The 57671-nt window shown below is 63.5% G+C and carries 34 protein-coding genes, 3 tRNA genes and 1 pseudogene; 26 read left to right on the forward strand and 12 right to left on the reverse strand.

Features of this window, described 5'->3' with window-relative positions:
• Positions 1-311: 311 nt before the first annotated feature.
• Positions 312-803, reverse strand: a complete 492-nt coding sequence (locus VFZ66_13090; GenBank protein HEX6290126.1) for an MgtC/SapB family protein — start codon at positions 801-803, stop codon at positions 312-314.
• Positions 804-953: 150 nt separating this feature from the next.
• Between VFZ66_13090 and VFZ66_13095 the strand changes: the two genes are divergently transcribed.
• The 5 genes from VFZ66_13095 (at position 954) to kynU (ending at position 8071) form a co-directional block, all read left to right on the forward strand.
• Complete coding sequence (locus VFZ66_13095) at positions 954-1199, forward strand: zinc ribbon domain-containing protein (GenBank protein HEX6290127.1); 246 nt, start codon at positions 954-956, stop codon at positions 1197-1199.
• A 394-nt stretch (positions 1200-1593) separates the two neighbouring features.
• Positions 1594-4767, forward strand: coding sequence for a histidine kinase N-terminal 7TM domain-containing protein (locus tag VFZ66_13100; protein HEX6290128.1), 3174 nt, complete (start codon positions 1594-1596; stop codon positions 4765-4767).
• Between the two features lie 54 nt (positions 4768-4821).
• Positions 4822-5805 carry an L-threonylcarbamoyladenylate synthase gene (locus tag VFZ66_13105; GenBank protein HEX6290129.1) on the forward strand — a complete coding sequence of 328 codons (984 nt, stop codon included), beginning with the start codon at positions 4822-4824 and terminating at the stop codon, positions 5803-5805.
• Positions 5806-5925: 120 nt separating this feature from the next.
• Positions 5926-6720 carry a tryptophan 2,3-dioxygenase family protein gene (locus tag VFZ66_13110; protein HEX6290130.1) on the forward strand — a complete coding sequence of 265 codons (795 nt, stop codon included), beginning with the start codon at positions 5926-5928 and terminating at the stop codon, positions 6718-6720.
• An 82-nt stretch (positions 6721-6802) separates the two neighbouring features.
• Complete coding sequence (gene kynU, locus VFZ66_13115; GenBank protein HEX6290131.1) at positions 6803-8071, forward strand: kynureninase; 1269 nt, start codon at positions 6803-6805, stop codon at positions 8069-8071.
• Positions 8072-8792: 721 nt separating this feature from the next.
• Here kynU and VFZ66_13120 read toward each other — a convergent pair.
• Positions 8793-9038: a hypothetical protein gene (locus tag VFZ66_13120; GenBank protein ID HEX6290132.1), complete on the reverse strand. Its 246-nt coding sequence runs from the start codon at positions 9036-9038 to the stop codon at positions 8793-8795.
• A 654-nt stretch (positions 9039-9692) separates the two neighbouring features.
• Between VFZ66_13120 and VFZ66_13125 the strand changes: the two genes are divergently transcribed.
• A complete protein-coding gene (locus VFZ66_13125; GenBank protein HEX6290133.1) occupies positions 9693-11528 on the forward strand; it encodes a hypothetical protein in 1836 nt (611 codons plus the stop codon).
• Between the two features lie 60 nt (positions 11529-11588).
• Here VFZ66_13125 and VFZ66_13130 read toward each other — a convergent pair whose 3' ends face one another.
• On the reverse strand, positions 11589-12827 hold the full coding sequence (locus VFZ66_13130; GenBank protein ID HEX6290134.1) for an MFS transporter: 1239 nt from the start codon (positions 12825-12827) through the stop codon (positions 11589-11591).
• A 231-nt stretch (positions 12828-13058) separates the two neighbouring features.
• Here VFZ66_13130 and pdxH point away from each other — a divergent pair, with 231 nt between their 5' ends.
• From pdxH to VFZ66_13145, 3 genes and pseudogenes are all read left to right on the forward strand, one after another.
• On the forward strand, positions 13059-13697 hold the full coding sequence (gene pdxH / locus VFZ66_13135; protein ID HEX6290135.1) for a pyridoxamine 5'-phosphate oxidase: 639 nt from the start codon (positions 13059-13061) through the stop codon (positions 13695-13697).
• Positions 13698-13779: 82 nt separating this feature from the next.
• Positions 13780-14856, forward strand: a complete 1077-nt coding sequence (locus tag VFZ66_13140; GenBank protein ID HEX6290136.1) for a Gfo/Idh/MocA family oxidoreductase — start codon at positions 13780-13782, stop codon at positions 14854-14856.
• Positions 14857-15065: 209 nt separating this feature from the next.
• A pseudogene (locus VFZ66_13145) lies at positions 15066-15389 on the forward strand (DCC1-like thiol-disulfide oxidoreductase family protein).
• 76 nt (positions 15390-15465) lie between these two features.
• On the opposite strand, the gene VFZ66_13150 reads toward VFZ66_13145, so the two are convergent.
• Positions 15466-15987, reverse strand: coding sequence for a hypothetical protein (locus tag VFZ66_13150; GenBank protein ID HEX6290137.1), 522 nt, complete (start codon positions 15985-15987; stop codon positions 15466-15468).
• Positions 15988-16207: 220 nt separating this feature from the next.
• Here VFZ66_13150 and VFZ66_13155 point away from each other — a divergent pair, with 220 nt between their 5' ends.
• The 6 genes from VFZ66_13155 to VFZ66_13180 all read left to right on the forward strand — a co-directional run bounded on the left by VFZ66_13155 (position 16208) and on the right by VFZ66_13180 (position 20609).
• Entirely contained in the window at positions 16208-16399 is a 192-nt protein-coding gene (locus tag VFZ66_13155) for a hypothetical protein (GenBank protein ID HEX6290138.1), read from the forward strand.
• Positions 16400-17021: 622 nt separating this feature from the next.
• Positions 17022-17165, forward strand: a tRNA-OTHER gene (locus VFZ66_13160).
• Positions 17166-17593: 428 nt separating this feature from the next.
• Positions 17594-17716: transfer RNA gene (locus VFZ66_13165), tRNA-OTHER, on the forward strand.
• Between the two features lie 14 nt (positions 17717-17730).
• Positions 17731-17802: transfer RNA gene (locus VFZ66_13170), tRNA-Met, on the forward strand.
• 203 nt (positions 17803-18005) lie between these two features.
• Positions 18006-19604, forward strand: coding sequence for a TROVE domain-containing protein (locus VFZ66_13175; GenBank protein HEX6290139.1), 1599 nt, complete (start codon positions 18006-18008; stop codon positions 19602-19604).
• A 270-nt stretch (positions 19605-19874) separates the two neighbouring features.
• Positions 19875-20609, forward strand: a complete 735-nt coding sequence (locus tag VFZ66_13180) for a CDP-alcohol phosphatidyltransferase family protein (protein ID HEX6290140.1) — start codon at positions 19875-19877, stop codon at positions 20607-20609.
• Positions 20610-20694: 85 nt separating this feature from the next.
• Here the strand turns inward: VFZ66_13180 and VFZ66_13185 are convergent, their stop codons facing one another.
• The 5 genes from VFZ66_13185 to VFZ66_13205 all read right to left on the reverse strand — a co-directional run bounded on the left by VFZ66_13185 (position 20695) and on the right by VFZ66_13205 (position 25432).
• The gene (locus tag VFZ66_13185; protein HEX6290141.1) at positions 20695-21303 is read right to left on the reverse strand and encodes a deoxynucleoside kinase; all 609 of its coding nucleotides are present in this window, start codon (positions 21301-21303) and stop codon (positions 20695-20697) included.
• Between the two features lie 39 nt (positions 21304-21342).
• Entirely contained in the window at positions 21343-22350 is a 1008-nt protein-coding gene (locus tag VFZ66_13190; GenBank protein HEX6290142.1) for a hypothetical protein, read from the reverse strand.
• An 87-nt stretch (positions 22351-22437) separates the two neighbouring features.
• Positions 22438-23532 (reverse strand): glycosyltransferase family 4 protein, encoded by a 1095-nt coding sequence (locus VFZ66_13195; GenBank protein ID HEX6290143.1) that lies wholly within the window; start codon positions 23530-23532, stop codon positions 22438-22440.
• Positions 23533-23564: 32 nt separating this feature from the next.
• Positions 23565-24077, reverse strand: a complete 513-nt coding sequence (locus VFZ66_13200; protein ID HEX6290144.1) for a hypothetical protein — start codon at positions 24075-24077, stop codon at positions 23565-23567.
• Between the two features lie 602 nt (positions 24078-24679).
• A complete protein-coding gene (locus VFZ66_13205; protein ID HEX6290145.1) occupies positions 24680-25432 on the reverse strand; it encodes a hypothetical protein in 753 nt (250 codons plus the stop codon).
• A 266-nt stretch (positions 25433-25698) separates the two neighbouring features.
• On the opposite strand from VFZ66_13205, the gene VFZ66_13210 reads away from it, so the two are divergent.
• Positions 25699-26079, forward strand: coding sequence for a 2Fe-2S iron-sulfur cluster-binding protein (locus tag VFZ66_13210; protein HEX6290146.1), 381 nt, complete (start codon positions 25699-25701; stop codon positions 26077-26079).
• 97 nt (positions 26080-26176) lie between these two features.
• Here VFZ66_13210 and VFZ66_13215 read toward each other — a convergent pair whose 3' ends face one another.
• On the reverse strand, positions 26177-26542 hold the full coding sequence (locus VFZ66_13215; protein HEX6290147.1) for a hypothetical protein: 366 nt from the start codon (positions 26540-26542) through the stop codon (positions 26177-26179).
• 29 nt (positions 26543-26571) lie between these two features.
• Entirely contained in the window at positions 26572-27249 is a 678-nt protein-coding gene (locus VFZ66_13220) for a hypothetical protein (GenBank protein HEX6290148.1), read from the reverse strand.
• A 582-nt stretch (positions 27250-27831) separates the two neighbouring features.
• Here VFZ66_13220 and VFZ66_13225 point away from each other — a divergent pair.
• The gene (locus tag VFZ66_13225) at positions 27832-28308 is read left to right on the forward strand and encodes an Hsp20/alpha crystallin family protein (protein HEX6290149.1); all 477 of its coding nucleotides are present in this window, start codon (positions 27832-27834) and stop codon (positions 28306-28308) included.
• A gap of 120 nt (positions 28309-28428) precedes the next feature.
• Entirely contained in the window at positions 28429-30150 is a 1722-nt protein-coding gene (locus VFZ66_13230; protein ID HEX6290150.1) for a hypothetical protein, read from the forward strand.
• 221 nt (positions 30151-30371) lie between these two features.
• On the opposite strand, the gene VFZ66_13235 is transcribed toward VFZ66_13230, so the two are convergent.
• Positions 30372-31775: a GAF domain-containing sensor histidine kinase gene (locus tag VFZ66_13235; protein HEX6290151.1), complete on the reverse strand. Its 1404-nt coding sequence runs from the start codon at positions 31773-31775 to the stop codon at positions 30372-30374.
• A 1311-nt stretch (positions 31776-33086) separates the two neighbouring features.
• Between VFZ66_13235 and VFZ66_13240 the strand changes: the two genes are divergently transcribed.
• The 8 genes from VFZ66_13240 to VFZ66_13275 all read left to right on the forward strand — a co-directional run bounded on the left by VFZ66_13240 (position 33087) and on the right by VFZ66_13275 (position 57524).
• Positions 33087-36944: a hypothetical protein gene (locus VFZ66_13240; GenBank protein HEX6290152.1), complete on the forward strand. Its 3858-nt coding sequence runs from the start codon at positions 33087-33089 to the stop codon at positions 36942-36944.
• A 214-nt stretch (positions 36945-37158) separates the two neighbouring features.
• Positions 37159-48351 (forward strand): calcium-binding protein, encoded by an 11193-nt coding sequence (locus VFZ66_13245; protein HEX6290153.1) that lies wholly within the window; start codon positions 37159-37161, stop codon positions 48349-48351.
• Positions 48352-48926: 575 nt separating this feature from the next.
• Positions 48927-49538 (forward strand): hypothetical protein, encoded by a 612-nt coding sequence (locus VFZ66_13250; protein ID HEX6290154.1) that lies wholly within the window; start codon positions 48927-48929, stop codon positions 49536-49538.
• A gap of 253 nt (positions 49539-49791) precedes the next feature.
• On the forward strand, positions 49792-51612 hold the full coding sequence (locus tag VFZ66_13255; protein ID HEX6290155.1) for a peptide ABC transporter substrate-binding protein: 1821 nt from the start codon (positions 49792-49794) through the stop codon (positions 51610-51612).
• A 241-nt stretch (positions 51613-51853) separates the two neighbouring features.
• Positions 51854-52513 carry a thiopurine S-methyltransferase gene (locus VFZ66_13260; protein HEX6290156.1) on the forward strand — a complete coding sequence of 220 codons (660 nt, stop codon included), beginning with the start codon at positions 51854-51856 and terminating at the stop codon, positions 52511-52513.
• A 445-nt stretch (positions 52514-52958) separates the two neighbouring features.
• Entirely contained in the window at positions 52959-56276 is a 3318-nt protein-coding gene (locus VFZ66_13265; protein ID HEX6290157.1) for a hypothetical protein, read from the forward strand.
• Between the two features lie 28 nt (positions 56277-56304).
• Positions 56305-56556 (forward strand): hypothetical protein, encoded by a 252-nt coding sequence (locus VFZ66_13270; protein HEX6290158.1) that lies wholly within the window; start codon positions 56305-56307, stop codon positions 56554-56556.
• 422 nt (positions 56557-56978) lie between these two features.
• Positions 56979-57524: a hypothetical protein gene (locus VFZ66_13275; GenBank protein ID HEX6290159.1), complete on the forward strand. Its 546-nt coding sequence runs from the start codon at positions 56979-56981 to the stop codon at positions 57522-57524.
• Positions 57525-57671 lie beyond the last annotated feature (147 nt).

Here is a 57671-nt window from a genome sequence, read left to right on the forward strand (position 1 = left end):
TCCGCTGGATTGCCCGGCAAATCCGTATCGCGCGGGAACCAACTTCCAGGCGACCTGCCGGGGCGGCGAAGGCTACAACGGCTTCTACGGCCACGGCCAGGTGAACGCCCTCAGCGCGGTGATTCACGCCAGCAGCAACTAGAAGCGCGTCATCCGTCGCAGCAAACAGCCTCTATGCTTAGATGAGCATGGAGGCTGTCGCGTCTTTATCGCCCACCGACCCGACTTTGGCATCCTTGCATCGCGCTTACCCACGCGCTCGTGCAGAATCAAGGAGGCTGTTGGAGAAACAGCGTACGAAATTCTGCCTGCTAGCGCTCCTGGGCCTTGGCTGGCGCTTGGCTCTGCTCGGATGACTCGTCCTCAACTTCCGCTTCGCGCCGCCGCACACCAGGAAGATCGGCAATAAACAGGATCAACGCCGTAGCGATCCCGACCGTCACGCCGAGCAGCCAGAGCCAGGTGCCGATCGCCAGGCCAATCGCGCCGGTAATCCAGATCGCAGCAGCCGTTTTGATGCCTCGGACATCCGTACCACCCTTGAAGATAACCGCGCCGCCCAGAAAGCCAATGCCTTGCAGCAATCCCTGCAACGTGCGGCTCAACGACGACGGATCGGTTTCTGCCAGGTGTTTCGCCAGCAGCATATAGGTTGCGCTGCCCACCGCGACCATCATCATGCCGCTGATCCCGATCGCCTTGTGGTGGAGCCGCCGCTCATAGCCGATCAGCCCGCCGATGATCGCAGCTACCAGCAGCCGCATCACGATGATCGGAACGCTCAATCCGCCGGATTCGTCCATGTTTCGCCTCCCGCTCGCTATACTTCTATGCCTGCACAGGCTGTACCGTCGTGCGAGCTACTGATGATGTTTCTAGCAGACCAGAGGCCAGCACCAGCACCACGGCACCGGCATTGCTACGTGGGTTGTTGTCAAGAAGGGAGCGTAGTGATGATTCGCTGTGTCAAATGCGATAACGATACCCGGACCAGCGGTTTAGTGACCGCGCAGGGTGAGGTGCTGCTGGCAGGGACGATCGGCTCCGATCCGCAGCCAATCCTGGCGCAGGTCTGTACCGCATGCGGCTATATCGAGCTGTACGCGCCGCAGCCCACCGCTCGGCCAGAGGTTGCCCGCGACAGCGAAGAGCGGCTGCTGGGCGAGGTCGGCTCCACCGTGCCTCAGCCTGCGGCATAGAACACTCCAGCGGGTAGCCGCACACGCCCTCGTCGGATCTCGCCGCCGCCCCTGGTGCCACGGCAGGCTGAGCGCGAGGCTGCCCGCCTGTCGTTCCCGCCCGGATCATCGCCCACCCCTCGTCCGATGCGGCATGATCGCGCCTCCGGCCACGACGAAGCCAACTGCTGACGCCGAATCGTACCGCCCGTCCATATGCACCCCGATCGTAACAGGAGAGCCGGGATCATCTCCGTCTGTTCCGGCACTTGCGCAGAGCATCCAAAACAAGGAAAATAGACGCTACGGCTAATCACTGATGAAGATAAGCCATGCGAGACGCTCCGCCGCCATGACGACAGCCGCGAACCAATGCTCAGCATCCATTCAGCGCTCGCAGTGCATAAGGAATAGCATGAACTGGCATTATTCACCATATGTTTTTGTTTTGTTGATTGCAGCATGCGTCTCGATAGGGATCGCCGGATATACCTGGCGGCGGCGCACCGCTCAGGGCGCGCCAGCATTCGCCGTGGTGATGCTTGCCGTGGCGGAGGTCATGCTCGCATTTGCGCTGGAGCTGAGCAGTAGCGATATACCAACCAAAATCGTTTGGGCCAAGGCACAATACGTTGGCCTGGTGACAATTCCGGTTGCCTGGCTTATTTTCGCGCTGCGCTACAGCCAACGATCGCACTGGATCACATGGCGCAATGATATGCTGCTGCTGATCGTTCCTGCGATAACGCTCACGCTCGTCGTGAGCAACGAGTCGCACAGCTTGATCTGGTACGAACCGACCGTCTTCGCAGACGATCCGCTCAACGATCTTCACGTTCGCTACGGCCCGTGGTTTTGGGTCCACATGGCCTATTCCTACACACTCTTACTGCTCGGCAGCGTCCTGCTGATCGGCAAGCTGCTCCACGCGCCGCGCTTGCATCGCCAGCCGATCAACCTGCTGCTGGCGGCGGTGATCATTCCTTTGGTCAGCAGTACGCTGTATATCTTCAACGCAAGCCCGTTCTCACATCTGAACGTGACGCCGTTCGCGCTGATGCTGACCGGCATCGCGTTTGCCTGGGGCTTGTTTCGGTTTCGGCTGCTGGATATTACGCCGCTCGCGCGCGATACGATCTTTCAAAACATGTATGCCGGCGTGATCGTGCTGGATACGCAGCGGCGCATCGTCGACATCAACCCCTCCGCACAACGCCTCTTTGGATGGTCGCCCGCGCACGTCGTCGGGCACAAATTGGAGGAGATCCGGCCTTCGATCGCAGCGGTTTTGCCGCCGGGTGTCCAGGGCCAGAGCATTCGCAAGACCGTGGTACTGGAGGATGATTATCCGCAGCGCATCTTTGACCTGAACTTCTCGTTTCTAGCGAGCCAGCACGGCTACCCTGCCGGATGCATGGCTGTGTTGCTCGATATTTCTGAGCATAAGCGCGGCGAGGAGCGCTACCGGGTGGTCTCGGAGCTGACATCGGACTTCACCTACGCGCTGCTGGCCTATCCCAACGGCGATCTCGATCTCGACTGGATCACCGACGCCTTCTATCGCATCACGGATTATTCTGACGAGGAGGTACGGGCACGAGGCGGCTGGTATACGCTCACCTACCCGGATGATCACCCGGTGACGCAGGCGCATATCAGGCGGCTCCTCGCGGGGCAGGCCGATGTCGCAGAGTTTCGGATCGTCGCCAAAAACGGCGACCTGCTCTGGATTCGCAACTACGGACAGCCGCGCCGCGATGAAGAGCAGCGCGTCGTGCAAATTCTGGGTGCCGGACAAAACATCACTGCCAGCAGGCAGGCGGAGGCAGCCCTCCGTGAAAGCGAAGAGCGCTATCGGCGGCTGGTCGAGTACTCGCCGGAGCCGATCGTCGTTCATAGCGAAGGCAAGCTCGTCTACGTCAACGCCGCCGGCGTCAAGCTGTACGGCGCATGCCGGCGCGAAGAGCTGATCGGCAAGCCGATTCACGATTTCATTCATCCCGATTACCGCGAGGTGGCGCTGAGACGCGATCACACGATTCATCAGGCCAGCAATCCCACCGAGCTGATCGAGGAGAAGATCGTCCGGCTGGATGGGCAGAGCATCGACGTAGAGATCGCGGCGATCCCGATCACCTATCTGGGCAAACCGGCGCTTCAGGTTGTTGCCCGCGATATTACCGCCCGCAAGCGGGTGGAAGAAGCGCTCCGCGAGCAGAACGAGTATTTTGCGGCGCTTCACGATACGGCGCTGGCGGTGATGAATCGCCTTGAGCTGGCGGATGTGCTTGAGGCGATCGTGGTGCGAGCCGGGGCGCTCGTGGGGACGGAGCACGGCTACCTCTACTCAGGCGAGCCTAACAGCGGCACCAGCGAGATCAAGGTTGGCGTCGGCATCTTTCGATCGTATGTCGGCCAGCGCCTGCGGCCCGGCGTTGGCGTCGATGGCTCGGTCTGGCTCACCGGGCAGCCGCTAGCGGTGAATAACTACCAGGAGTGGCCCGGCCAGGTGACAGACGAGCCGCACAAGGGGCTTCATGCCGTGGTCGGCGTGCCGCTCACCTCCGGCCCGCACGTGGTGGGCGTGCTGGGCCTGGCTCATCTTGAGCCCGGATGGTCCTTCGGCGATGAAGAGATCACGATCCTGACGCGCTTCGCCGAGCTGGCATCGATCGCTCTGGTCAACGCCCGGCTGTACACCACGGCGCAGCAAGAGCTGGCCGAGCGCAAGCGCACCGAAGAAAAACTGGCGCTGGCGCGCGATGAGGCATTGGAGGCAGCCCGGCTCAAATCGGAGTTCCTGGCGACGATGAGCCATGAGCTGCGCACGCCACTCAACGCGATTATCGGCTTCACCGATCTGACGCTTGAGCAGCACACCGGGCCGCTGAACGATCAGCAGCGCAGCAACCTGCAACGGGTCAGCCGCAACGCGCGCAGTTTGCTCGATCTGATCGACGGTATCCTCGACTTGAGCAAGATCGACGCGGGCCGCATGCAGATGTTGAGCGAGCCGGTTCGGCTGTACGAGGTGGTGTCGAGCGCTGTCAGCAGCATCGAGACGCTCGTCTCGAAGAAAGAGCTTGAGGTGACAATCACGCAAACGCCGAGCGGCCAGCCGCTAATCTATGGCGATAGCAGGCGCTTGCGTCAGATTGTGCTGAACCTGCTCTCCAACGCCGTCAAGTTCACGCCCGCCAACGGACGGATCACGGTCGTGCTGGAGCATGGCCCGCCGACGATGTTGAACATGGCCGCGCTTCCCGACAACGATCTTCCGCAAGGAGAGTGGATCGCGCTGAGTGTTCATGATACGGGTATCGGGATTCCACCCGAAGAGCACGGGCGGATCTGGGGCGAGTTCTACCAGATCGACGGCTCCTTGACGCGCCAGTACGGCGGTACCGGCCTGGGCTTAACGATCGTGCGCCGCCTGACCGAGCTGATGGGCGGACGAGTCGGGCTGCGCTCGGAGGTTGACGAAGGCTCGACCTTTACGATCTGGCTGCCTGTCGCTCAAAGCTCGGCTGAGCCGCCGCTCGATCAGCCTGCTATGGCCCCCGAGTCAGAGGTGCCGGTGACGGAATAGAGAGCAGGCTAACGATCCGGCAATCTGGCTGGATCGATTACACGTGAGAGCAGTATGACGATTGTTTCGGCAGATCAGATCGCGCGGGCGGTGGCGGCGCTGCGCGGCGGAGAGCTGGTGGCGTTTCCCACGGAGACGGTCTACGGCCTGGGCGCGGATGCGGCCAACGAAACGGCGGTGCGGCGAATCTTCGCCGCGAAAGGGCGTCCAGCCGATCACCCGCTGATCGTCCATTTGCCAGGCGTAGACGCGCTTACCGACTGGGCGCGCGATGTGCCGCCTGCGGCGCGGCGGCTGGCCGAGCGTTTCTGGCCCGGCCCGCTAACGATGATTCTGCCCAAGGCACCGCACGTGCCGGATGTGGTTACGGGCCGACAGCCGAGCATCGGGCTGCGGATTCCTGATCATCCGGTCGCGCTCGCGCTGCTGGCCGCGTTCGGCGGAGGCATCGCCGCGCCCTCGGCTAACCGCTTCGGGCGCATCAGCCCGACACGGGCCGAGCATGTGCAGGCCGAGCTGGGCGATGCGGTGGCGCTGATCCTCGACGGCGGCCCGTGCCGCGTTGGCGTGGAGTCGAGCATTGTCGATCTCACGGGCGAGCAGCCGGTGCTGCTGCGGCCAGGACAGATCTCAGCGACACAGATCGCGGAGGTGGTGGGCGTGCCGCTGGCCCAGGCCCACAAATCCACCACACGCGCGCCGGGAACGCTGCCGAGCCACTATGCGCCGGTGACAAGAACAATGATTATCGGTACAAACGAACTCGCTCCTACTGTCAACGATCTCCTCGATGAGAGATTGCGTATCGCAGTGCTGGCCCGTCACAGCGCGCCGATCGATCATCCCGGCGTCACCTGGCGGGTTGCGCCGAGCGACGCCGACGGCTATGCCCACGCGCTCTACGCTCATCTACGTGAGCTAGACGCTCTGCGCCGCGATCGGATTGTGGTGGAGGCCGTGCCAGAGGGCGAGGCGTGGCTCGCGATCCGCGATCGATTGCAGCGAGCGGCGAGCCAGGAGCCAGGAACCGAGAGCTAAGAACCGGGTGCATGCCCAGAGGGCACCCGGCAGAGGAACCAAGGAACAAAAGAACAAAGGAACAAGGGAATAGCTCGAAACTCGAAACCTGAAACTTTGAACTTTGAAAAAGGTGATGCAATGTCGAAGGCTTTGACATATTCCAGCTATTTGCGCGTGGACGAGCTGCTGAGTCTGCAAACGCCGCGCAGCGAGGGGCCGGACGGGCCGGAGCACGATGAGCTGCTGTTTATCGTGATTCATCAGGTCTATGAACTCTGGTTCAAAGAAATCCTGCACGAGATCGATTACCTGCAAGAGCGTCTGCGGCAGAACGAAACGGCGCAAGCCGCGCGCACGCTGCGGCGCATCCTGGCAATCCTCAAGACGATCGTCGCACAGATCGATGTGCTTGAGACGATGACACCGCTCGAATTCAATGCGTTTCGCGGCTACCTGGAGTCGTCCAGCGGCTTTCAATCGTTGCAGTTCCGCGAGATCGAGTTTGCGCTGGGCTATAAGCGAGCGGCCATGCTCAGCCATTTTCCCACCGATATGCCGGGCCGCGAGCGCATCGCCGCGCGCTACGACCAGCCGACGCTGTGGGATGCTTTTTTGCAGTTCCTACACTGTAATGGCTACGAGCTGCCCGCCGATCAGCTTGGTCGCGACGTGACGCAGCCGCTCGAGCCGTCGCCTGAGGTCCAGGCGATCTTGATCGATGTGTACCGCCATAACCCGACCGTCAGTAATGTGTGCGAGCGCCTAGTCGATATGGATGAGGGCTTTCAAGAGTGGCGCTATCGCCATGTCAAAATGGTCGAGCGGACGATCGGCATTAAACAGGGCACCGGCGGCTCAAGCGGAGTCTCGTATCTGCTCTCGACGATCAGGCCGTTTTTTCCCGATCTGTGGGCGATTCGTGCCCACCTGTAGCCCACGAATCACCGGGAGCCAAACCAGCAACGCGCCGCAGCACTGGTGCCGAAAAGGATGCACGAGGATGATGCCTTTACCGATGCCTGTACGAACAGATCGAGCCTATGCCGACGAGCTTGACGCGCAGGACGCGCTGGCACACTTTCGCGAGCAATTCGTCTTTGCCGATCCCGACCTGATGTATCTCGACGGCAACTCGCTGGGACGCCTGCCGAAGGCTGCTCAAGCCCTGGCCCATGATCTGGTTGATCGCCAGTGGGGCGAGCGCCTGATCCGTGGCTGGAACGAGGGCTGGTTTACGCTGCCGGAGCGCGTCGGCGCGAAGATCGCGGGGCTGATCGGCGCGCAGCCCGACGAGGTGATCGTTGCCGACTCGACCTCGGTCAATCTGTTCAAGCTGGTCGTCGCCGCGCTGCACGCTCAGCAGGGGCGGTCGCGCGTGCTGACCGACGACCTCAATTTTCCATCGGACATCTATATTTTGCAGGGCGCGCTCGACATCCTCGACCGCCAGCATTGCCTGCAAGTCGTCGCCTCGCCCGACGGGATTCACGGCCCGGTCGATGCGCTGCGGACGAGCCTGGATCGCGACGTGGCACTGGTCACACTGTCGCACACGGTCTTCAAAAGCGGCTATGTCTACGATATGCCCGCGATCACCAAGGCAGTACACGATGCTGGCGGGCTGATGCTCTGGGATCTGAGCCACTCCGTCGGCTCGGTGCCGGTCGATCTCAACGCGGCTACTGTCGATCTGGCGATCGGCTGCTGCTACAAGTATCTCAACGGCGGTCCGGGCGCACCCGCGTTCCTGTATATCCGCCGCGATCTGCAAGAGCGGCTGCTTAATCCGATCACCGGCTGGATGGGCCAGCGCAACGTTTTTCAGTTTGGCCTGCAGTACCAGCCTGCGGCGGGCCTGCGCCGCTTTTTGACCGGCACGCCATCGGTGATCTCGCTCGCGCTGATCGAGCCGGGCGTCGATCTGCTGCTGGCGGCGGGCATCGACGCGCTGCGCGAGAAGTCGGTGCGCCAAAGCGAGTATCTGATCGCGCTGTGGCAGGAGCTTCTCGCTCCTCTGGGCTTTACGCTCAACTCGCCGCGTGATGCCTGCTGGCGCGGCTCGCATGTCTCGCTGGGCCATGCCGAGGGCCTGAGGATCGATCTGGCGCTGATCAACGATATGCGGGTCTTGCCCGATTTCCGCGCGCCCGACAATATTCGCCTGGGCATCGCGCCGATCTATACCTCGTTCCGCGACATTCACACCTGCGTGATGCGGATGCGGCAGACGGTCGTCGAGCGGCTGTACGAAAAGTACGCCAGGGCTGCCCCAGCCGTCACGTAGCGCCGAGCAGAATCAGGCTCATTTCTACAGGCCTGCCCTGCGCGATCGATCGTGCCTGCGAAAACCCAGGAGCGCAGCAGCCTGCGCAGGTACTAGCACAGCCTGATACGCGGGTAGTACCGATCAAGGACCTGACAAACGACCACAATCGAGCGAGACTGTTCTACACTAGCTGCATCCGATCGCGATACCTGAGCGTCACAGGATGCCTATGAGCAAACGACAGCGATCTGTCCCGGCCAGCAGAACACAGCCGCGTCCTACACGTCCCAGCGCGTCAGCCGAGGTCGATAGTCTCGGCCAGCATCTTTCTCCAGAGGCTCAGCACCAGGGCGTTGATCGTCCACATCAGCTTCCGGACGACCTGCTGCGGCTGCAACGAGCGATCGGCAACCGGGTTGTGCAGCGCTTAGTTATGACAAGCTCACAGCCCGCCAGTCGATCCACGACGCTGCCATCGACCATGCCGAGCGAGCGCGGCACGATGGCGGCACATGAACAGCCGATTCAGGCGAAGATCGAGATGACCGAGCAGGCCAAGCGCTACGCGCCGCCCGCGCTACCGTCTGCGGAGAGGAATCTTGTCGCCGGTCCGCTAGAGCCACCCACAACCACCCAGGACCGTGGGCAAACCCTGCCTGACGCCGTTCGGGCAAAGATGGAGCGGGCATTCGCGACCGATTTTGCAAGCGTCGAGATTCACGAGGGACCGGCAGCATCCTCAGTCGGCGCGCTGGCGTACACCCAGGGCGAGCAGATTCGCTTCGCGCCGGGAGCGTACGATCCCGAAAGCGCTTCTGGGCAGGCGTTGCTCGGTCACGAGCTGACGCATGTCGTGCAGCAGCGGGCAGGTCGCGTTCAAACACTGCAGGGCAAAGGCGGAGCGATCAACCAGGAGCATGGCTTTGAGGCCGAGGCCGACGAGATGGGCGCGAAAGCGGCGCAGGGCCAGCCGGTCGCGCCGCATCTGCGCGGGATCGCCGCGTCTGGCACATCCAGCACCGGCCCGATCCAGGGCGTTTCCGTCTGGTCACGCACGCACGGAGGGATTCGCGAGACGGACGAGCCCGGATCTTCGCTGTTTGCGCGTGGGTATCAGGCTATTTGGCAAGCTGACCGGAGGAGTATTGTCTACTATCCACGGGATGCCATGCCTTTTAACCTGGTGCGTGATTATACGCCGGTCCACGATGCCGCTGCGGGGCATCAGGTCTATTACCCGAATCATATGGTGCCCACGCCGCCCAGCTCGATAGCGCCTATGGGATCGGCTTTCTCAGGCTCGCACCCGATGCTGCCCACCGCACCATCGGGGGTATCACATTTCTCAGGCTCGCACCCGATGCTGCCCACTGCACCATCGTTCGCGCCTATACCATCGCCAAGCGCTAGCTCATCGCTTCCAGGCGCGCTGCTGCCCCCAACCATGCACGCTCCACTGCCGCCGATGACACCCAGGCGACCTGCAATCATTCCCAGGCCGCCATTAGCCACTGGTGGCCCAGCGCCCACGCCGCACTCGCCCCTGACCGGCCAAAAACGCAGGGATCACTTGCCTGCGCGGAAAACGCAAGCACGAGAAAAGCGGGGCAGAGTTGATAGTGCCGATGGCGCCTCGGCTGTGCCACAGCTTACGCCGGGATTGCCTTCCCTGCCGACGCTATCGTCAGCGCCGTCGATAAGCACCCAGGATGCGCCGACTCCATCTTCCTCGCTCGGTCATACCCAGGCGATCGACCCGACAGCGCTGCTTTCGCTGGATAGTGCTCTCAGTGTGCCATCCATCTCAGACGGTCGAGCGAATCCGGTCGCCTCCACATCCACCGGCGCGCCCTCTGGTGGCTATGACTTTGCTACCCTGGAAGCCTTGCTCTTTTCTGACCTACTCCCCAGGCCGCCACTGCCATCCATCTTAACGCCGCAGGCGGGCGGCATCATGGGAGGGCACGCATCGACATCGAGCACGCCATCGAGCACGCCCCTCGCTCACACGCCGCCCATGCCATCCTCATCAGGCGGCGGTGGGGTTGAGGAGTTTGATGTCGATTTCTTCTTGAACAACCTGTTGAGCGCACCGGAAGCAAGCGGAGCCGACTCGCTGCTCACTTTTGAAGAGATCTTGCGAGGGCCGATGGGTAGCGCTCTGCCTGTGCCGACATCATTGCCTTCAGCGGGATCATCCAGCTCGTCAAGCTCCTCATCTCCAGTGCCCCTGGACGAGGTCTTCGCCGATCGGCTCAACAACCTCTACAGTACAGGCTTCCGCGAAGAACTCGCACGCACCTTACGGGCCATCGCAAATACCGGGCAAAGTTGGGAGCAGATCAAAGCGCACCTCTTTGCGAACCATCGCCACTTCAAGCGCCCCACAGGACCATCGATTAAGGGGCGATCGGGACCGATCCCCTGGAAAAAGGCCACGCGCGAAATCGAGGCGGCAGTCAGTAGCGACCTCGATCTGACAGAATATCGGGATGAGAAAGCGGGAAGATCAGGCACTAACGTATGGTCTAAACTTGCCAAATCAAGAACGATCGATGCGATCTGGGGCACATACTGCGAATGGGTGCTCAATAAAGCTCACCGAGCCGAGCTGATCGATGTCATCAAGGAAGCGCTGCTTCACGAGCTTGACGAGAGCGCAGAGGACCGCCCCGATGCCGGTATTTACGCCGTTGTCACTGGATGCCCTGGGAATAACAATTATGAAAGAGTGCTTGCCTTTATGGGCGGTATGGCTACCAGCGGCGAGGTGAGCGGGTATCGGCTCGCGCATTTCGAGCGAGACTGGCAGAGCACCAAGAATAGTCGGTGGATCAGAAACCAACTGCGCATGGGCGAAGGCGCGGCGCACGAGTGGATTCCCTGCGACCAGATGCTCGCGATCGTCAAAACACACTTTGAGGCGAAGGCTGGCGGCGCGCCTGAGCCAGGCTGGATCGAGCTTCAAAATCTCCTGCGCAGCCCCACCACGAGTGTTATTTTCAATCCCGCGACCTGCGACTCCGAAGAAGAAGTGGTCTACGATGATTCAGGCGCTCGTGCGCGGGAGGCAACAATCAAAACGCTTCAGGGACACAGCGGGGCGATCTACGTCAAGCGGCTCAAAGACGGTCGTGTCAGCAGCAAGGCATGCACGCAGGCTCAGGAGGGCAGCAGCGGCTTTCACGGTCATTTACGCACCGCGTTTGAGGCGGGGCGTGCGACACGAGGCTCCAATACAGAGCGGCTTGTGGCAACTATTCGCGGCATCTACGCGGTGTACAAACGGTGGGTGTGGGATGGCCGCACTATTCCGAGGGATCTCTGGCAAGGGCCATACTTTCGTGAGCCAGGCATGAGAACGTCGCTGACGATCTCAGAGCTTGCCGAGGGACAGCGCGAGGCGTTTGCCGCAATTCGGGCCAAGTTTGCCGAGGTTGCCGCTGCCCTGCACCTCGATGTTCGTTTCGACTAGCGTGCGGCGCGGCGGATACGCTTGATGTATCCGCCGCGCCGGCCCACCTCACGACAGCGGCTAGGCAGCCTGCGACGCGCCGGGCTGCGCCAGCTTCCGGGCGTGGTATTGAAAGAGCAGCCACAGTCCCAGCACGATCACCGTGAGCACAAGCGCATAGGGCAGGATCGTCCAGATGCCCCGCTCATTCGCCAGCGTTCCCGCCAGCCACGGAAAAAAGGCCGCCCCGCCAGCGCCCAGGCTGGTCATAAAGCCGATCGCGCTCGGCAGCAGACGCACCGGCACAAGCTGCGAGATCACCGCGATCAGCGTCGGAAAGATCGGGCCGAGGCTAAACCCGGCCAGCGCCAGCCCGAACGCGGCGACGGGCGTTAGCGGCACCAGCCAGACCAGCAGCAGCCCGATGGCGGTACCGGCCAGGCAGAGCTGGATCACCAGCACATTGCCCAGGCGCTCGGTGACACCGCCGAGCACCAGCCGTCCGAGCATCAGCCCGAACCAGTAGCCGCTCACCAGCCGCCCCGATAGCAGCGTCGCGATCCCGCGATGCTCCGTCAGAAAGCTATAGACCCAGCTTCCGACGCTGACCTCGACGCCGACGTATAAAAACAGGAACAGCGCCGCAACCCACACGATCGGCAGGCCAAGCGCCGCGCGCATCACGTTTCCGGTATGCTGCTGATCGTGGGCCGCGCTGTCGTGCGATGGCTGCTCCGCGCCGTGAAAGGCGACGACAAGATTGATGGTGAGCAGCACCGCCAGCACTGCCAGCAGGCCGTACACGCGATACCAGCCCCAGCCAAAGGCGAGCATCTGCGACGCGAGCAGCGGCCCGACCAGCGCGCCGCCGCCGTAGAAGGCATGCAGGTAGTTTAGCAGCGCCGTGTTATTCGGCAGCGATGCGACGTAGGCGTTCAATCCCGCATCGACGATCGCCACGCCAAAGCCCAGCACCACCAGCGCCAGCAGCACGATCAGCCACGGCGGCACGCTGGCGATGGTGATCATGCCCGTGAATAACGCCAGGCCGCCGAGCGTCAGGAACGTGCGCCGTCCAAGCCACTCGACGAGCAGGCCGCTGGTGAACGCGGCGACAAGATAGCCGCAGGTGCCGGAGAAAAAGAGATAGCTCACGGTACGCTTGTCTAAGCCATACTGCTGCTGCAAGCTCGGCAAGAGCACGCCTATCGCGCCGTCGTTGGTACCGATGAACATCAGTGCGGCGAACGCCACCGCGATATGAAACCACAGCTTCGAGCGTCCATCTTGCGATCGTCGCGTCGTCGTCGTATGCTCCACGAAATATCTTCCTTCCCGCGCGCTGTACCATCCTCCCAGACGACAGAGCGATCAAAGGTATACAGGCAGTTCCACCGCGTGAACGATAGCACGCCAGCGCTGCTGTTTCAACCTACCAAGGTCGAAGCTCGTAGATCGTCGCGCGACCAGATCCGGCTGGTCATGGCCGGAGGATGCTACACTAGCAGGGTGCTGTTTCAGCGATTAAACATCAGAGTAAGGAACACACCTATGTCGATCGCCGATCTGCGTCGAGAGTATAGCCAGCACGGGCTGCGCAAAAGCGAGGTTGCCGCCGATCCGTTCGCCCAGTTTCAGATCTGGTTCGATCAAGCGCTGCGCGCTCAAGTGCCGGAGCCCAACGCGATGACTCTGGCAACTGCCACGCCCGATGGCATCCCCTCGGCGCGCGTCGTCCTGCTGAAAGAGTTCGACGCGCGCGGCTTCGTCTTCTACACCAACTATCTCAGCCGCAAAGGCGACGAGCTTGAGGCTAATCCCCGCGCGGCGCTGGTTTTTTTCTGGCCGGAGATGGAGCGGCAGGTGCGGATCGAAGGGCGCGTCGAGCGGGTGACGGAGCAAGAAGCCGATGCGTATTTCGCCAGCCGTCCGGAGGGCAGCCGTCTGGGCGCGTGGGCCTCGCCGCAGAGCCAGGTGATCGCCGGACGCGACGTGCTCGATCAACGGCTGGCAGAGGTGGCGGCGGCTCACGCTGGCGCGGCTGTTCCCCGGCCCGCGCACTGGGGCGGCTACCGCGTGGTGCCCACGACGATCGAGTTCTGGCAGGGCCGTCCCAGCCGCCTGCATGATCGCATACGCTACCGGCTGAGCGCCGATCAGACGTGGCTCATCGAGCGCTTAGCGCCCTAGCTCAGGCCCGGCCCTCTTGAAAATTCGGACGCAAGGAGTATGCTGGATTCATATCGCTGGCATGTTGAGAAAGGGGACAGCTATGCTTCAGCGTCCGATCCGCGTTGTGATGTACGGTCTGGGCCAGATTGGCACCGGCATCGCCCGGTTGATTCTGCAACAGCCACACCTGGAGCTGGTCGGCGGCATCGAGCGCGATCCGATCAAAGTCGGCAGCGACCTGGGCGAACTCCTGGGCGCTTCACAGCCGCTTGGCGTGCGCGTTCGATCGCATCCGGCCCAGGTGCTCCGTCAGGCCCGGCCCGATGTCGTCGTGATCGCTACGGCCTCGTTTCTTCAGGAGGTCTTTCCGCAGATTCGCGATTGCCTGGAAGTCGGCGCGCGGGTCATCTCGACCTGCGAGGAGCTGGTCTATCCGGCGGCGACGCATCGCGAGGTGGCGCAGGACATCGACGAGGCGGCCACGCGCGCTGGAGTACCCGTGCTTGGCATCGGCAGTAATCCCGGCTTTGTGATGGACATGCTGCCGATCCTGCTGACCGCGCCAAGCATCGATATTCAGCAGATCCATGTCGAGCGCGCGATCGACGCCAGCACCCGCCGCGTCACGCTCCAGCAGCGCATCGGCGCGGGCCTCGATCCACTGGCCTTCCGCGACTGGCTTCACCAGCGCACCACGCCGCATGTCGGGCTGGTCCACTCGCTGCGGATGATCGCCGACGCGCTGGGCTGGCGGCTCGATCGGATCGTCGAGCACGCCGAGCCGATTATCGCCGAAACCTGGCTGCGCACGCCGTATGTCACCGTCGCCCCCGGACAGGTCGCGGGCATTCATCAGTCGGCGCGCGGCTTTATGGCGCGGCGCGAGGTCCTGAATCTTGATTGGCGCACAGCAATCGGCCTGACCGACACGTACGATGCGGTCAAAATCGCGGGCACGCCGCCGATCGACATGCTGATTCGGGGCGGCATCCACGGCGACTTGGCGACCGCTGCGCTAATGGTACGGGCCATCCCCCACATGACGATGCTGCGGCCTGGCCTGCGCACGGTGCTCGATCTACCCGTGCTGCACTACGCGCAGCCGCCCGAACGACAGCCTGAGACGCGCGGAGCCCCGCCCTCAACCGCGCTGCCCACCGCCGAGCGGACAGCATAAAGCGGGGCGGAGAATAAAGGAACAAAGCGGGTGCCCTTTGGACGAAGGAGCAAAAGGCGAGTTCAACGTTCAAGGTTCGATCAACTCGAACCTTGAAACTTGAAAATTGAAGCTCGAAACGTGGAGGCGCGATGCGACGATCGAAAGCGCCGGAGGAGCTGACGCTGATCTTCGACGGCTCGTGAGGATTTTGAACGCGATCGGTCCGTCTCGTGCAGACGCTCGATCGCCATCACCGCGTGACGGTGATCCCATTTCAACAATCCGGCATACACCAGCGGGCCGGGCTGACCCGCGCGCAGTGCGAGGCGGCGGCGTGGGCGATTACGCCGGGCGGCGCGCGCTATCGTGGGGCCAGTGCGATCAACGCGACGCTAGCCGCAGCGCTGGGAACGCGCCTGCCGCTGTGGCTCTACCGCCTGCCTGGTATTCGACAGCTTCAAGACGGCGTGTACGACTGGGTAGCGAAAAACCGCAGCCGTCTGCCGGGCGATCGGCCATACTGCGAGCAGCATCCTGAGCAGTGCCGCTGACGAGGCCGCTCCACGGGCGGTGTGCCGCACAACGATGTGTACACACCGCAATCCCTGGAAGCGCAAAGGCATGTGGCTACTCGTGCGTGGTGTATGGGTGGTGCCGCACCAGGCTGTAGAAGATCCCCAGACAGATGCCGAACGCGATGTTCTGGGCGATCACCGGGGCCATACCGTAATCCGTCACAACCGGGTTGACCAATGGGATGATAAAATAGGCGATGAAGAAGATGATCAAGCCGTAGATCAGGCCAATCAGCGCGGGCAGGCCAAAGTCGGTCGTCATGTGCAGCATGCGGTGGGTGACGATGCCGAAGATCGCGCCGAGCACGATCGAGATCGCAAAGTGAATGATCGTTCCAGTCAGCACCGGGCCGACCTCGAAGCCGGGCGTGCTCATAACCGACGGCCCGTACACCGTCGCGGCGATGATCTTGGGCGGCTCCCAGACGCTAATGCCGGTCAGCAACGACAGGATCGGCGAGATCAGCACCATGACAGCGCCTGCAAGAAACCCGGCCACAGCGCCACCTAAACCGACGACATCGGGTACCGACCACCGACGTGTACCTGGGTACTTGCGGGCAGAGCTTTGCATAGCCATCCTCCTTGTCCACTACGAACGCTTCCAGCATCCCTGTTGTGTTACATAGTACTCCAATTTGCGCGTGTCTACCATCCTTGTACGATCTTACCCCTGGTTACGAATCTCGCACGCGGATGGATGGCAGGCGCGCAGCCGATAGGCGCTACTGGCATGTTTGTTGCTCGCCTCGTTCATGTAAGCCAGCAAGAGTCTTACCTGAAGGGGGAGCGCCATGACAGAGCATGATCGCAAGCAGACCGACGAGCAAGTCTACCAGCAGAGCAAAAATAAATCCGACGAGCTGCCGCAGGACCCCACGCCTGAGTACGACGAGGCGGTCGAAGAATCGTTTCCGGCCAGCGATCCGCCATCGACGACCGCCAGCGTTCCCGATGCGCCGACGACAGGCACGGATCGCTCCTAGAACGCACCCGACGCCAGCGTTTGGAGCCGATCCACGATCATCATGCAGCCGTGGATCGGCTTCTGTCAGTCCGCTGCCGGTCGATCTTGCAAAAATCCCTCAAAATTCGTCCGATTCCCCTCTTGACTCTCGGCAGACGATATGTTATGCTCTCGAAAGACTTTACAACACCGTCAACGTATCTACAGCTCAGGTGAATCACTATGTTAGTCGCAACCAAACAATCGTGGCATCTCGAATCGTCCAGGCAGCGGGCATACGCCATGTACTGCCCACGTGGTACGATGCGTTGCCCGATGAGCGATAATCCAAATAGATGGTTGCGACCGCATATACGCGCCTAGTTCCACGGATACGCAGTATATACCGGTCGCTCCCACGGGGCGACCGGTATTCTTTTCCCGGTCACAACCATCACGCTCCATGATCGATCACCGGATCGATCGCGCAGGATGTTTGCGCTGTAAAGTGTAAACTTTTATTCGGGCTGGTTTCAAACTCACGGCGTGGTGTACGAAACCGGCGGATCGGAAACGACGAGGTGCTGGCTGGAGATCCTTCGACCGTCAATCGAAGGGGAGCAATCCCCGACTTCAGCTTCTTTCCCTCGTCGGCTAGCTCTGGGGGAGTGGCCGAGTGGTCAAAGGCGATAGACATACCTCTACACCCTTTCCTCGGATCGAGGTGACGTGGGGGTTCCTTCGGGATCTATTGGCGTATGCTCTCGTGGCTTCGCCCTGAGGGCACCCGCTCACCTCCCCCACCAACAGCGACGGCCCTGGCTGGCCGGGCACGCAGCGGGACAAGTTGAAGCGCTAAGAGCGGTACGGTCGAGCCAGCGTCACACGGTCCTGTCGCAGGCGAAAACGCCGCCGCGTGCCACCGCTGTCTTTTGTGGCTGCCATCGGCAGCGTTCGTATATGGTGAGGTGCTGGCTGGCGTTCCTTCGCCACCATTAGCCCCGAGTCGCGGCAACGACTCCACCCGCTCGCGGGTGTGTGGGCGGCGTCAGCCTCCATTCCCTCCCCGGTCGTTGGCGAGACGAGGTGCCTGCTGGGGTTCCTTCGATTGGCTCATCCAGGTTCGACTCCTGGGGCGGCGGCAACGTCGTCCAGCCCCGGCGACGATTCCCTCGTCTTCAATCGGATGCAAGGAGATCGCTGTCACGCGGATCTGAAGGGCTGATGCGGCCTTGGGGGAGTAGCTCAACTGGTAGAGCAGCGTGCTTCTACGCCATTTCCTCGGTTCGAGGTGTAGTAGGAGATACTTCGACTTTTAATCGGCAGGTTGCGAGTTCGAGTCTCGCCTCCCCCACCACTATGCATCAGCGGCGGGATGTAGCTCAGCGGTAGAGCGGCTGTTTCATACGCAGCAGGCCAGTGGTTCGATTCCACCCATCCCGACAACGACGGGGAAGTAGCTCAGCGGTAGAGCGGCAGGTGGGGCAGCAACGCCCGCCAGAGACTTCCGCGCCATTCCCTCGCTGCGAGGTAACTGTGGGAGTTCCTTCGTTTCTCACGCGGCAGGTCGCGAGTTCGCCCAGAGGGCACCCGCCCGCCTTCCCCGATCTCTGGCTGTTGGTCTTTTTCTTCAAAGGAGGTGCCGCATGACCAACATCGTCCGTCGGCTATTCGGATCGCGCCCTGCTGGCTATGAGCAGGCGACCGGGGTGAACCATGAGGGCTTTCCCAGCTTCACCCGCACGCTGGAAGAGCAGTACCTGCAAGTGCTGCTCACCAACACGCTCGGCCACACGTTCTACGCATCAGTGGGCGACAACTACACGCAGGCGCAGGATGTCCACCAGCGCATGCTGGCGAGCGATCCTGCCTTCGCCGCCCGCGCCATCGTCTATGCGCGCGAGCAGGGCACGATGCGGCTCCAGCCGATCATCGGGCTGGTATACCTCTCGCTGGTCGACCGGACGCTGTTTCGTGCGATCTTCCCGCGTGTGATTCAAACACCCGGCGATCTGCTCGACTTCGTGCAGATCGTGCGCAGCAAGCAGATTCGCGCCGGGCTGGGCCGGACGATCAAGGACGAGGTCAACCGCTGGCTGAACGGCATCGGCGAGTACCACGTGATCAAGTACGGCTCCGACGCGGGAGCCAAGCTTTCGCTGCGCGACGTGCTGCGCCTGACGCATCCGCAGCCGTGCGACGAGCAGCACGACGCGCTCTTTCTGTATCTGACCGACCGACAGAAGTGGCGCGATACGTACGGCGAGCGCATCGCCGAGATCGTGCCGCAGATCCACGCGCTGGAGGTCTTGAAGCGCACCGAGGACGCGACGGAGATTCGCGCCTTGATCGAGCGGGGCCGCCTGCCGTACGAGGTTGTCACCGGCGCGATCAAGCCCGACAAGGAAACCTGGGTCTTTCTGATGCGGCAGATGCCCTACTTCGCCCTGCTGCGCCACCTGAACACGCTTCAGCGGGCGGGCGTGCTGGCCGACGCCGAGATCGCCGGGTACGTCGCCGGGCGGCTGGCGAACGCCGACGCGCTGCGCAAGGCAAAGGTCCTGCCCTTCCGGCTGCACGCGGCCTGGGTCGCATTCGAGCCGAGCAACGCCGAGGAGCAGCGGGTCAAGGCGGCGCTGGAGCAGGCGCTGGAGCTGGCATTCGTCAATCTGCCGAAGCTGCCGGGCGTGGTGGCGATTGCGCCGGACGTGTCGGGATCGATGAGCGGCTCGATCCACCATCCGTCGAAGGTGCGCTACATCGACGTGGCCGCGATCTTCGCGGGCGCGATGCTCAAGGCCAGCCGCGACGCGCTGGTGCTGCCCTTCGAGACGGGCGTGGTCAAGGTCGATCTCAAGCCGACGCTGCCGCTGATGCAGATCGTCGCCACGCTGGCCTCGATCGGCGGGGGCGGGACAGCAGTTTCGGCACCGATCTCGATGCTGCACAAGCAGCGCACGGCGGTCGACGTGTTCATCGGCATCACCGACAACGTCGAGTGGGCGCACGACTCCTACGGCGGCGAGGGCTTCCTGCCGACGTGGCGACGCTACCGCAAGGAGGTCGCGCCACAGGCGCAGGCATTCCTGATCACGATCGCGCCCTACCCGCAGGCGGTCGCGCCGCCCGATGAGCCGGGTGTTCACTACGTGTACGGCTGGGCCGATCATGTGCCGACCTACATCGCGCAGACCCTGGCGGGCTACGCCGGACAGGTCGAGGCGGTGCGGCAGGTGCAGCTATGAGCGGCACGAACATCGGCTACTATTGATTGGACCGGAGCGTTTGCGCGAGCGCTCCGGTTTTTGTTTGCCTGCGTCGTGGACCACGAACACCAGAACAACGAACAACCGGAGAACCAGGCACCAAGCACCAGGGAAAACTCAGCACTCGAAACTTGAAACGAAACGATCGCCAACCTGCCGCTCAATTTGGTATTATTGCATCTACGCGATGCGCTCGATGATCGACCGCGTTCTTCGTGCCGACTCGATTAACTAGAGGAAACCGCCTTGATGCGACAAACGACATCGCCGTGGGGGCAGCTCAGCGCCGCTGCGGTCCATCTGTACACCGCCAGTGGAGCCGTGCTGGCCTTCCTGATCGTGCTGGCCGCGTTTCAGGGCAACACCGTGCAGGCTTTGTGGCTCGGCCTGATCGCGCTGATCATCGACAGCACCGACGGCACGCTGGCGCGCCGGTTTCGGGTGAGCGAGACGCTGCCCTGGTTCGATGGCCGCCGCCTCGACGATATTGTCGATTATCTAACGTACGTCTTCGCGCCGGTGCTGCTGCTGTGGAGCGGCGAATATCTGCCGCAAGGCAACGCGGGCATGATCCTGGCGGCGCTTCCGCTGCTCGCATCGAGCTACCAATTTTGCCGCGTGGACGCCAAAACCGACGATCATTTTTTCTTAGGCTTTCCGAGCTACTGGAACGTCGTCGCGTTCTACACGATCGTGCTCGATCTCACGCCCACGACCGTCAGCATCATCATGATCGTCTGCTCGCTGCTGGTCTTCGTGCCGATCCGCTACGTCTATCCGTCGCGAACGGCGGCATTTCGGCGGCTTACGCTGGCGCTCACCGGGCTATGGCTGCTCTGCTACGCCTGGATACTCCCGCAGCTACCTACGCCAAGCCCGATCCTGAGCGATTTCTCGCTGCTGTACCTTGTGTACTACCTGGGTCTGAGCCTGTATCTCACGTTCAAGCCCTGGACGATCAAGAACAGATCGCGGGCGGCGTAAGCTCGTACGCTTTCATATAAACCGATTCATAGCTTTCACTCAAGACCAGCCGCGCGGCTGGTCTTTGTGATGGAGCGAATGTTGCCTAAGACTCAAACAGCGATTGGATCGCGGCGACAAGCCGGGGCATCTGCGCGGCAAACGTCGGATCGTCGGCGCTGGCATCAACCGTGATGACCGGCGAGCGATCGAGCCGGCGCAGCCACGCCTGGCAGAGGAAGTCAAGCGTCGCCAGATCGCCGACGGCGGCAATCTCCAGCGTGCGCCCCCGCCGACGGTGCCGCTCGATCACCACATCCAGCGGCGCGGTCAGGTAGATCACCAGATCGGGCGGCGGCAGCGTATGGCGGAGCAGCCCGTGCATCCGCTGGCAGAGCTGAAACTCGTCCGCGCTCAAGTAGCCTTGCTGATAGAAGAAGCGGGTGAAGATATAAAAATCCTCGTCCAGGCCGCCGTCCTGCATGCCCACCCCTGTGCGCTGCCGGATCGCAGCCTCTTGCTCGGCGCGCAGCAGCAGGTAGTCAATCTGGTTGGCAAGCGCGTACCGGGTACGGTCGACGGCAAATAGCTGCTGGAACGGACGGGATGCGTGCTGCTCTAGGCCATGCATCAGCGGCAGCGCCCCACAAAGCTGCTCCGTGAGCGTCGTCTTGCCAACTCCGGCGTTACCGACCACAGTCACCAGTTTTCCCACATGGGCCTTCCTGAAGGATAGAGCGCGGCTGCAAGCATATCATCCGGCGGTCGTCGCGGCGTTGAGAAACTCCTGAAGCCAGCCCGGCACCACCTCGGCATACTCGGTCTTGAACGGCTCATCCAGACCTGACACCACGCGATACCACGTCAGCGCGCGGCAGAGCATCGCCAGCGGCTGCGCCAGCTCGAACGCACCTAAGAGATCCTCGCGCGACCCGTAGCGCGTCCACGGCTCAAGGTAGATCTCGCGCAGCCGCAGCAGCTCAGGCCCGTGAGCGTCCAGCTTCAGCCGGTAGCCGATGCTTCGCAGCATGACCATCGGCGTAAAGAACGGATGGGACACACAGCTCTCGGCCCAGTCGGCAAAGACCAGGCGCTCGTCGCGCACAAAGATATTGGCGTCGTGAAAATCGTCGTGGTGCAAGGTTTCGGGGATGCCGTAGCTCGCCAGCGCCCCGCACATGGCGGGCAATCGCAGCGCGAGATCGCGTAGCCGCCGGTACTCGTCTGAGGTCAGGCCATCGGGCTGATCGACGCGCAGCGCGGCGGTGTCGGAGAGCAGCCGCTCGTACTGCGCGGGCAGCGTCGTGAGCCGCCGATCCAGCGTGCCCAGCGAGAGCAGCTTGCCGCAGCGGGCGGACATCTCGATCTGCACCTCGGCGTAGACCGGCAGCAGCCGATGCCAGCGCCAGAGATCCTCCGGCGACTCGATCAGGCTGCGCAGCGTCGCGCCTGCATCGGGCAGCAGCAGCCAGCCGCGCTCGACATCGATCGCCACAGGCTGCACCATACAGTCGGGCCGCCAGCGGGCCAGCGCCCCGGTCAGCGCGGCCTCATGCGACAGCGCGGGCATCACCGCCTTGCCGTAGAGATCGCCTGCGCTGGTCGGCACCCGCAGCACGGTTGACCAGGGCCGAACATGCGGCTGCTCGATCGGGCCATGCACCAGTATGTGGCGGCGCTCAAGCTCGGCCAGAATCCAGGCACGCATCTGCGCAAGCCAGCCGGGCTGCGTCCAGAGCAGCGAAGATATTGGCTCGGTCATCATGACTCCTTTGTTGCGAGGCGATACAGCAGCCAGGTAGCATATCAGACCGAGCGAGGCAAGATCCGCCAGCGAGCGCAGCAACCGTTACCCATCCGGCGCGCCGACATCGCCCAGCTGGCGCGCATAGCCGGGATCTTTACGCGCCGCGATTACCCGATCGTACACCTGCTCGTAGCTATCGGCCATCGTCTTTGAGGTGAAGCGCAGCGCCTCGGCCCGGCACAGCCGCCGATCGAGTGTTGCCACCCTGCGAACCGCCGCCACCATCTCATCGAGCGAGTCACAAATGAAACCGCTGACGCCATTGCGCAAGATCTCAGGCACCGACCCGTGCCGCAAAGCAATCACGGGCGTGCCGCAAGCCATCGATTCGATCAGCACCAGGCCAAACGGCTCCGGCCAGGCGAGGGGAAAAAGCGTGGCGTACGCGCCGCCGAGCAGATCAGCCTTGGCCTGCTCGCCGATCTCGCCGAGATACTCGACATCATTCGCCGCGAACAACGGCGCGATCTCGACTGTCCAGTACTGGTGATCGACCGGATCGACCTTAGCGGCGACTTTGAGCGGCATGCCGACGCGCCGCGCGATCTCGACGGCCCAGTCTGGCCGCTTCTCAGGGCAGATGCGGCCCACGAATACCAGATAATCGCCCGGCCTGGGCTGGAAGGTGAAGCGATCGAGCGGAATGCCGTTGGGCACGCATCCAACCCAGTTGAGCGGCAGCTCACGCAGCGGCGCGCGCTGCGCCATGCTGATCGAAACAAGCGGAAGATGAGGATAGCAGCGCAAAATCGGCGGCAGGATCGACAGATCGAGGCGTCCATGCAGCGTGGTAACGGTCGGCGTCGGGACCAGCCGCGCAAAGGGAAAGGCAAAATGATCGACATGCGAGTGAATGATGTCAAAATCATCCGCGCGGCGATACACATGGCTCAGCATCGAGAGATGAAGATACGGCGATAGATTGAGCATCTCGTCGCGCGTCAGGTGGCGGCGCAGCGAATGTGGCGTCGTGGGGTGTAGCATCGCGCTGGTGTCGGAGTCGCCGCTCGCAAAGAGCGTTACCTCGTGGCCGCGCTTGACCAGCTCTTCACACAAATTCCAAACAACTCGCTCAGTACCACCGTAGTGCGTGGGTGGCACGGACTCATACATCGGCGCGATTTGTGCAATGCGCATGTGCGGCTCCTCTTGCCCGGCGTACAGGACGGTTACAACGCTTGCTCGTAAAACTGTTGCCAGGGCCGTTGCAGCTGGGGCAACTGCTCACACTTGGTTTCGAGATCGGCGGCGAAACGCATGACATCTTCGTCGGCTGGATGGAGCGCCAGCGCCCGCAGATCGGCGATCATCTCGCCGAGCAGCAGGCTCATGTGCTCGCGCCCCACGAACCCGCCCGCCTGCTCAAGATAGACGACGACCGCGCCGAGGTAGCGGTGCAGAGCACGCCTCAACGACTCTGTAGCCTGCGCGGAGCGGCCAGGCGACGGCGGCTGGATCAAGGCCCGAAGCTGCACGCCGCGCGCGGCAATCTGCTCGCTCACAGCATCGACCGCGCCTCGCTGGTCGGGGTGTTTTTGCAAGTTTTGCAGCTCATCGATCACGCGCCGCAGATCGTCATTCACCTGCTCAACCTGCTCGCCGCTACACGCGCCCAAACAGAGAATATAGGCATCCACGTACTGGTCGATACGTTTCAGCAGGTCGGTGTACGTTGTGATCATGCGGAATCTCCTTCTCGATGGCGCCACGTCGCGCATCTGGCTGCGATGTCGCAAAACGCGATGATCATCCTCAGGCCGCGAGGACCGCCGATTGAATGCAGATGGATGAAGGCCAGGCCGACAGCAGCTTTCCAGCGGCAGCCACAGCTCTGCCTACGCAGCGACATGGCTGCTTACAAAGCAAGCAGCGTCAGATAAAGCAAAAGCACCTGTGCTCGATGGAGTGATCGATTGCGCTACGTGAATACGGCAGATCGTGACAAGCTAACCCATCTGTTCCAGCAAGATTCGTAGCACGAAGCGCGTGCGGCATGGTGTGGGACGCAGGTAATCTGCGGGGGAGTGCGATAGGGGGGTGAAGGACGGGGGTGGGCCGTGAAACCATCCGGCACATCAATCTCATGGCGATCGACTTCCTCCTGTGCCGCCTCCCAGCATAGCGCCAGAGACGTTAGGTAGAGCGCGCGGTAGCTCCAAAAGGAATCGCTCAACACGGCAGTGCGCGTTGTTCAAACATCGTCATTGATGTGTCCACACCCCAACGGTGGATGTACTCACTAGTCTACCATATGCGTCAATGCTCGATCAGGAGCGGCCTCGCGCTATGTCGCGCACTCTTTCCCGGCGACATGCAGCCCCGACGTGCTCACCATGTTGCTCATCGCCGCCTGGAGCGCGGCGTGCCACTCATCGCGCTGAGCCGTCGTCAGCTTGCCCTCGGAAACCCACTGCATCAGCGTCCTGTCGGCCTGCGCCAGCGCATCCCTGGCGACATCCGCCCCGGATTTGCCCCTGGTGGCGACGATCGCGGAGAGCGTTTTGCACGACTCGAGCTGTGCCCGAATATCGACGCGCCGCATCCCGCTGACGCGCACCGCCGCCGAGATCATCATCACATGCAGCTCATGGAGGCCCGGAAACGCGGGCTGCAACCCCGGCTGATCGATCTGGAGCCGAGCCGCCTGTTTGAACCAAGCCGCGCGGGCATTGGCAACGCTCTGCGGCAGACGTCCGCTATCCACCGCTCGTCTCAGCGCCCGATCCACCCCGGCATCGAAGCGCGCGAGGACATCCGCCGCGCTCTTGCCAGCCGTCAGCGCGATCTGCTCGATGCTCTTGCCCGCCTCAAGCTGCGCGCGGACCTGGCGAGGCTTCTGCGCCGTGACAGCGGCGGTCGCCGTGATCAGACCTTGCCGCACGACAGGATCGCCGTGTGGTCGTGCCTCACGAGCGTGCTGCCCGCCGTGGTGCTGAGATTCGCCCGGCTTTTGACGCTGCGCAGTAGCCGACGGCACCGCCCATATCGCGCTGAGCACGAGCACCAGCGCGAGCAAGCTTTGTCCGATCCGTTTCATCGCTATAGCCTCCAGGTTGTTTCTGCATCGATAGGTCCGAGCGGCGGCAGAGCCAGCGCCGTGAAGCGCAATCAGCGATCTGCTCTGCAAACTATTATAGCTGATTCGCCGCTGCCTTCGTGAGCGCGGCGCGATGTTGATGGATCGGTGCCACGCTCCACGCATGGTTGGCGACCAGAGATCCAGTACAATCTACACAGGCAGCACATGGCGCGAATCTTGGAACAATTCTGCCCGTCGTCGTTGAACATCAGGAGGTAGACACCATGCCCAAACTTCAGGTCGATGGATACGGCACGTTTGATGTCGCAGACGGTACGCGGCTCGTCCGAGCGATCGAGGAAAACGGCGTCGATATTCTGCATCGCTGCGGCGGCTACGCCAAATGCACCACCTGTCGCGTCCAGTTCGTCAGCGGAGAGCCGGATCGTATGACTCAGGCCGAGCAGGACAAGCTGGCGGAGAAGAGCCTGCTGGGACAGGCGCGTCTCTCGTGTCAGATCGTCTGCGACCACGATATGCAACTCCGCCCGCTGATGACGCTCCATGAGAGCGGCCTCCCCGATCCCGGCCCGCAGCCGGAGGCGCAGATCACCCCGCCGCCTGAGTGGACCAGCAAGCCGCAGGAGCCGACCTCCTTCGCGTAAAGCAGAGGGAACCGATCACCGAGGAGCGGAGACACGATCACACCCGCGAGCTATCTCGCTCGCGGGTGTGATGATCAGGACCGGCGCGCTGAGCGACTCAGCCTGCTTGCAGCGCTCGAATCACAGCCCGCGCGTGCGTCGCCATATGCTGCGCGTGCTCAGGGTCGATCGAGATGCCGGACTGAGCGTTTACCTCGTAGATGAACGAGTTGAGCAGACCGATCACCGCCTGGGACTGGCCCTGCGCCTCGGCAATCAGCGCGGCATCCAGCTTCGCCAGCAGGCTTTTTGCCACTCCGGCATTCGTGATCGCGCCCATCTCGACCGCGTGATGCACACAGTGGTGCAGCGACGCAACCGTAGGCGTCATCTCACAGTCGGACATCGTCATCGCGGCGGCGGGCCGCGCCACCAGCAGGCCCAGCGCGAGCGCGAGCACCAGCCAAACAGTCATCCGTTCCATATCATTCCTCCACATTCCGATCCTAACGTTCACGCGCTGAACGCTCCTCTGGAGCGCGCCGCCAGCCGATCACTCAGCAGCCAGACCAGCACGCCGCCGGTCAGCGCCCCAACAACGGTGCCCATCAGCAGCCCGCCGACCAGACCCGCGCTGCTCATCAGCAGCGCGGATGCATCGTCCGGCAGCAGCGAGAGCGCGACAACCGGAACGGCAACGCCGACGGGCCACGCAATCGCATTTGCCAGCACCCACCAGCCAGCGCGCGCGACATGCTGGCGTAGAACAAACCACTGTGCCCCGCCGATCGAGGTCACGAATGCCAGCGCCAGCACCACGCCGCCGACGATCCGCACCGGCAGCGCAACCTCCATCAGGCCACTAACACTGCTCGGCAGCAGCGCGAGGCTCCAGGCAAACGCCGCGGCCAGCGCCGTCGCGATCACCCAATCGCGGCGCTCCAGCTCCGGGATGAACCGGTGAAACGCCCACCATTGCGCCAGCGCCAGCACCGCGCCCTCGCCAGCGCCAGCGATCACCAGCGGCAGATAGCGCGCCTGATCGGTCAAGCCGATCACCGCTGCCAGCACGCCGACCATCGCCGGAATAGCAAATCCAAGCAGCTCGCCGAACGTCATCGCCACAACCCAGCGCACCCAGAGCGCCCGCCCCGGATGCGGCTGTGCTACCTGTCTGGAACCTGCGTACATCTTGCCCTCGCCGCTCGCTGATCACCCTGGCCTGGTCACTCGACCGCATATCCTTCGTCGAAGACGCGACCCAGCCCGTCATCACATCTTAATGGTTAGCTGCCAGCATACAGCGATGGCAGCCGCTCCATGTAAATATCTGCACATAAGCGGTGAAGATGTCACCACGTTGCAGCGCCGATCCCCGCCGTGGTGAGCCTGTTCCACCGCGCCGACCGAGCGCGAACTATGCTGATCGGTGGCGATCGTGTTGAGGTAAGCGATAGCCGACGATCACCTCGATGCGCCCGGCGGTCGGTTGGGGCGCGCCCTGGGAGTGGGCCTGAATGACGATCCTCGTCGGCGTGAACGTGATGATGAGCCGGCCACGCCAGCAGCGGCAGCCCGCGCATGCGTGAGATCCACCGCCGGAGTTACCACATTAACACGATACGTGCGCCGATCTTTACGCCACGACCCGCGCTCAGGTTGTAGCCTGAATCAGGCAGGAAACGCCACCCTGATTCCCTGTGGCGCAATCGACGTGTGGCGATCGACTCGTCCTGCACGGACGATCGCCTGAGCTGAACAAGGAGGTTCAGTATGGCAATCCCACGTTGGGAGCCATTCCGCGACCTGATCACCTTACGCGACTCGATCGACCGGATGTTCGAGGAGGCGTTTGTTCGTGTGCGCGGCAACGGCGATGGGTTCTTCATGCTGCGCGAAACCCCGGCGCTGGACATCTACGAAACCGATAAGGAGATCAAGGTTGAGATCCCGCTGTCGGGGATCAAGCCCGAAGATGTGGAGGTCACGCTTACGGGCACTACGCTGATGATCAAAGGCGAAACCAGGGCCAGGGAGGAGGTCAAGGAGGACAGGTACTACCGGCGCGAAGTGCGTTACGGCGCGTTTACCCGCTCGGTGGTGCTGCCCGAAGTGGCCGACATCGAGAAGCCCGAAGCGACCTTTGCCGACGGCGTGCTGGTGGTTACGTTCCCGAAGGTTGTTGCGGTCGAGCCGAAGCGCCTTGAGATCAAGCAGCCGGAGAAGGAGCAAGAGGCGGTTCTTGGCTGACGTGGTTGCCGTCCGCAGCCCGACGCTGAGGCGTCAACGGAGCCGTAGCGCGGGGGAGATCGCATGTGCTGTTGTCGCCTGTGATCTCCCCCGCCATGTTAAACGCCCCAAGGAGGATCTATGAAACGTTTATCTGCGAGCCAAGCCCTGGGCGGCGCTGCCCTGGTCGGCGGCGCTGTGCTCTCAGGCTATCTGCTGGCACGGCCCCGGCTGCACCGCTGGGGGGCGACCGACGAGGAAGTGAGCCGCGTGATGCCCGGCGACGACCTGATCGCCGATCCGAGCCTCAGCCTGACCGTCGCGATCACGATCGACGCTCCCGCCGATGCGATCTGGCCCTGGCTGGTGCAGCTAGGCAAGGGACGCGGCGGCTGGTACAGCTATGCGTGGCTCGAAAACCTGATGGGCCTCGATATTCAGAACACCGATCGGATTCTGCCCGAATTTCAGCGCTTGCAGCCCGGCGATGTGATCCCGACCGGCGGCCCAGATATTCCGGTGCTGGCGGTCGAGCCGAGCAGGCTGCTGCTGCTTGGCGGCGCGGACTACGCCACGATTGCGATCGGGCTGTATCCGCTCGACGAGGGCCATACCCGGCTGGTGTATCGCAATCGGGCACGGCTGCCGCTCACGCCGGGCGGTGTCTTCTGGCGGCTGGTGCTCGATCCCGGCATCTTGATCATGAGCCGCAAGATGCTGCTGACGATCAAAGAGCGCGTCGAGCGCGCTGCGGTGCGTACGGCAGCGCAGCCTGAGAGCCGTCCCTCGCCACTGCTGCGGCTGATCAACCGGGGCGTGGCGAAGCTGGCGACGGCAGGACTCACACCGCCCGACACGGTCGCGCTGCACGTTCCCGGTCGGCTGTCCGGCAAGCTACGCTCCGTCGCTGTGACGCTGGCCGAGCATGAGGGCGAGTGGTACGTCGTCTCGCTGGGCGGCGAGACAGATTGGGTACGTAACGTCCGCGCGGCTGGCGGCAGCGCCACGCTCTGCCACGGCATGCAGCGTCAGGTGCGGCTGGAGGAAGTGCCCGTCGCAGAGCGAGCGCCGATGTTGCAGGCGTATCTCGGCAAACGTGCCCTCACCAAATCGCCGGAGCGAGTCGCGCGCACGTACTTTGGCCTTGGGCCGCATCCCTCGATCGAAGCGCTTGAAACGATCGCCGATCGCTACCCGGTCTTCAAGCTCGTCAGCGGCGGCACGCTGATCGATCAATACCTGCCCCGCTTCGATGTGGCCGACGTGTTCCAGATCGTCGTGGCGGCAGCCCCGGAGGAGACATACGCCGCGCTGCGCTCGCTCGATCTGATGGAGGTCGCGCAGCACTCCGCGATCGTCCAGACGCTCAGCACGATCCGTCTGCTGCCGGAGCGGATACTGGCGCGATTCCACCATGCCGAAGCGCCAGCCGCGCCCCAGCCGACCTACAGGATTGCCGATCTTGGAGCCGAGGGCGAGTGGGTTCGTATCGACGAGCGCGAGGGAGCGGAGTTTGTGTTTGGCGCGATCGGACGCTTCTGGAAGTCCGACGCGGGCTTTGAGCGCATCGCCGCCGCCGACTTCGCCGACTTCGCTCGACCGGGCTACGCCAAAGTAGCGGTCGGCTTCACGGTGCAGCCCTACGGCATCGGCGGTACGCTGCTCACCGCCGAGATGCGCACCGCGACCACCGACGCGGCGGCGCGCAGGCGCTTCCTGCGCTACTGGCGCGTGGTCGGCCCCGGCGCGAGCTTCATCATGCGCCAGATCGTGGAGGTGATCAAAGCCAACGCCGAGCGGCGGCACATCGGACACGTCGAGGAGATCGACGATCAGCAGCTTGAGCAGGCGCTAGGAGCGTAGTGCAGAATCAAAGGATCAGGCGTCGGGGGGTCAGGCGTCGGGAGTTTCGAGTTCCAGGTTTCGAGCTTCAGGCCCTCACCCCCGGCCCCGTGCACAGGCGGGATTCCGCCGTCGCGGCCTGCGTCACAGGCGAGAGGGCGGAAATGGTGATTGGTTCTCGCTGGTTCTTTTGTTCGTTTGGCTCTTGGTGTCGGCCACGTTGTTCTTTGTGCATCAGGCGCCTACCACGCTTCAAACGAATGCGGCAGCAGGCCGGAGCGCTCGGCTTCGGGTGGCGCGTGGAAGCCCGCCTCGTATAGCGGTATGGTGATGGCGAACGTACTGCCCTGGCCCTCCTCGCTGGCGACGGACACCTCACCGCCGTGATGGGTCACAATCTCCCTGACGACAGCAAGCCCCAGCCCAAGGCCGTCGATCTGGAGCTTATCCGCGTTGGGCGCGCGAAAGAAGCGCTCAAAGAGGTATGGGATCGCCGCCTGCGGAATGCCGATGCCCTGGTCCGTCACGGCGATCGAAGCCTCCAGGCCCCGGCGGGCAAGCCGCACACCGATTGGGCCACCGCCTGGGCTATACTTCACCGCGTTGACGAGCAGATTCTGGAGCACCTGCTCCAGACGGATCGCGTCGGCATATACGATCAGCGGATCGTCCAGCACCTCAACGCCGAACGTATGCTGCTTATTCGTCGCCTGTACTTCAGCCACCAGCCGCCGGATGAGCGCGGCAAGATCGATCGGCGCGCGAACCAGATTAAGCCGTCCGCTTTCGACGCGAGAAATATCAAGCAGCGTGTCAATCATCTGCGTCATCCGGACGGTCTGGTCGCGGATACGCTGCGCAATCTGGTGATCGCGCTCTTGCGCCTCGCTCATGCGCGTGATGCGCCGTTGCAGGTGCTCGATCGAGCCGAGCAGCGTGGTCAGCGGGTTTTTCAGCTCATGCGCGGCGATCGATAGAAACTGCTCGCGCGCGCGCATGCCATCCTGCGCCTCTTTGTAGCGCCGCGCGTTCAGCAGCGCCACCGCCGCGTGATCGGCAAACGCCTGCGCGACAGCCAGATCAGCATCCGTATAATGCCGCCCGCCGCGCACGGTTCCCAGCGACAGCGCGCCCAGAAGCTGATCCTGGGCGATCAGCGGCACAACCATGCCTGAGGTCGGGCCGAGCTCACGTAAGATCCGCAAATGCTCGGCATCATGAGCCGTGGCCTGAAGATGCCTATCGGTGATCTCGTAGTGTAGCTCCGGCTGCCGGGTACGCAGCACCTTCGCCACAGGATGATCCAGCGCGTCGGGGTCGGGCGGATAGCGCAGCTCCTCTTTGAGCAGGCGTGCCTCGGCTGGATTGGCATGAACCGTAGCGACGCGGCACACGCGGCCCGCAGTGGTCAAGAGATCAACCAGGCAGGAGTCGGCGAGCGCAGGGATCGCCAACCGCGTGATCATCGTGAGCGTTGTCTCGTAATCCAACGAGGCAGCAAGCTGCAAGGCGGCATCATGCAAAAAAGGATACGCCGCATTATCGAGAAGCGCCGTATGGATCGTCTCGAACTCCGGCGGCTGGTGGCCGAGCGGTTGCAACTCAGTACCAAGTTTCGTATCGACCTGTAGTTTTTTCTTTTTCATGAGTAGCATCTTCTTGCTATCGGGCGATAACACTGCGTAGAAAGCACATCAATACATTGCCCGCTCACGATCGGCCCGGATCTTGAATCATAGAGAGAGGCCGTTTCCAGCGCTGGCGATGCCGTCACGGTTGCCTCATGCGCTCGTGTACGCGCAGCATCACCAGGGCGAGATTATCGTAGCGCCGTAGGAAAGCCCACCATGTTAAAAGTTGACGATCGCGCTGCTAATACCTGATGAAAACATGTGAAGATCAATGTGGACGGCTAAGCCACGCCCGTTCCACCGGTGGATCGCGCTCGATCCGGGCGGTATCGGTATCAGGAAAGGCGGGGCTGTATCTCGGAAGTCCGGTACAATCGCTGACCATTGCCTTGTATCCTCACCTCTGCCTTAGCCGAGCGACGACAGAGGGGTGTGCTGCTAGGAACGAAGGCAGGCACAGCGGGGACCGTTCTTCATATCCGTATTCGATGTTCCTACGTAGTGTACCACGATGTCAGCCTGCTGCGGCAGCCGGTGGCGTAGTACCGAGGTACACTTTTTGAGCAAAAAAATGTACGAATAAGAGACGAATCGCGTCGTCGTGTGGCAGACTGTGATGGCGTAATCCCGCTCAGCGTGACAACCGGCTGGCTGCTCCACGCATGACCTTGATCTTGACAGATCTGTTATACTCAATTTTGACGGTAGCATCCGTAGAACGATCGGGATCACCGATCTCGTCTGGTTGTCGCGCATCTCGCCTGTGTTCTGCGCTTATTTCCGGCGAGGCTCCTGCCTCCATCGTCACGCGCATCGTGCGTACCTTGGTATGAAGCTACCCGTCGCCCTATGCAAACAACATCATCGTTCTGGGCCTACACAGCGGCGCCCTTAGCATCGGGTCGACCCTGAGCGCACGCTGCGTGTGTCAAGCGTGTGAGCCTGGTCGCGCCGCGCATCGGTTTCGATCGAGTGTCTCTGCGCCCCTGTTCGCCTGCCGCATCGGGCCAGTTGTCTGCCGTGCCTCGGACAACGCGCCGATCAAACGGAGATAGGCGAGATTTTCAAGCCGTGGGAGAAGTCTATAGCCTGATACATATCTGAGAATGCCAGTTATGCTACTGATCGCTGCATTGAGCGCGAAGCTTGCGCTCAACCTTCGTGAATGGATCTCCATACCAGGTAGCAGCTTCATACCCAGGGGCCATAGCGGCCTGCTGTCGTGTGCGATAACGTGCCAGCCCTGTGTGTTGCCGTACTCCATCCAAACACATACATCAAGCTACAGTCCTCATTCGTCCAGGTCTACCTTGCAAGGACATTCGTATGCGTAAGCTTCGCAGCCTGCTGGCGCTGCTGATCGTCGCCAGCCTGATCGTCTCTTTCGTACCGACCTCCAGTTTCGCAACGGCGAGCGCGCCGAAAACAGCCCCCAACAAGTGCAAATCGAAGCGAGGTTTCTGCAAAGATACTACCGAGCAGGCTGTGACGACGGCCAGCGCAGCCAGCACGATCTTTAACGATCGGCTGGTGATCGCCACCGACACCGAGGGCTGGTTTGTCATCGGCGCATTTCCCGATCGTACCACCGGCGACGCCACGCCCAGCAGTTGGGATTTGAGCTACCGCTGGCCCGACGCAGGCAGCACGTCGCACACCACGATCCGCATCGACGGCAGCGACCATGTCTACGGGCTGACCGGCACGCAGCGTGAGGCGCCGACGAAGGTCGATGCCCGTACCAATCGGAGCGCGTGGCAGATCGGCGACATCGAGGTGACGCAAACGCTCCAGATCGGCCAGAACAGCCACACCGGGCAGAAAGACGCCGCGATCATCGCCTACACGCTGCGCAACACCGGCAGCAGCGCGCACGACGTCGGCACGCGCGTGATGATCGATACCGAGATCAACCAGAGCGACGGATTCCCATTCCGCGTGCCGGGCGTCGGAGCGATCACCAAGGAAACGGAATTTTCCGGCGCTGCTGTTCCCGATACATTCCTCGCCTCCGCAAGCGCGATCGATAGCACCTACGTCACCGCCAGCACGCTGAAGAGCGGCGGCGCGACCACGCCCGACCGCCTGGTGCTTGCCAACTGGTCCAACCTCAGCTCCACGCCCTACGACTACACGATCGATCCCGCCGTCTCGCTCACCGACGACAGCGCCTATGCGCTCTACTGGAATCCCAAGCCGCTCGGCGCGGGCGAGACGCGCACCTATGTCACGCTGTATGGCCTGGGCCAGGCGACGATCAATCAGACCGCGCCGCTGGCGCTGAGCGTGCGCGGCCCGGCGGCGCTTGGCCGCACCTGGAGCGGCTACTCGCCCAACCCCTTCGATATTGTCGCCACCGTCGTCAACACCGGCACGACCACCGTCGTCGGCGCGCAGCTCGCGCTCAATCTTCCGCCTGAGCTACAGCTCGCGGCAGGCTCGGCCACGCAAACGATCGGCAGCCTCACGGCGGGGCAGGAGCGGCAGGTCGTGTGGCAGGTGCGCGCGCCGCTGCGCGATACCCAGACAACGCCCTCGTACTCCGTGGTGGCGAGCGGCACCGGCGTTGCGGCCAAGACCGTCACACGGTCGATCAGCCTGCCCGACATCGATGCGACGCGCCGGGGGCCGTTCGCCGTCGATAGCCGCGAGTATCGGTACGATACCAAAACCTACACCGACATCCTCAGCGATCGACCGACCGAGATCTGGGGACGCACCTACTGGCCGCGCGACCTGTCGAAGGGACCGTATCCGCTGGTCGTCTTCCTGCACGGCAATCACAACACCTGCGGACAATACATCACCGCGCCGGACGGCACGCGGGTACGAGTTGATAATAACAGCGACTACACCACCAGCGGCACCTGCCCCGCAAGCCATGTCGTCACGCCCAACCACGAGGGCTATGCCTACCTGGGCGAGCAGCTCGCCTCCTGGGGCTACATCGTCGTCTCGATCAACGCCAACCGGGCCGTTACCGGCGGCAGCAATGGCACCTCGCCGAGCGATGCGTACGGCTATGATCATGGCTTCATTCGCGCGCGCGGACGGCTCGTGCTCAAGCATCTTCAGCTCTGGCATCAATGGAACACGACCGGCACTGCGGATGCGTCGTTCGGCACCTTCAAGACGGGCTACACCAGCTTCAGCGGCAGCCTCTTCAAAGGCAAGGTCGATCTCGGCAACGTCGGGCTGATGGGCCACTCGCGTGGCGGCCAGGGCGTGCGCTCCGCCTACGATCAGCATCGCAAATCGGGCAGCCCCTGGCCCGCAAAGATTGCGCCGCTTGCGATCAAAGGCATCTTCGAGATTGCGCCGACCGACTTCAACTCGCATATGCACGCTGCCCTCGCCGCGCCATTCGAGGCCAGCGGCACCGCCTGGACCGTGCTGCTACCGATGTGCGACGGCGATGTGATCGACCTTCAGGGCGTCGAGCCCTTCGACCGGGTGCTGCTCAACACGGGCGAGACTCCGCCGACGCTCAAAGGCGTCTATACCGTCTGGGGCACGAACCATAATTTTTACAACACCGAGTGGCAGATCTCGGACTCGGATGGCTGCGTGGGCCGGGCCAGCGGCAACACCGAGCTCTTCACCCAGTATCCGGGCTCGGCGAGCCAGCGCCAGACAGGGCTGGCCGGTCTGCTGGCCTTCTTCCGCGCCAACGTCGGCATCGATCCCGCTCCGGCGTTCAACCTGAACTTCAACCCGCTGGCATCGCCGCCGCCGGTAGTGACAGGCGTGACGCGCATCGATCGCAGCCTGAGCATCTCGCCCAACGCCTCGATCTCCTCGGTTCTCGAAAGCTTCGACAAGAGCGCTGGCACGAACTCCGCCGGTGTTCCGAACGATAGCGCGAACATCACGATCACGCATGGCACGATCGCGTCAGTCGTGGGCACCGATGGCAGAACCTACAACCATCACGATCCAACGCAGCGAGTCGGCAGCATCTCCTGGGCCAGCGCGGGCGGCGGAAACTTCTTCCAGACCAACTGGCGCGCTGCCGGGACTGGCCGCGACATCAGCGATCATGTCACGCTCGATTTCCGCATCGCGCGTCAGATCAGCGCGCTCAACGCCAGCGCTCCCAGCAACTTCTCGATCCGTCTGGCACACGCCGACGGCACGCTCTCCGATCCGGTTCTGCTAAGCGCCTATGCCGATCTGCGCGGCCCCGTCGGCGGATGCAGCAGCGCGCCCGCCTGTGTCGAGCACCCGATGCTCCAGATGGCTCGCATTCCGCTCAAGGACTTTGCCAACGCCAAGCTGACCCAGGTGCGCGGCGTGCGCTTCACCTTCGATCAAAGTGCCAGCGGCGCGATCCATGTCGCGAACATGCTCTTCGCGCGCCAGTTCGAGCCGACGGCGTTCCCGCGCCAGTTCGTCACCCAGGGAGCCACGCCGTTTAGCGTCGAGAGCGAGGCTGCGGCTACCACGCGCACGCCGCAGCCCGATGTAGAGATCGAGCTGACCAGCCCGAACGGCTTCCCGGTGCGCAACGCCATGCCGGTCCTGCGCATCGGTGAGCATGAGTTCATCATGAGCCGCTACAAAGACGGCAGCGGCAGGACGCTGATCTTCGGCCTGAGCGCCGCCGAGTTCGCTGCCGTAGCCGACGGCGATCCAGTGACGCTGCTCTACGGGCCGTACGCGGGCACCCAGGAGTGGCTCTTCGGGCGGCTGGACAAGCGCAATCTCAAGCTGTACGAGCAACTGCTGCCGACGCAGCAATCGGCGCGCGATCTGCTGGCCGCGCTGCGGACCCAGGCGACCACGCCCCAGGAGCAGGCGCAGCTCGACGCCGCGCTCCAGCGCCTGGATCGCACGCTCGATCCCGCTCTGTGGCGCGATACCACACATCTCCAGCCCGGCGGCGCTGATCGGCTCTTCGACGAGGCACAGCAGGCCGTCGCCAGCCTGCAACAGGTGCTGCAAGCCAGAGGCTCGATCCCGGCGGCGGTGATGCGCAACTACATCCGCACGCGCGTCCTGCACGTGCTGCGCGGCCTGGCGGTCGTCGCGATCGACGAGGCGGCGGCCAGCGGACGGCAGACGCTCGACCAGGCGCGGGCGGCGCTGGATCGCGGCGATAGCGCCGTGCTGGGTAGCCAGTTCGTCAGCGCGGTCCAGCACTATCGGGCCGCCTGGCAGCATGCCAGCCGCGCAACGCCCTAATCACGTGGTCGGCGGCGGAGCGGGACCCTGCTCTGCCACCGACCCGCATCACAGACGCACTCCCGGTTCCGCATGGAGCGACCATCCGCAATGGCTGTGCTGACGGCGGCATCGCCTTCGGCACAGCCGGGACGAGCCACAGGCCCACGGCTAGTCGATCCATGACTCTGTTCGTTCATCGGTTTCGTTCCCGTTCGCACAGTCGGAGAAACATATGTCGCGTATGCACCGCATGTCCCGGTTACTCGTCTTGCTCATGGTGCTCCTGAGCCTTGTGCCGCAGCGCACCCAGGCAGTCGATCTGAACGCCAATCGGATCGCCGACGGATTGAGAAGCTTCTCGATCCTGCTCGATACGTTCGGCGGCTTTGAAGAGTTAGGCACGGCCATTCCGCTGACCGATGTCAGTCCGGGCGGCGAAAAAGCGCTGCGCTTGAATAACCTGTTCAAGGATTCACTGCGCCAGGCGCTTGATAGGGTTTCATCGTACGAAAATCTTACAGAGCTACGCGACGCAATCGACGCAGCCGACGGCACGTACGGCGGCGTTTTTGTCACGTTCGACGCGGTTAAGGTCGAGCGTAACGCGCAGTATAGCCAACTGATCGACGTGGGCTTTACCGTCGCCGCGAAGCGCACCGTGACGCTCCCGCTGGCCTTCTCCGAGGGCGCGGTCAACCTGAGCGGCGGCGGCATCGCCGCCGATCTCACGCTGGCGACAACGCTCAACTTCCAGCTCAACACCGGCTCGACCGATCCGGCGCTGGATGGTCTGGCGTTCTATCTCCAGGGCACGCCCAGGCTCGACGTGCATGTCGACGCCAAAGGCACGGGCGGCGGCACGACGATCGGCACGCTCAACGCGCAGCTTGGCTTTACCAACGTCACCGTCACGGGCAGCGCGGCGCTGGATCTCGACATCGTTTTGCAGTTGCTCGATCCCGACGGCAACGGCAAGCTGACCGAGTACGAGTGGACCAACACGGCGCTCGCCGATCTGGCCGAGATCAAGCTGGTCGACGATCCCAGCACCAACGCGATCAATGCGCAGATCAGCCTCGACAGCACGCTGATCGACGGCAGCCCCGACGGCACGATCATACTGGTCGATGCCTCGCTGGCGGATGGCCTGAGCGCGCCCTCGCTCAACCTGAGCGCGCTCACCGATTTTACCAATATCGATCCCGCCGAGGTCTTGAGCGGCCTCGCGCAGCTTGCATCCGGCCTGCTGGCCTCGCAGGGCGTTACCGATCCCAAGCTGCCCTTCCTCAAGGAGCGACTGGGCGATGCAATGGCCTTTGCCGAGCCGCTGGTCGCGTTTATCAAGCGCCAGGGCGACGCCGCGATCATCTGCGGGAAGAACAACACCACGCCCCCGACCGGCGATGTCACCAGCGCGCGCGCGGGCGATGTCGTCTACTGCCAGGCGGTCGCGCTGCAAACCCCGACCGCCGCGACCTGGAGCATTAAATCCGGCACCGGCACGCTCGGCGTGAACACGACCGGAGCGAACGCCCTCAAGACCGTTGGCGTCAGCCCGACCGCCAACGCTCAATTTAAGCTCAAAACCGCCGGCAAGCCTCAGGTCGAGGTCAAGTTTACCGATCCGTCCGGCGCGCAGCATACCGTCGCGCCGCGCTTCATCTCGGCGCAAGACCTCTTCGAGAAGCTGACCGACCAGGCGCTGGGCGGCTTCGACGGCGGCTCCGGCAACCTGAAGTACGATCGCGCGACCAAGACGCTGACCTATCGCCTGAAAAAGTCGTTCGATCCCAAGAAGATCGAGGGCAAGCTCGACTTCGGCGATCAGCTCCGCAGCCAGACCAACCTGATCGGCCTCAGCCCCGACAGCGGCGCGAGCGTCGAGATCGATCCGTCGAACGTCGAGCTGGATGTCACCTTCGGCGTGATCCTGGTCGCCGATGTCAATAAGATCGTCGAGAACGGCGACGTCGCCGATCGCTTCTTTATCAAGGTGCGCAGCGGCGCGGGCGAGCACGAGTTTCGTGCCGATACGACGGTCAAGGCCACGGTCAAGCTCCGAGGTCAGATCGGCCCGATCGAAGTGACCGCCGAGGGCAAGCAGGACGCGACCGCCTTTGAGATCGCGCCAGCCGTGGCCGGTAAGCCGATGGTCGCGATCGACATCAAAGGCCCCGGCATCAAAGTCGGCGGCAGCGCGCCCGACGCCTACACGATCCCCGACGCGATCCGTATTCGCGAGCTGCTCGGCAACCTGGGCGCGAACATCCAGGCCGCCTGTAACGTCAAGCTGACCAGCGGCATCGCGGTCAAGGCCGGGCTGCGCGACGCGGCCAATCAGATCATCAGCGGCGGCGTCGATATTGCCTGGCCCGATGTCTTCGGCAACGATTGTCTGCCCGACCCCGACACGCTGAACGTCACGCCCAGCCTGGACTTTAACGATAAGCTCAAAGTGCTGGACATTGCGCCCTTCGCCAAAGGCACCCACAACGGCGCGAACGACTCGGCGACGCTGGTCGACGGCACCCGCGACTTCAGCAGCGTTCCCGGCCTTGTCGGCTCCACGCTCAAGAACACCACCGACGGCTCAAGCTGTAATGTCACATCGCTCGACGGCAACACGCCAAGCTGTGTGCTCACGGGCGGCGCCGAGAACGACTGGGACGCGGGCGATAAATACGAGGTCGGCGGCGATCCCCTGGCGCTGCTCTATGTGATCCTCGACAGCCTCGACCGCCTGGCGACGGTCGTCGAAACCTTTACCAGCCCGGCGGATCTCGACAAAGAGCTGCCGATTGTCGGCGTGACGCCGCGCAAGCTGATCACGCAGTTCCGCAACGTCAACTCGGTGATCAACGATATTCGGTCGGGGCCGAGCGCGGTAATCACCTGTGGCACCAACAACACCGACACGCCGACCGGCGACGTGAGCGCCGTGCCCGACGGCACGACGATCTACTGTCAGGCGACCGGCTTCAAGGCCGCCAGCGGCATCACCTGGGAGATCACGGGCGGCACCGCTGGCGAGCGGACATCGGGCGATGCGGCCAAGGACACGGTCGGCGTCGATCCCACGGCCAACGCGGTCTTTGTCGTCAACGACGGCGATCCGAGCACGCCCCTGACCAGGCTCGGCGACTACAAGATCCGGCTGAAGTTTACCGACTCGGCTGGCGAGCACAGCGCCAATTATCCGGTGATCCAGCCGTCGTCGCTCGAAAAGCTGGAAGAGCTGATCGAGTCCAAGCTGGATCTGCCGCCGCAGGCGCTGGCCTTCAGCCTGCGCGACCTGCCGCTGCCGGGCCAGACCACCGGCGACGGCATTCAGGATCTAGTGGTGTCGCTGGGCTACGGCATCTGCACCACCCAGAACACGGTTATCGCCCAGTGCGCGAGCGTCGACCGGACGGTGCCGAAGCTCGACGTACCCGTCAAATTCAACCTGGGCGACACCGATCTGATCCAGCTCAACTCCGAATCATCGCTTGCGCTGGAGTATGCCGCTCGTGCCCGGCTGGATCTGGCCGTGCCGCTGCCCGCGAAGTTCGATCCCGGCAAGCTGATGATCCTCGACTCGACCGGCGTGGAGCTGGAGGCGGGCGCAACATCCGACAACCTGAACCTGAGCGCCAGCATCGCCTCGCTCACGGTCAAGCTGGGCAATAACCTCAAGCTGACCAGCGGCAAGCACACCGGCAGCGCCAACGCCGCCGCGCTGGACGACTCCGGGGCCGACTTTACCACCGGCAAGATCCCGGTCGGGGCGCGGCTCAAGAACATCACCGACGGCTCAAGCTGTAGCGTGACCTCGGTTGCCGCGAAGTCGCTGACGTGTACGCTGGCGGGCGGTGCCGAAAACGACTGGGATACCGACGACGCCTACGAGGTCTTCAGCATTGGCACCGCCAGGATCGGCGCGCGCTTCGCGCTCCAGAATCCCGGCACCGACGGCAACGCCGACGGCAAGGAGACGATCGCCGCAACGAGCTTCCTGAGCGGCCTCAAAGTCTCCTTTGGCGGGCCGCAGCAGCCTGTGGCGTGCGGCAAGACCGATCCCGACGGCGACGGAGCGCAAGGCCCGGTCGACCTCAACGGCGATGCCTGCGCCAAGCTCTCGATCGGCCTCCAGGTCGATACCGAGGTGCGCTACCTGGGCGACATCGACTTCCGCATTGAGGACATCACCAAAGCGCCCGACGATCTCGGCACGTTGCCCGGCTGGTACGTCTCCACGCCGCAAAACCTGGAAGACGAGATCGCCAAGCAGTTGCTCGACTGGACGCTGATCCTGCGCGCGGTGCAGCAGTTGTTGCTCAACCTTGAGCAGCGGCTCGACGGTGCCAGCTCCAACACCAGCGTGCCGCTCGTCGGCAAGGCGCTCGACGCCGGGGCGAACGTGGCGCACGCGCTGCGTACCGGCGTGGTCGAGCCGCTGATCACGCTCGGCGACGAGCTTAAGCAGGTCGGCAACGCCGACGGCGACGGCGATACTACGCCCGACGCGCTCGATGTGCAGGCGTTCATCAAGCAAAAAGTCTTTGAGAAGGTCGGTCCGAGCGGCGCGAAGCTGCTGCTCGACAACACCGGCGACGGCAGCGTGACGGCGGATGATGTCAAGGTGGCGCTGCAATGCACCAAGGCGCCCAGCAACACCTGCCGCGACAACGTCGACAAGGTCACGGACATCGACGATGTGCGCATCACGGTCAAGATCGGCCAGGGCTTCGAGAAGCAGCTACCCTTCGACATCGGTCTGGCGGGCCTGCCGCTGCGCAGCGCGGGCAACCTCAAGTCCAGCGGCGGCTGGTCGCTGCTGCTCGACTTCGGCCTCAACCGCAACGTCGGGCCGTATCTGGTCGCGGGCGGCGAGGGCCACGGCAACGATCCTGAGCTGAACCTCGGCGTCGAGGTCGGCATGGGCGACGCGCCGCAGGCCTGCGCTGGCGATCAGCTTCCGAGCGATCCCAACAGCGGCCCGGCAGGTCTGCGCGGCTTCTCCCCGACGCGCTGTATCGTCGGCCAGCTCGGCTTCCTGCACGTCACGCTGCGCGACGGCGCGAACGGCGACGGACAGGCGAACACCAACGACGATCCGACGCGGCTGGCGCTGACCACGTCGCTCGACCTGCGCACGACGAAGCCCGATCAGCGCCTTAGCCTGGGCGAGCTATTCGACGACGGCACCAGCCTGAAGCTCGGCGTGCGCGCGGAGGCCAATGTCGATCTGCGCATCCGCACCGGCTTTACCGAAGGCTCGGATCTGCCGAGTGTGCTCGGCACCTTCCACCTGAAATGGGACCTCACGCTTGGCGAGTCGTCGCAGCTATCGCAGCTTCGCTTCGGCAACCTGCACCTCGACGTGGGATCGTTCGTCAGCCGCTTCCTTGAGCCGCTGGCGACCAATATCCGCAAGGTGACATCGCCGCTCCAGCCGGTGATCGACACGGTGCGCGCGCCGCTGCCGGTGCTCTCCGATCTCGCCAAGCTGGTCGGGCAGGACCCGATCTCGCTCTACTCGTTGATGAAGGCGCAGGGCTACGACACGCAGATGATCGATAGCATCATCAGCCTGATCGAGTTCATCAACAAGGATCTGCCCAATCTCAAGACCGACAACCTGCTGATCCCGCTTGGCAGCTTGGGCGGCGCGTTCGATGTCAACAAAGACCTCGCGCAGGGCGACCCGGTTGGCTCTGAGCGCGCCGACGCGCTGGTGACAAATCCCGACAGCACGACCGATATTCTGTCGAAGATCGAGCAGGGCAGCGGGACGCTTAGCGTGAGCAGCTCAGACGGCGCTTTCGGCGTCAAGGGCCTGTCGTTCCCGTTCCTGAGCGACTCCAAGCAGATCTTCGGGCTGCTGATGGGCAAGGACGTGACGATCGTCCGCTACGAGCCAGGCACGCTCCGCGCCAGCGCAGGCGTGAGCTACACCTTCGGCCCGATCATGATCGGCCCCGTGCCCGTCTCGATCACGATCAGCGGCTCGGCCACGATCGAGGGCCGCATCGCGATCGGCTACGATACGTCGGGTATCCGCCAGGTGATCCAGGGCGGCTCCGGCGACCGGCTGCTCGACGGCATCTTCATCGACGACCTCGACGCCAAGGGCGTCGACGTGCCTGAGATCAAGCTGATCGGCCTGGTTTCGGCTGCGGCGGGCGTCGACCTTGGCCTGGTCGCGGCGGGCGTCGACGGCGGCATCCAGCTTACGGTCGGGATGAACCTCAACGATAGTCCCAACCCCGACGGCAAGCTGCGCATCGACGAGGTTGTTGAGAAGATCAAGAATCCGGTCTGTCTCTTCGATATTTCGGGCAAGCTAGAGGCGTTCCTGGGCGCGTTCGTGCGCATCGGGATCGGCTTCTTCAAAAAGACCTTCCGCTTCGACATCGTGCGCGTCACGCTGATCGACTTCACGGTCGATCTGTGTAAGCCGGCCAATCCGAATCTTGCCGACAAGGTCGGCGACGATCTGGTGCTCAAGATCGGGCCGAACGCGGGCGGGCGCGGCGTGGCCGTGGACGAGAAGAACGAAGAGATCATCGTTCGTCAGCTCGACGCGGCGGGCACGCGCTTCGGCGTCTCGGCCTTCGGCGTCTATGAGGAGGTGACGATCAAGGCGGGCGGTCGAATCCTGGGCGACGGCGGCGACGGCAACGACGCCATCTCGCTGGAGCCCGGTGCCGAGGCCAACGGCGATCCGATCCCGTTCACGGCGCGCGCCGTGCTCTCCGGCGGCTCCGGCTCCGACCGCATCAAGGCGGGCGATGGCAACGATACGCTCAACGGCAACGACGACTCCGACCGCATCAACGGCGGCGGGGGTGTCGATACGATCGATGGCGGCGCGGGCGATGACGTGCTCAGCGGCGAGCTGGGCGACGACACGATCCACGGTGGCTCCGGCAACGACTCGCTGATCGGCGGGCCGGGCACGGACACGCTCAACGGCAATGAGGATGACGACTCGGTGATCGGCGGGCCCAGCACCGACGCCAACCCCGACCTCGGCGATACCGTCGCGGGCGGACCCGGCCACGATACGCTTGAGGGCAACCAGGGCGCGGACATCCTCTACGGCGACAACGCCACCACCTGCGACGCGGCTGACGCTGCGGTCGTCGGCGACGACCAGATCAGCGGCGGCTCCGAGGACGATCAGATCTTCGGCGGCGCGGGCAGCGACAAGCTGGTCGGCGACGACGGCAACGATCGGCTCTGTGGCAACGTCGGCAACGATACGCTCGACGGCGATACCGATCGGCCAAACGTGCCGCACGGCCACGACGTGCTCGACGGCGGCTCCGGCAGCGACGAGCTGCATGGACGCGGCGGCGAGGACGATCTTTTCGGCCAGGACGGCGACGACAAGCTCTTCGGCGACGCCGACAACGACGACCTGAGCGGCGGACGCGGCAGCGACGAGCTTGACGGCAGCGGCGGACGCGATTACCTCTTGGGCGATACCGGCAGCGCGAATCGCGCGACCGGCAGCGCCGACGGCTCGCCGAGCTTCTCGGAGTCGGAGGGCGACGCCGATACGCTGCGCGGCGGCGAAGGAGCCGATGTGATCTTCGGCGAGGGCGGCGGCGACCAGGCGTTTGGCGACGCGGGCAATGACCGGATCGCGGGCAACGACGGCGCGGATACGCTCCGTGGCGGCTCCGACGACGACACGATCGCGGGCAATGCCCACGACGACCTGATCTTTGGCGATAGCGGCGCGGATCGTATGACCGGCAACACCGGCAACGATACCATGCGCGGCGGCATCGGCACCGACACGGTCGAGGGCAACGAGGACGCCGACACGATCTCCGGCGATGCCGACAACGACATCCTGATCGGCGGCAGCTCCGTGGCGGGCACGCCCGACGCGGGCGATACGATCGACGGCAACGGCGGCGCTGACGTGATCGCGGGCGATAACGCCCAGGTGACGGGCAGCGCGCGCGCGGTGACGCTGCTGGACGCGACGCTCGGCGGCAGCGATCTGCTCCACGGCAACGAGGACGACGATCGGATCTACGGCGGCGCGGAGAACGACGAGGTCCACGGCGACGCCAACGACGATTATCTTGAGGGCAACGCTGCCAGCGACCTGATCCTCGGCGGCGCGGATCAGGACGACATCATCGGCGGCTCGGCTCAGGCGGGCGCGCTCGACGGCGCTGATCGGATCTACGGCGGCAACGGCGTGACCGACTTCGGCGGCGACTTCGATGTGCTGCTCGGCGATAACGGCACGATCACGCGACCGCTGAGCGGCGGGCAGCCGATCAAAGAGAGCTTCGGGCCGGGCGCGACGCAGGTCACACGTCGTGTAGTCACGCTCTTCGACGTGGCGACGACGAGCTTCACGCCCGCCGACGGCGTGAGCGGCGGCGACGAGCTGTACGGCGATGCGGCCCGCGACCTGCTCTACGGTCAGGGCGGCAATGATCTGCTGCTCGGCGGCGCGGGCGATGATGCGCTCGAAGGCAACGCGGGCGACGACACGCTCTACGGCGGGGCAGGTCAGGACGATCTGCTCGGCGGCACCAGCCGCACCACCAGCGACGATCCGGCGACGGCGGTCGATGGGCGGCTCGACGGCGAGGATCGGCTCTACGGCAGCAACAACGTCGGCGACCTGCCGGACGACTTCGACGTGCTGCTTGGCGATAACGCCGAGATCACGCGACCTCTCAGCGTCGGCCTGTGGCAGGTCAACACCTTCAACGCCGCTGTGGTCCGCAGCATTCGCTTCTTGGATGTAGCGGTCGTCGGCGGCCCGGAGGTCAGCCCGGCGGTCAGTGGCGACGATCGGCTCCTGGGCGAGGGCAGCGATGACCTGCTCTACGGCCAGGGCGGTGACGATACGCTCGGCGGCGGCTCCGGCGACGATTACCTTGAGGGCAACGCCGGTAGCGATCTGCTCCAGGGCGACGACGGCAACGACGATCTGGTCGGCGGCACCGGGCGCATCAACGACGACGGGCCGCAGGGCGTGGATGGACGCCTCGACGCCGACGATCATCTGCTTGGCGGCGCGGGCTTCGACGTGCTGGCAGGCGATAATGCCCTGCTGGTACGCACGCTGGTCGACGGCAAGTGGCAGCGCAACACGTTCAACGCTGGCATCCGGCACGAGACTCGCATCCTGCGCGACATCGACTCGCCGCACTTCGGCAGCGTGAGCGGTGGCGATACGCTCGAAGGCGGCGACGACGACGATCTGCTCTACGGCCAGGGCAGCAACGACACGCTCTCCGGCAACGCGGACGATGATCTGCTCGAAGGCAACGCGGGCGGCGATACGCTGCACGGCAATGCCGGACAGGATGACATCGTCGGCGGCACGGTGCAGGCCGATCTGACGGACGCTGCCGATACTATCACCGGCGACGACGCAGCCGACGTGATCATCGGCGATAACGGCAGCGTCACGCGGCCTCTGGCGGCTGGCCTGTGGCAGCTCGACCAGAACACGCAGGCGGTGCTCCGCGACGTGACGCTCTACGACGTGCAGCTTGCGGGCGGCACGGTCGCGGGGAATCGCAGCGGCGGCGATACGATCTCCGGCGGCGGCGAGCACGACCGCATCTTCGGCCAGGGCGACAACGATACGATCTCCGGCGGCGATAGCTTCGACTACATCGAGGGGAATCACGGCGCGGATACGATCTCCGGCGACGCGGGCGAGGATGACATCATCGGCGGCAGCTCAGCCGACGATGGCGTGATCGACGCCGACCGCGTGGGCAATCGCCTGCTCGACGGCGCGGATACGATCTTCGGCGACGACGGCACCAGCGCCACGGCGGGCGAGGACAGCGATGTGATCGCGGGCGATAACGCACGCATCGGGCGGGCCGCATCCGGCGACGGCGCGTGGCGGCTCGATCCCAACACGGGCGATGTCGTGCGCACGATCACGCTCTTCGATGTCGAGCGGCTGGGCGGTACGGTCAGCCCGCAGGCCAGCGGCAGCGACCGAATCTTCGGCGAGGACGGGCGCGATCTGATCTTCGGCCAGGGCAACAGCTCGCCCAACGCCGACGGCGATAGCCGCCTGGACGAAGACCCGGCGGACGGCGTGGACAACGACCGCGACGGACGCGAGAGCGCGACATCGACCGGCTACGACTGTCTGGATGGCAGCGACAACGACGGCGACGGTCAGGCCGACGCAGCCGATACGAGCTGCGCGGCGGCGACCGACGAGGACGGCGGCGGCGATGAGCTGCACGGCGGTGCCGGTCCCGACTCCATCGAGGGCAACCACGGCTCCGACTGGATCTTCGGCGATGACGACGAGGACGATCTGCTCGGCGGCAACTCCGCAGGCGACGGCGTGATCGGCGGCACGGTCGCTCCGACCAATCTGCTCGACGGGCACGACGTGATGCAGGGCGGCGACGACGACGATGTGCTGCTGGCTGACAACGCCACGATCGAGCGCGAAACCAACGGCCAGGGCATCTGGCAAAAGCTGGTCGGCGGCCTCGGAGCTTACGATCTGGTGAAGCGCATCACGACGATGGAGCAGACGCCGGAGCAGACCGGCGCGTACGGTGATGATCATCTGCGCGGCAACGCCGGGCACGACGATCTCTACGGCCAGCTAGGCGGCGACCTGCTTGAGGGCAATGCCGGCGAGGACGCGATCGTCGGCGATCTGGGACGGATCACCAACCGGATCGAGGACGGAACACGCGAGCGCGAGATCGCGCCGCAGCAGCCGTTCATCAGCGATACGATCTTTGTGGAGGGCACGCTTACACGACAGGTCGATCTCTTCTCGTTTGTCACCGGCGACGGCGCTGAGGGCGATGATACGCTGCTCGGCGGCGACGGCGACGATAGTCTCCACGGCGGCGCGGGCTACGATCTGCTCAACGGCGACGGCGATGCGGACGTGACCGGCAGCACCGACCAGGACCGCGTCTTCGGCGGCGACGGCAACGACGCGCTGTGGGGCGGTCGCGACCACGATCATCTCTGGGGCGGCTACGGCGACGACTATCTGGACGTGAAGCCGCGTCCCGACACGGACTCGCCGGAGTGGTTTACCTACGGCGGCCCTGAGAGCTACGACGGCATCGACTATGCCTATGGCGGCTGGGGCCAGGATGCGCTGCAAGCCAATGTCGGCGATACCGGCCCGGTGCCGGGCGACCGGCTGATGGACTGGGTGGGCGCGTACAACGTGTACTACGTCTGCCCCGGCGCGTACGGCGAGTGGATGATCACGCGCAGCCTCAGCCCCGGCATGATCCGCTTCTTGCAGGAATTGGCCGAGGGCGACGGCGCGGACAACACGGCCAATCGCACATCGTCGGGCTTCCGCGAGCTAGCGATGGTCTTCTCCAACGAAACCAAAGACAACGCCAATCCGGTCCACCCGGATAACCCTGGGCACTTCACGTGTAACTAGGGCGTCCGGCACAGCCCAACGACGATCGACGGCAATGGTCCGCTGTGGCAGCACGGCGGGCCATTTGTTTTTGACCGCGATTCGCTCAGCCAGCTCTAACAGATTCTTTTACAAAAAATTGACTATCTCAAAGCATTATGTTAGGATGATTTTCATCCGGTTGGCATCCTTGTCGTGCAGAATCACGGCGCAGGCTGGGGAAACGGCGTATGCGATTCTGCATCAGAGAGGGAATTTTGGGGGACGCCCCAAATCCTGCTCTGACGTCGCACTAGCTGGTATCGGTCTATGAATACCTTCACACGTCAAACAAGTATTACGATAGAGCAATGCCTCGATTGTTATACTGCCAGGTGTGCTTGCCCGGGAAAGATCACCTGTGATTGGGAGTGCTGATCCTCAAGGATGCTACGACACGGTTCGCGTTTCGCGGAGAGAAAGGCAGTACCATGAAGCACAAAGCTTTGGCAGCTCTGGGACTCATGCTCGCTCTGGCTCCTATCAGCACGTTCGCTAACGGACAGGTGGACGCATCTAACAACGGGCAAGACCCTGATGGCAGGGGTGCGGTTCCGGTGACGATCAACAATGAGGTGATTCAACGATCGCGCGCGCGCGGCCCGATCAGCGGGGAGCAGGTGGGTAGCTGTGGCGGCACCGCGAGCTGGTGGTTCGACGTGGGCTGGGGCGACGGCAACAGCACGATGGTCGATGCCTGGACCAACTGGTCATTCTGCAAGATCTCAGGCTCGGATACCAACTTCTTCGTCGACACCTCCGGCACGGCCTACTCGACACAGGATTGGCCCTGGCGCATGACGCGCTTCGAGCCATGGCTTCGCTCCAACACCAGCGCGGCCCGCCTGCGCGACCGCAGCCCGGCAGGGCGGGTGGACGTATACGACGAGAGCATATCGTTCAACTTTGGCCTGTCGTACAACGGCGGCTCGGCGGGCGTCTCGTTCAAGCCCAAGAAGAACCACTATAACCCATACATCACCAGCTACGGCACGCTCTACAGCCTTGAGTGGCGGGGCGATACCGGGCGCAATGTCTCGGTAGCTAACGGTCACGTCACGCGCTGGAGCGGCGGTCATCCCAATGGCATGCAGATGGCAAACTGCGGCGGTGGCTACAGCCAGTGGGACGGCGCGGGCTACCAGTGGGGTAACTGCTCGCAGCGCTAACCGCGCGTGAGCTATTTCAGCAACCTGGCACGTGGTAATAACACCACGTGCCAGGTCGCGTACCTATGCCCTGCGAGGCCGGGGGCGGGTGCCAGGCCGAATGCCTCGGCGCGGATTATTTCCCAAAGATTCCAGTTTTGATGCAGTATCGCACGCGCGTTGCCAGAACAGGCTCGTCGATTCTGCACGAGGTACAAACACCATGCGCACGCAACCGCGAGAGCGACACAGCTCATACGGGCTGATCGGATCGATGAGTCTGGCTATCCTATCGATCCTGATCCTGGCCGCGTGCAACGATCGCTTCGCGCCGAGCGGCCAGCCGACACAGCCTCGACAGAGCAGCCAGCATGCGGAGTTTTTACCGAACAAGGTCCAGAGCGCTTCGCTGCCGCAGGCGTGTCTCCAGGCCGCGACCACAGCTCAGCCCTTGCCGCCCGACACACCAACGCTGCGCATCGGTCTGTCGGCGGCGATCCCGAACACGTTGCTCGCCAGCGCGCCGTGGCCTTCAACTCGATTTATCGCGGGTGCGGTGCATCGCGGGCTGGTCGCCGAAGATCAGCAGGGCAACCTGATCCCGATGCTGGCCGAGGGTGTGCCGACGCTGGAAAACGGCGGCGCGCACTTCGTTCGGCACAGTCAGTCTGGCAAACAGCAGCTCGTCGTCATGTTCCGTCTGCGCGATCATCTGCGCTGGTCCGACGGACAGCCGCTCACATCCGCCGATGTCAAATTTACCTACGAGCTGCTTCAGCACGACGATGCCACCTACCGTGGGCTGGTTGAATCGATCGAGCGGATCGACACGCCCGACGCGCGGACAGTAGTGATCACCTATCTGCCTGAGCTTCAGCCGCTACGCTATAATCAACCCTTTGCCGGCATGTTGTATCCGGCCCATGCGCTCAAGGGCTTGACGCCGGGCGAGATCGAGGCCGGGCTTTGTGCCCTGCGCCCGGTCAGCGCCGGGCCATACGCCGTGCGCGAGTGGCGCTATGTCGGCGATGAGCGAAACCCGCCGATGCCCGGTGTGATCCGTATGTCGGCAGCAGAATCCGGCCCGATGCTCCAACAAATTACGCTTGAGGCGAATCCCAACTTTGCCGGTACGCAGCCCAGGATCGGGCGAGTCGTGATTGAGGTCATCCCCGACCGGCAGCTATTGCTTGAGCGCCTGCGCCAGGGGCATCTCGACATGCTCGCCGATCGGGCGATCGAAACCGTCGACGCAGAGGTTCAGCAGGCGATCGACCGGGGATTTACGCTCGATCACGCCTTCGAGCAGCGCTGGGAGCGGCTGGACTTCAACATGCTCGCAGGACCGGCAACTAATGCGCTGGTGCGTCAGGCCATCGCGCACGCGATCGACCGTCAGGCGATCGTCGAAGCGGTCTTTGGCGAGCGCGGGCGAGTCATGCAGAGCTGGATTCCCCAGGATAGCTGGGCGTATCTGCCGGTTCTGGATCGCTATCGCTATGATCCGGCGCGTGCCCGCGCGCTCCTCATCCAGGCAGGCTACGCGCCCGATGCCGAGGGCTTTGCTGCCCGCGACGGAAAGCGCCTGCGCCTGGTGATGTACTATGCTCAGGATGGCGAGCTGCGCCAGCGCGTCGCAACGATGATTCAAACGTACCTGACGGACAGCGGCATCGAGATCGACCTGCGACCGGCTCCGAGAGGCGCGATTTTAGGCGCGCTCGGTATCCTGGAGCAGCACCGCTTTGATCTGGTGATGTTCGGCTGGCAGGGTAGCAGCGATCCCGATGGTTTTTCGCTGTGGCATTCCAGCCGCATTCCTCAGAATGATAACAACTGGCTTGGTCATAACTATGCGGGCTGGCACAGCGCCGAGAACGATAGCCTGCTGGATCGCCTGGCCGCGCCGACCTCGCGCCAGGAGCAAACAGCGCTCTACCAGCAGCAGCAGCAGCGCTTCGCGGCGGATCTGCCGTCGCTGTCCTTATTCGAGTATCCCAGGCTCGCGCTGCGCCAGCCCGCGCTCCACGGCGTTAAGCTTCCGCTCGGATCGATACCGATCACCTGGAATATTGAAGCCTGGGAGCGCAGGTAAGCGCATCCGGCAGAACGCCGCCGAGCCTGGCGCAAAGATTCGGGCCGAACACGGCTGCGCGCGGGTGGTCGGGTTTATCGATGGCTACGTAGCCTGATGCCATCGGGTCAATCGAGCGGCGCTGCTACAACTTAAGTCTAACGTCGACAATCAGCCTTAATCCTCAGCGCTTTATCATCGTTGTATCAAGAAATTCTTAGACATGTTGCATTATTCTTGTTGTAACAGACAGGAGAGATGTATGCACCCCCAATTCTGGTTCGACTCATGGGAGCGTGAGGGCAGCGCAACCAGCTTTCATCGCCACGATATTCATCCATTTGTTCTCGACTACGCCACTCCTGAATCACTACGCGGCAAACGAGTCCTGGTGCCACTCTGCGGCAAAACCAATGACCTGCTTTGGTTTGCTCGTCACGCCGATCATGTCATCGGCGTTGAATTAGTCGAGAAAGCGATCGTTCAATTCTTTCACCAGAATGGGCTATCCTACCAGCAAAACGGCTATCGCTACGAGAGCGAGCGCATTACGCTGCTGCACCGCGATATGTTCGATGTGACCTGCGAGGATGTCGGGCGCATCGATCTGGTGTACGATCGCGCGGCGCTGGTGGCGCTGCCGCACGATATGCGCCTGCGCTACATCGCCAAGCTGGACGAGCTGATCCCTGTCGGCGCGCAACAACTGGTCGTCACGCTGGAGTACGCGCCGCTGCTGCCGGAGCCGCCCTTCAGCATCACGCCCGAAGAAACGTTTAGCTACTATGGGCCGGGCTACACGGTCGAGCATATCGAGCAGCCGGAGCGGCCTGAGCACCGGATGATCCCCAAGTTTGGGCTGAGCTTCCTCAGAGAGCACGGCTTCATGGCGACAAAGATCGGCCCGCATATCACCGCCTGAGCCAGCGCGGCACCAGATCCGCTAGCGCCTTCTACACACCACCATCATCCGACCACGACCGTTTCGTGAGCACGACTCACGAGCCGGTCGTGGTTTGCGTTGGGCCGCGATCTTCATATGTGACGCAGCGACACGATCGATTTGACGGCAACGCTACAATCGTCGCTGATTACCAGACGGACTCCGCGAGGCTTGCGGCACACATCGGCCTTCATGGTACAATCGCGCGTGCTTGGGGCAGCGCATCCAGATCCACGCGGCCCAGATTGGAATCGCGTCGGCGGCCACGCTGCCGTAGCCGCTGGCGCGTCATACGAGCAGTTCGCTGCGGCAGGCAGGTGACTCCCCAAAAGCCACGTGCTTGCAGCTCATCGATTCAACAGATCATGCCGGATCGTCTGAGCGGCGAGCGGTATGGATCGTGTTGTTCGACACGGGACAGTACATGACCGAAACGAATCACATGCACGGCCTTCAGCCCTGGCGCTGTATCGGGCCATTCCGCGGCGGTCGGGTCGTTGCCGTGTGCGGAGACTACCACAATCCAAACGTCTTCTACTTTGGAGCGTGTGCCGGTGGCGTCTGGAAGACGACCGACGCCGGAACCTACTGGCAGAACGTGTCGGACGGCTTCTTCACCACGGCGTCGATCGGCGCGCTGGCTGTAGCGCCCTCCGACTCGCAGGTGATCTACGCCGGGACGGGCGAGACGACGATCCGGATCGATGTGTCGCACGGCGACGGCGTGTATAAATCGACCGACGGCGGCAAGACCTGGGCGCAGGTGGGACTGACCGACACGCGCCATATCGGCAAGATCCGGGTTCATCCCCACAACCCCGACATCGTCTTTGTCGCGGCGCTGGGCCATGCCTTCGGGCAGAACGCCGAGCGCGGCGTGTACAAGTCGGAGGACGGCGGCAAAAGCTGGCGGCAGGTGCTCTTCAAGAGCGAGAAAGCGGGAGCGGTCGATCTGAGCATCGACGAGACGAACCCGCGCATCGTGTACGCCGCCGTCTGGGAAGCCTACCGTAGCTTCTGGCAGATTTCGAGCGGCGGCCCCGACAGCGGCCTGTGGCGATCGAGCGATGGCGGCGAGACGTGGACCGATCTGACCGACCGGCAGGGATTGCCCAAGGGGCTGAAAGGCAAGATCGGCGTCGCGGCCTCGCCCGCGCAGCCGGGGCGCGTCTGGGCGCTCGTCGAGCACACCAAGGAGGGCGGCCTCTACCGCTCGGATGACGGCGGCGATACCTGGGAGCGCGTCTGCGACAACCAAAACCTGATCTCGCGCGCCTGGTACTACATGCACCTCACCGCCGATCCGCAGGACCCCGACACCGTGTATGTCAACAACCTGAGCCTGTGGAAGTCGAGCGACGGTGGACGAACGTTTGTCGAGATTGCCACGCCGCACGGCGACAACCACGACCTGTGGATCGATCCGCGCAACCCGCAGCGGATGATCCAGGCCAACGACGGCGGCGCGTGCGTCTCGCTCAACGGCGGCGCGACGTGGTCGACGATCTACAATCAGCCGACCGCGCAGTTCTACCACATCGCCGCCGATAGCCGCAGCCCGTACATCGTCTACGGCACGCAGCAGGACAACAGCAGCATCGCGGTGCCCAGCCGCAGCCCGCACATGGCGATCTCCTGGGGCGATTGCTTTCAGGCCGGGACCGGCGAGAGCGGCTATATTGCGGTGCGGCCCGACGACCCGAACATTGTGTATGTCGGCGCGATCGGCAGCTCGCCCGGCGGCGGCAACTGCCTGCAACGCTACGATCATCGCACGCGGCAGATTCGGATGATCACGACGTGGCCGGAGGTGATGTCGGGTCGCGGCGCGATCGAGGACAAATACCGCTTTGCCTGGACCTATCCGATCGTGATCTCGCCGCACGATCCCAACGTGCTCTACGTCGGCGGCAACATTGTCTTCAAGACGACCAACGAGGGCCAGAGCTGGCAGCCGATCAGCCCCGACCTGACGCGCGCCGACCCGGAGACGCTTCAGCCGACCGGCGGGCCGATCAACCGCGACTCGATCGGCGCGGAGACGTACGCGACGGTCTTTGCGCTGGCCGAATCGCCGCACGAGCCGGGCGTGCTCTGGGCCGGATCAGACGATGGGCTGCTGCATATCTCGCGCGACGGCGGCCAGCGCTGGGAGCGGATCACGCCGCCGGAGATGCCGGAGCGGGCGCTGATCAGTTGCATCGAGCCATCGCCCTACGACAAGGCCACGGCCTATATTGCCGCGACGCGCTATAAGCTGGACGATTATCGCCCGTATCTCTACAAGACCAGCGACTACGGCCAGACGTGGCAGGCGATCGTCGGCGGGCTGCCGGAGAACGATTTCACCCGCGTGATTCGCGCCGACCCGGTGCGGCCTGGGCTGCTCTACGCCGGCACCGAGACGGGCCTGTACATCTCGTTCGACGACGGCGGCACATGGCAGCGCTTCCAGCTCAATCTGCCGGTCGCGCCGCTCCACGATCTGCTGGTGCGCGAGACGGACCTGATCGCCGGGACGCATGGCCGGTCGCTCTGGATTCTGGACGATCTGACGCCGCTGCGGACGATGCCCGACGCGATCGAGGAGGCCGAGGCGCATCTCTTCAAGCCGCGCGCGACCATGCGGCCCGTGCAGCGCATCGACTGGACCAGCGGCCTGACCGGCAAGAACTATCTGAGCAGCAGCGGCGGCGCGTTCGTCCAGAGCAAAACGCAGGAGAACGCGCTCGTTCGGACCTTCCTCGACGCCGGGCAGAATCCGCCCGATGGCGTGATCGTGACCTACTATCTCAAGGAGCAGCCGACCGCTCCGATCAGCCTGACGTTCCGCGACAGCGCGGGCCAGACGATCCGCACGTTCAGCAGCCGCGATCCGCAGGAGGCGGACAAGGAGAAGCCGGAGCAGAAGGACAAGGCCAAGGACGATGAGCTGAAGATCAGCGCCAACGCCGGGTGGAACCGCTTCGTCTGGGATGCGCGCCACGCGCCCGCCGCCAAGATCGAGGGCAGCGATCCCGCAGCCGAGCTGACGATCGCGGGGCCGCAGGTGGTGCCGGGCACGTATCAGGTGGCGCTGGCGGTCGACGATCAGTCGCTCACGGAGTCGTTCGAGATCATCTGCGACCCAGGAGCGCCCGCCTCGCAGGAGGATCTTCAGGCGCAGTACGATCTGCTGATGCAGATCCATGAGCAGACGAACGTGACGGTCAACGCGATCAACCGAATGCGCGACCTGCGCCAGCAGTTCGACGGCTGGGCGAAGCGTGTGGAGGGCTTGCCCGGCGGCGACTCGATCGGCCCGGCGGCGACGAAGCTGAAGGAGCGCGTGCTGGAGATCGAGAAGGAGCTGCTGGTGCCCGATCTGCGTCCCGGCTGGCCCGACAATCTTAATGCGGGCGTGCGGCTGCTGGAGCAGATCGCGGCGCTGCCGTCGGTCGTCGAGGTGGGCAACTATCGCCCGACCGATCAGGCGTACGAGGCGTTGAAGCATCTGTCGGGGAAGATCAACGCGCAGCTCGATCAGCTTAATCGGCTGATCGAGACGGATCTGCCGGCCTTCAACGCGCAGGTTGCGCAGGCCAGCCTAGGCGCTGTGGTGCCGCGCGCCGTGCGCCAGCCGACGGTATCGGAGGAGGAAGACGCGCGCCAGGCGGTGACGCCCGCCGCTTCGGGCATGGAAGGCGCGGAGGGCGGCCCGCCCACGCAGCCGGATTCGAGCAGTGACGCAGCAGCCGGGTAGCAGACCCGCCAACTGAGAGGACTATCGTATGCATGAGCTTATTCCAATCGTCATCGGGATCGTGATCGGCCTGGGCGTGTACCAGATCCGGAGCACGCGGATCAGAACTGCGGCGCTGGTGGTGCTGTGTCTGCTCGGCGGCGCGCTGGCGAGCTTTATCAACGGCGAGCTGGCGCTGAGCCTGGCGTTTGTCTCGTTCGACGCGCTGCTGGTGTGGGCGGGCGCGCTCGCGTCCACGCTGCTGCTCGCGCTCTGGCGTCGGCGCTCGGCGCTGCGTTAGGTCCTCATCACGCCGGGCGCCCTGTGGGCCTGGCACCCGCCCCCTCTCCAGGCCCACAGGGCGCCCCCCTTGGCATAGGAGAGGGGGCATAGTACGTGGAACAACTAAACCCCTCTCCTACCGCAGTGGGAGAGGGGTGGCGCGCACGCGCCGGGGTGCGGGCCTGCCCTCAACCACGTGTGCCTGGCATGACACCTCAATTCTGGCTTAGCGCGACTTGATAACGGCGCGGGTGATGATAGCATGGCATGCACGTACGTGCAGCCTTCGCCGACTCACCGCGTGAGCCATGCTCGCCGCATACGCGGCACATCGCCCCGCTCTCGCTGAAGCGCTTGCTGCTCCACGGACCTCTAGCATTTAGCAGCTTCACGGTGTATGCTAGAGGCACATTCCATCATCCTTGGGGAGGAGGGTCATTCATGGCGGTGACGACCGAACCGAGAAAAATCCAAAAGAATCATCCGGTATGGGCGGTATATGACCTTCTGCGGACGACGCGGCTCAACGTCCGGTACTATACAGCAAAAACGGAAAGAACCAAACAAAAGGATCGCTGGATCGAGATTATTCTAGCCATTGTTGTCCCCTCTTCCGCGCTCGCGGGCCTTCCACTCTGGCAAAGCCAATATGGTATCTATGTGTGGAGCACGCTGACCGTGATTGCCTCTCTGTTAGCTATTGTGAAGCCCTTCTTGAAACTGACGGAATCCGTACAGGCATATGAAGCCGTGGTTTCTCGGCTGCGTGCTATTGAAGGCGATCTGGTTGAACTCCAAAATGAGATCTTTCAACAGCGCCGGTACGATCAGCGGATGCAAGAGCGGCTAAGCCTGATCGTCCGCAGCATGGGGCGCGTGCAAGAGATCGAGCCCATTGAGCCGATTGACGAGGAGCTTAGACGTACGATCTTTGATCAGATCAGGAGAGAGTCGCCGAACGAGAGTTTTTACGTCCCGGAGGTGTAGCAATGATGCTTTTTGTAACCCCGCGCGCCGACGTACTGCTCTGTACGCTCGCAGGCAGAATCCGACGACCGCCAAAGCCTGAAGAGCCTCATCCGCCGGACCCGATTATTGAGCCGCCGGAACCGTGGGGCGAGTGATATTCACGAG

The sequence above is a fragment of the Herpetosiphonaceae bacterium genome (genome assembly GCA_036374795.1).
Classification (GTDB): domain Bacteria; phylum Chloroflexota; class Chloroflexia; order Chloroflexales; family Kallotenuaceae; genus LB3-1.

Bases quoted from the DNA above. Each gene is read 5' to 3' on its own strand.
- VFZ66_13090 (HEX6290126.1), bottom strand. From the start codon at position 803: ATGGACGAATCCGGCGGATTGAGCGTTCCGATCATCGTGATGCGGCTG.
- VFZ66_13095 (HEX6290127.1), top strand. From the start codon at position 954: ATGATTCGCTGTGTCAAATGCGATAACGATACCCGGACCAGCGGTTTA.
- VFZ66_13100 (HEX6290128.1), top strand. From the start codon at position 1,594: ATGAACTGGCATTATTCACCATATGTTTTTGTTTTGTTGATTGCAGCA.
- VFZ66_13105 (HEX6290129.1), top strand. From the start codon at position 4,822: ATGACGATTGTTTCGGCAGATCAGATCGCGCGGGCGGTGGCGGCGCTG.
- VFZ66_13110 (HEX6290130.1), top strand. From the start codon at position 5,926: ATGTCGAAGGCTTTGACATATTCCAGCTATTTGCGCGTGGACGAGCTG.
- kynU (HEX6290131.1), top strand. From the start codon at position 6,803: ATGCCTGTACGAACAGATCGAGCCTATGCCGACGAGCTTGACGCGCAG.
- VFZ66_13120 (HEX6290132.1), bottom strand. From the start codon at position 9,038: ATGCGGCGCGACCGGCTGGCCCTGCGCCGCTTTCGCGCCCATCTCGTC.
- pdxH (HEX6290135.1), top strand. From the start codon at position 13,059: ATGTCGATCGCCGATCTGCGTCGAGAGTATAGCCAGCACGGGCTGCGC.
- VFZ66_13140 (HEX6290136.1), top strand. From the start codon at position 13,780: ATGCTTCAGCGTCCGATCCGCGTTGTGATGTACGGTCTGGGCCAGATT.
- VFZ66_13150 (HEX6290137.1), bottom strand. From the start codon at position 15,987: ATGCAAAGCTCTGCCCGCAAGTACCCAGGTACACGTCGGTGGTCGGTA.
- VFZ66_13155 (HEX6290138.1), top strand. From the start codon at position 16,208: ATGACAGAGCATGATCGCAAGCAGACCGACGAGCAAGTCTACCAGCAG.
- VFZ66_13175 (HEX6290139.1), top strand. From the start codon at position 18,006: ATGACCAACATCGTCCGTCGGCTATTCGGATCGCGCCCTGCTGGCTAT.
- VFZ66_13180 (HEX6290140.1), top strand. From the start codon at position 19,875: ATGCGACAAACGACATCGCCGTGGGGGCAGCTCAGCGCCGCTGCGGTC.
- VFZ66_13190 (HEX6290142.1), bottom strand. From the start codon at position 22,350: ATGACCGAGCCAATATCTTCGCTGCTCTGGACGCAGCCCGGCTGGCTT.
- VFZ66_13195 (HEX6290143.1), bottom strand. From the start codon at position 23,532: ATGCGCATTGCACAAATCGCGCCGATGTATGAGTCCGTGCCACCCACG.
- VFZ66_13200 (HEX6290144.1), bottom strand. From the start codon at position 24,077: ATGATCACAACGTACACCGACCTGCTGAAACGTATCGACCAGTACGTG.
- VFZ66_13205 (HEX6290145.1), bottom strand. From the start codon at position 25,432: ATGAAACGGATCGGACAAAGCTTGCTCGCGCTGGTGCTCGTGCTCAGC.
- VFZ66_13210 (HEX6290146.1), top strand. From the start codon at position 25,699: ATGCCCAAACTTCAGGTCGATGGATACGGCACGTTTGATGTCGCAGAC.
- VFZ66_13215 (HEX6290147.1), bottom strand. From the start codon at position 26,542: ATGGAACGGATGACTGTTTGGCTGGTGCTCGCGCTCGCGCTGGGCCTG.
- VFZ66_13220 (HEX6290148.1), bottom strand. From the start codon at position 27,249: ATGTACGCAGGTTCCAGACAGGTAGCACAGCCGCATCCGGGGCGGGCG.
- VFZ66_13225 (HEX6290149.1), top strand. From the start codon at position 27,832: ATGGCAATCCCACGTTGGGAGCCATTCCGCGACCTGATCACCTTACGC.
- VFZ66_13230 (HEX6290150.1), top strand. From the start codon at position 28,429: ATGAAACGTTTATCTGCGAGCCAAGCCCTGGGCGGCGCTGCCCTGGTC.
- VFZ66_13235 (HEX6290151.1), bottom strand. From the start codon at position 31,775: ATGAAAAAGAAAAAACTACAGGTCGATACGAAACTTGGTACTGAGTTG.
- VFZ66_13240 (HEX6290152.1), top strand. From the start codon at position 33,087: ATGCGTAAGCTTCGCAGCCTGCTGGCGCTGCTGATCGTCGCCAGCCTG.
- VFZ66_13245 (HEX6290153.1), top strand. From the start codon at position 37,159: ATGTCGCGTATGCACCGCATGTCCCGGTTACTCGTCTTGCTCATGGTG.
- VFZ66_13255 (HEX6290155.1), top strand. From the start codon at position 49,792: ATGAGTCTGGCTATCCTATCGATCCTGATCCTGGCCGCGTGCAACGAT.
- VFZ66_13260 (HEX6290156.1), top strand. From the start codon at position 51,854: ATGCACCCCCAATTCTGGTTCGACTCATGGGAGCGTGAGGGCAGCGCA.
- VFZ66_13265 (HEX6290157.1), top strand. From the start codon at position 52,959: ATGACCGAAACGAATCACATGCACGGCCTTCAGCCCTGGCGCTGTATC.
- VFZ66_13270 (HEX6290158.1), top strand. From the start codon at position 56,305: ATGCATGAGCTTATTCCAATCGTCATCGGGATCGTGATCGGCCTGGGC.
- VFZ66_13275 (HEX6290159.1), top strand. From the start codon at position 56,979: ATGGCGGTGACGACCGAACCGAGAAAAATCCAAAAGAATCATCCGGTA.